Genomic DNA, 57,216 nt, shown 5'->3' on the forward strand with positions numbered 1-57,216 from the left:
TGCTCGCCGATGCCACGAGGATCCGGATCATCCTCGCGCTGCGCGACGAGGAACTGTCGGTGAACCACCTCGCCGACATCGTGGACAAGACGCCTGCGTCCGTCTCACAACATCTCGCCAAGCTTCGGTTGGCGCGCATCGTGGCGACTCGTCAGGAGGGCACTCGGATCTTCTATCGGCTCGCGAACGAACACGCGCGTCAACTCGTGGCTGATGCGATCTTCCAGGCTGAGCACGCACTCGACGACCGGAACCCCGCACACCACCGGAGGTCTTCCAGCCGGACCGCTGAGGTCAGGGACATCTCCGGTGCTTGAAGTCCTCCGCAACCCGACCTACGGAAAGCTGTTCAGCGCCCAAGTCGTCGCCCTGCTCGGCACCGGCCTTCTGACCATCGCACTAGGGCTGCTGGCGTTCGACATCGCCGGCGGTGACGCGGGCATCATCCTCGGCACCGCGCTGACGATCAAGATGCTCGCATACGTCGGCGTGGCACCCGTGATCGCCGCACTCACCGGACACCTGCCCCGCAAGCTCGTCCTGATCAGTGCGGACATGCTCCGCGCGGCCGTCGCGATCAGTCTCCCGTTCGTGACCGAGGCCTGGCAGATCTACCTCCTGATCTTCGTCCTGCAGGCCGCATCGGCGACCTTCACCCCCGCATTCCAAGCCGTGATCCCCGAGGTCCTGCCCGACGAAGCCCAGTACACCCGCGCACTCTCGCTGTCACGCCTCGCGTATGACCTCGAGGCGCTGGTCAGCCCTATGCTCGCCGCAGCGCTGCTGACCGTGATCACCTACAACAACCTCTTCGTCGGCACCTTCCTCGGATTCGTCGGGTCTGCACTCCTCGTGATCGGAACCCGATTCCCCAAGATCGATCCGAGCAGACCGGCACCATTCTTCGACCGCCTCACCCGCGGTGTCCGCGTGTTCTGGCGAGTCCCCGAACTTCGGAGCCTGCTCGCGCTCAACCTCGTCGTCGCGACCTCGACCGGGATGGTCATCGTCAACACCGTCGTGCTCGTACAAGGCCAACTCGGCCGCCCGCAAACCGACGTGGCGATCCTGCTCGCCGCCTACGGCACCGGATCGATGATCGTCGCTCTCGCGCTGCCGAGGGTGCTCGACAAGCTCCCTGACCGCACGGTCATGCTCACCGGAGCGTTCATCCTCCCGCTCGGCCTGGTCGCGGCCGCCGCCCTCATCGCGAGTCCCGCGAGCGCATCCACCTGGGTCGGACTGATCGGCACCTGGTGTCTCCTAGGGGCCGCGACCTCGCTCATCCTTACTCCATCAGCAAGACTTCTCCGTCGTGCCTCGAACGAAACCAACAGGCCCGCCGTATTCGCCGCGCAGTTCTCCCTCTCGCACGCCTGCTTCATCCTCACCTACCCGGCGGCGGGCACCCTGGGGGCGTGGATCGGCCTCCCGGTCACCGCGCGGCTCCTCGCGGGCGTCGGTGTGGCGGCCGCGATCGCGGCTTGGCTCGCCTGGGCGCGGTCAACACCGGCAGGCGCTCTTACCAAGAGGGAATCGGAAACGGCAGCGAGCACGCAATGAACGCTGGGGCCGTCGCCCCCGTAACTGCACTGCGGGTGACGCGCATCACGGGGTTTCGAGAATGATCGCCGGTTGTTCTTCGACGGGGTCGGCGAGGCCGTGCGCGGCGAGGTAGTGTTCGGCATCGAGCGCCGCGGCACACCCCGTGCCCGCGGCGGTGATCGCCTGCCTGTAGCGCTTGTCGACGAGGTCGCCACACGCGAAGACGCCATCGAGGTTGGTCCGTGTGGAAGGGTGCGCTACCTTCACGTAGCCGTCTTCGTCGAGCTCGATCTGCCCCTTGACGAGGTCGCTGCGCGGGTCATGGCCGATCGCGATGAACAGGCCCGTGGCGTCGAGAGCCGTGTCCGCACCGGTCTGAGTGTCCCGAAGACGGAGTCGCTCGAGACCATCGTCCCCTTCGACGGCGACGACCTCGGCATTCCAGTACGGCCGGATCTTCGGGTTCGCGAGTGCGCGTTCCTGCATGATCCGTGACCCTCGGAGAGAGTCGCGGCGGTGAACGAGGGTGACGGAGTCGGCGAAGCGGGTGAGGAACATTGCTTCCTCGAGTGCTGAGTCTCCGCCGCCGACGGCGATGTCTTTGCCTCTGAAGAAGAAGCCGTCGCAGGTGGCGCACCAGGAGACGCCGCGACCGGTGAGGCGTTCCTCGCCGTCGACGCCGAGCTTGCGGTATGCGGAACCCATTGCGAGCACGACGGCGTGAGCTTGGTACTCGAGGCTGTTGATGGTGCGGATGGTCTTGATGGCGCCGGTGAGTTCGACTTCGATCGCGTCGTCGTAGACGATGCGTGCGCCGAATCGTTCGGCTTGCTGACGCATCTGCTCCATGAGGTCGGGTCCCATGATGCCCTGGGCGAAGCCGGGGAAGTTCTCGACCTCGGTCGTTGTGACGAGCGCGCCGCCCGCTTCGACCGAGCTTGCGAGCACGAGCGGGGCGAGGCCGGCGCGGGCCAGGTACACGGCGGCCGTGTATCCAGACGGGCCGGAGCCGATGACGACGACGTTCTCGATGGCATTTTCAGGCATTCGGGGTGATCTCCAGGCTCTGCAGCAGTTCTTCCACGTGGGCTTTGATCTCGTCACGGACGCGACGTACGCCATCCAAGGTGAGCACGTCTGGGTCATCGAGCTGCCAGTCGAGGTAGCGCTTGCCGGGGTAGACCGGGCACGCGTCACCGCAACCCATCGTGATCACGACATCTGCAGCGCGAACGACATCGTCAGTGAGCGGCTTGGGGTATTCCTGGGCGAGGTCGATGTCGAGCTCGTTCATCGCTTGAACGACGGAGGTGCCGATATCGGCCGCGGGCTGTGATCCTGCGGATCGAACGTGCACGCCGTTCCCGCCGAGTTCGCGGAGCAAGGCGGCGGCCATCTGCGATCGGCCGGCGTTCTGTACGCAGACGAACAGCACTTCGGGCACGGGCTTCGCGATGGCGCCCTTGGACTGCGCAAGTGCGGTGAGTCGGTCCTGTGCGAACCGTGTCGCGAGGCTCGGCAGGTGGGTGTTGACGGTGGCGGTGCGTGCGAGCGCGGCGTACGACTCGAACACCACGCGTTCGACCGTCTCCTCGCTGAACACGCCACCGAACCGGATCGCCAGGCGCTCGGATGCACGATGCAGAACGGAGTCAGGCGTCAGGAGCGGCGGCTGCTGGGGGTTCATCAGACACCCGTTCGGGCAGTCAGCAGTTCGCCGAGGAGTTCCTCGACCCGGCGGCGGATCTCGTCGCGGATCGGGCGGACGGCCTCGATGCCTTGGCCGGCCGGGTCTTCGAGCTCCCAGTCCTCGTAGCGCTTGCCGGGGAAGATCGGGCATGCGTCACCGCAGCCCATCGTGATTACGACATCCGATTCCTTCACGGCGTCGACGGTCAGGATCTTCGGGGTGTTGCCGGCAATGTCGATGCCCTCTTCGGCCATCGCCTGGACGGCGACGGGGTTGATCTGGTCCTTGGGCTCGGAGCCGGCCGACAGGACATCGACGCGACCTTCGGCGAGTTCGCGGAGGAATCCGGCAGCCATTTGCGAGCGGCCTGCGTTGTGGACGCAGACGAACAGGACGGAAGGCTTCTCAGTAGTCATGCCGCTAATGATAGACCTACATCTATGCTTTTGCTACCTCGCTGGAAAGCTCGACGGCAGTCGCCTGCGAGGCTCCATCCGGCGCGCGCGTCGGGAAGAGCAGGGCGACGAGCGCGACGCCGATCAGCCCACCGACGAGCTGAGCGCCGAGGAACGGAGCGACGGACGTCGGGGCGATTCCTGCGAACGTGTCCGAGAAGACACGTCCGATCGTGACGGCCGGATTGGCGAAGGAGGTCGAGCTGGTGAACCAGTAGGCCGCGCCGATGTACGCACCGACGGCTGCGGGGATGATTCGGGTGTTGCCGCCGCGCACCAGGCTGAAGATGACCAGGACCAGTCCGGCAGTCGCGACAACTTCAGCAAGAAGGGCGGTCGGCGTGGCCCTGTCGGTCGACGAGATCGCTGTCGGTGCACCGAACATGGCGTTTGCCAGGAGCGCTCCGCTGATCGCACCGAGCACTTGGGCCGCGGCGTACGACGCAATATCGCGGGCACGGAACCCGGCCCCTCTGTCACGGCGGGTGAGTGTCCATTCCGCCAGGGACACGACGGGGTTGAAGTGCGCTCCGGAAAGGGGCGCGAATACGGCGATCAGCACGGCGAGACCCAGGGTTGTCGCCAGGCTGTTCTCGAGCAGTTGCAGGCCGATATCGGTCGGTGAGAGGTCCGATGCGGCTATCCCTGAGCCGACGACGATCGCAACGAGTAGCCCCGTGCCCAGAAATTCGGCGATGAGTCGGCGAGCGAGCGGTGCGGTTTCGGGCTGGGGTGACTCGTCGGAGGCCATTGATCCTGTCGATTTCAGAGGGTGGTGAGCAGCTCGCGGATGCGGCGCTCGATGTCGTCCCGGATCTCCCGGACGTCCGCGAGCGGCTTTCCAACCGGGTCGGGAAGGTCCCAGTCGAGGTACCGGCGCCCCGGGTAGATCGGACATGCGTCGCCACAGCCCATGGTGATCACCACGTCGGCGGCCCGGACGACTTCGTCCGTCAAGGGCTTCGGGTACTCGCCTGCAAGCGGAACGCCAATCTCGTCCAGCGCCGTGAGAACGGAACTGCGCACCTCACTCGCCGGATCCGAGCCGGCGGTTCGCACGTGAACCTTGTCACCGGCCAGGTGCCGGAGGATGGCGGAGGCCATCTGCGACCTGCCTGCGTTCTGCACGCAGACGAACAACACCTCCGGAACAGCGCGCGTCGGTGACGGCTCGGCTCGCGCGAGGGCCTCGAGGCGATCGGCCGCGAACTGTGCCGAAAGCGACGGCACTCGCGGCCCCGGTGTGGGTCGCGCCGCAAGCAGCTCGTAGCTCTCGCGGACGTAGCGCTCGACCGTCTCCGAGCTGAACACGCCTTGGAAGCGTTCACTGAGGTCTCGGATGACACGATCGAGGATCGGATCGACCGCGACGTCGGAATCCGGCCTGCCGAGCATCTCGGCGATGCGATCTGCGTGAACCGGAGCCAGGGAGTACCAGGTACGCCGCCCATCGGGTTCGCGAGTCAGGAGCCCCTCATCCATCAGCGCTTTCACGTGATGACTCACGGTCGGCTGCCGAAGCCCCAACTCCTCGGCGATCCGGCCGACGAGGACTCGGCCGTCGGGTGCCGCCAGGATGCTGCGAAGAATGTGCGCTCGCGTCGGATCCGCTACGAGGCGGAGCTCTCGGGTGCCTTCTGCCGATGAATCCATAGATGCGAGTCTATGACAAAAGGTAGGATGCCGGTACGGTACCTCCACCATCCTCGACGTCGTGTGATCTGCGATTGCTGATCGAACACGGACCCGAACGAAAGCAGCGACACCCTGTGAGCAAGCCCACCGTTCTCTTCCTTTGCCAGCACAACGCCGGTCGCTCCCAGCTCGGCGCGGCGCTGCTCGAGATCCTCGCCGGCGATCGATACACGGCCCAATCCGCGGGCCTCGCGCCCGCCGACACGGTGAACCCGGCGATCGCGTCGACCGTCGCAGAGCTCGGCCTGGACATCGTCGACCGGACACCTCGCGAGGTCACCGCCGCCGACCTTGAGCAAGCCGACATCGTCATCGCGATGAAGCCCGGACTCGCCCTTCCCGCGGCTCCCTCCGGCCGGTTCCTCGAGTGGACGTTCCCTGATCCCACCGATTGGAGTACCGAGAACGTGCGGCCACTGCGTGAAGCCGTGGCCGCACGAATTCAGTCGGAGCTACTGGCCGGGGCGTAGCCCGCAGGCACGGGATCGTTGCTGGCCGGCGTTGCCGTCGATGCACTGACCGAGGCCAGGAGGGATGCTCCACCAACCAGGTCAGCGTGGTCCTCGCGGCGACGCTCGATCAGGATGGTGTCCCGCCAGCTGCCGGCGTGCGGGCCGTAGCCCATGCGAGCGATGCGTTCCCGCCGGCCGACGGTGCGGAAGCCGGCCCGTTCGTGGAGGGCGAGGCTGGGCAGGTTCTCGGGGAAGATCGAGGACTGGATCGTCCAGTACCCGGCCACATCCGCTGCCTCGAGGAACGCCGCGAGAAGCTGCCGTCCGGCTCCGGTTCCCTGCGCGTCGGGGGCGATGTAGATCGAGTGCTCGACGACACCCCGGTACACCTCGCGCGCGGACACCCGGGAGGCGGCGGCCCACCCGATCACCTGCCCGTGGCCGTCGGAAGCAACAAACCGGATATCCGCGACGCGGGAGGCATCGAAGGCCTCCCAAGTCGGTGGCTCCGCCTCGAAGGTGGCGTTGCCGGTGGCGATGCCCGCAGCGTAGATCGCGTGCACTGCCGGCCAGTCCGACGGTTCCATCGGCCGGATGCTCGTCATGAGCAGCAGCTCGAGGCCGCGCTCGTGCCCTCACTCGTGCCGCAGGATGACCCGTCGGGTGCGAGGCTCGTCGAGCACACGCCGGTCTCGGGCAGGACGAGCTCGACGTTGCTCGCCGCGGCGAGGTCGCCGGCCAGCCACGCGGAGATCGAACGCACCTGCTCGTAGCCGGTGGCGAGGAGGAAGGTGGGTGCGCGACCGTAGCTCTTCATGCCGGCGAGGAAGAACCCGGGCTCGGGGTGGGTGAGCTCGGCGAAGCCGTGAGGTTCGACGGTTCCGCAGGTGTGCACGTTGGGGTCGATCAGCGGTGCGAGGCGCTTGGGTGCCTCGACGATCTCGTCGAGTTCGAGGCGGATCTCGCGGAGCATGTCCAGGTCGGGTCGGAACCCGGTGGCGCTGACGACGACCTCGGTGTCGTGCTCGACCAGTTCGCCGCGTCGTGCACCGATCAGGCGGACACCATCATCGGTGCGACCGAGTCGCACGATCTCGAACCGGTCGACCACGCTGATGCGACCGGCGGCGACGAGCGCATCGACGCGACGTCCGATCGATGCCCGGGCAGCCAATCCGTCATCCTCGGAGGTGGTGACGCGGACGGCGCTCGCGTTACGGATCAGCCAGGTGATGCGAGTCTCAGGTTCCTGCTTCGCGAGCTCCGCCAGGGCAAGGAGGGTGTTCGCGGCGGAGTGGCCGGCACCGACGACGGTGGTGTGGCGGCCGGCGAAGCGATCGCGTTCGCGTCCGAGGACGTCGGGGAGGGCGTGGCTGACACGGTCGGCGACGTCAGCGAGGCCCAGCGGGTCCAGTCCGGAGGAGGCGAGGCTGTTCGGGTGCGCGTAGGTGCCCGAGGTGTCGATCACGGCGCGTGCGGTGAACTCCTCGATGCCGTCGGAGGTGTGCGCGCGGAGGAGGAACGGGGTCGACGCGCGGCGCGCCGTGCGGGTGCGATCCATGCCCTGACGAGTCACGGCCTCCACTCGGACACCGGTGCGGATGCATCCTCCGATCTCGTCGAGCGCGGCGAGGGGCTCGAGGTAGCGTTCGACGAGTTCGGTGCCCGTCGGGAGGCTTTCGGGTGCCGGCAGTTGCCATCCAGTCGCTTCGAGGAGGCGGCGTGATGCCGGGTCGACGACGTGCTTCCACGGGGAGAACAGACGGGTGTGGCCCCACTGACGGATGCTGGATGCGACCTGGTCGCCGGCTTCGTAGATCACGAAGTCGATGCCCCGCTCGACGAGGTTCGCGGCCGCCGCGAGTCCGACCGGGCCTGCGCCGATGATCGCGACAGGCAGAGTGTCGAGCCGGCGCTGCTGCACGCTCGGGGCGGTCAGATCGATCAACGTCATGATGGGTGCGCCTCCTAGGCATCGATGAACTTCGATATTGAGTGTGCCCACTCCATCAATGTTTGTCAATATTCGGGTAGGATGGTTGACATGTCCACCACGCTGCTGCCTGTGATCCAGCCCGAAACGGCCGTGTGCTGCACGCCGCTGACCAGCGAGGCCATGGATGCAGACCGCGCAGACGGCCTCGCCAAGAAGCTAAAGGCTTTGGCGGACCCGACCCGGCTCCGACTGGTGTCGATTGTCGCAGCGTCCGAGGGCGCGGAGGCGTGCGTGTGCGACCTCATCGAGCCGGTCGGCCTGAGCCAGCCGACCGTGTCGCACCACCTGAAGATCCTCATGGAGGCCGGCTTCCTGTCACGCAGCAAGCGCGGCACGTGGGCGTACTACAAGCTGGTCCCCGGCGCTCTCGGGGAGCTCTCGCAGCTGCTCGACGTCACCGCGTCGCGCTGACCGTATTCCGACGCCGGCTGTGTCGCGGTATCCGCTCGGAGTGCGGCTCGCCGCACTCTCCATCGGTCAGGTCATCAGCTGGGGCATCCTCTACTACGCCCTGATCGTCGCCGCGCCGGCCATCGCCGACGCAACCGGCTGGGCGGTAGCGGCGATCATGCTCTGCTTCTCGGGCGGGCTCATCGTGTCGGCGGTAGCCGGCATCCTCGTTGGCCGTTGGCTCGATGATCGCGGGCCCCGACTGATCATGACCCTTGGCGCCATCGTCGGAACCCTGGGCTTGGTCATCGTCAGCGCCTCGCCAAATCTCCTCGTCTTCACACTCGGCTGGGTCGTCTGCGGCCTCGCGCAGGCTGCGGTGCTCTACCAGGCAGCGTTCACCGTCATCGCACGCCGCCACGGCGACGCTCGCCGTGGTGCGATGACAGTCCTCACCCTCGCCGGCGGCCTTGCCTCGACGATCTTCGCTCCCGCCGTCGCCGGGCTGCTCAGCCTCCTCGACTGGCGGGCGACCTTCCTCGTCCTGGCGCTCGCGTTGCTCGTGCTGACCGTGCCACTGCACTGGGTCTTCCTCGAACGGACATGGGCTCCGCTTCCACCCGCCCACGAGGGCGAGGCCGTCCACAACGTCGGCACGGTCATCCGGACCCGCCGGTTCTGGATGCTCGAGATCTCGATGGTCGCTCTCGCCGCTGCACTGTTCAGCGTCACCCTCGCGATCATCCCGCTCTACATGGAAAAGGGGCTCACCTACGAGCTCGCGGCCTGGTCGCTCGGCCTGCTCGGCGCCGGCCAAGTCGTCGGCCGCCTGCTCTACCTCGTCATCCCGCATGACGCGGCACCATGGCGACCCCTCGCCCTCACCTCGGCGCTCGCGGTCGTCGTGCTCGCGCTCATGGGACTGGTGCCGGGACCACCCTGGCTGCTCGTCGTCATCGGGGTCATCGCCGGCGCCGTCCGCGGCGCGCAGACTCTCGTCCAGGGATCCGCCGTTGCCGACCGTTGGGGTACGCGAAACTACGGCTCGATCAACGGCATCTTCGCTGCGCCGATCACCGCCATTACGGCAATGGGTCCTGCACTCGGGCCAGTCGTCGCGATCGCGAGTGGCAGCTACTCCACGATGGCCATCATCATGGCGGGCTTCGCCGGTCTTGCCTTGGTTACCGCAAGATTCTCTTGACTCAGAGTCGCGGGACTTGATGCGTCAACGTTTATCCAACGTTTATTCGATCCGAGCCCGATCGAGATACGCCGAGGCATCCCGAGTATTCTGGGACTAATAGTTTCGGGATCGGCGAGAAATCCCCGGTCATGTCGAGATCAGTCGAGTGCTTACCGAGATTCGGAGTCCGGGGGAGTAGACCCGGGCGAGTCCATCGGTCACGGGTTCAAGTCCCGTCCGCCCTACTTGTCGGATTTGCCATCTGATCAGGAATTTTCCTGTTTGTGCCGGCATGGGCATGCGCGTGGATCAACTAGATCATGTTTTCAGAACATTGGCCTGATCAGGGGTTTTTCGTCGGACTTGAATCCAAGTCCAGAAGATTCACGCATCAAGTCTCGATCGTTTGGATTCGCCGTTTGATCTGGGGTTTTTCAGGAGCGATTGCACCGGGGCGGACGCGTTCACGTTTATCCAACGTTTATTCGGCGACTGCCAGCATGCTGAGGTGCTCGGTTGCTGGTCGTGCTCCTTGTGGACGAAGCCGGGTCTTCGTTTGCGGTTACCCGGTGATGTCCAACTCGTGGAGCGCTTCTGTGATGGGGATACGTTCCTGTTCGATCCGACGGAAGGGAACGATGCCCGTGGTTGCGATAGCTCCGTTGTCGTCGTTGTCGGCAGCGTTGAGATTCCCAGTGACTCCACCTCGCTCGCACTAATCGCACATCGGCATCGGTCGAGACACGGTGGCCCTACGTGAAGACGAGTGAGCTCACCGTGACGTCCGCACCCGATACGAGCGCGATCTGGATTTCGTGAGTGCCCGGCGGAAGCTCTGCGAGTTCAATCGTGACTGTACCCGGCGTGACGTCGATCGTCGACAGTCTGCTGCCGATGCGGAGAGCGACAGTGCCGGACCCGCGCACAGTCAGCTCGGCTTGTTGAAGCGGTGCTTCGTTCTTCACGTGCCGGTAGGTGCCTGTCGCACCTACCCGGGGCAGGACGAGGGCCTGGTGGCCGTGGAAGTCTCCGACGTAACCCCCGCCGCCGACGGTGCACGCGCGCCACCCGTCGATCTGCTCGCCGAGGGCGAAGGGCTCGCCCGCTCCCTGGGAGGTCATCTGGACCTCGGCGATGGACCCGTCCGCCGCGATCGAGATCGGCTCGACGCAGAGCCGGCGGAACCCTGCGGTGTTGCCGCTTGCGCGGTGGTAGAACACGTACCACTGGTCCCCGAACCGTTCGATGGAGCCATGATTGTTCCAGGAGCAGGGGTCGCATCCGTCGCTGTCGATGATGACGCCGCGGTAGGTGAAGGGTCCCAGCGGGGTGGGGCCGGTCGCGTAGCCGAGGCTCGTGGGCTTGCCGCGGGAATCGTCGGCGAAGACGAGATAGTACGTGTCGCCGATCTTCCGCATCGAGGACCCCTCGTGGAAGTGGTGCTGCTCCGCCGTCACGAGGTTGTGGTGGACCTTCGTCGGATCGAAACCCAAGAGGTCGTCATTCAGGCGGACACCGCTCGCACGGAACTGACCCCAGTAGTAGTAGGCCGCGCCATCGTCGTCGATGAAGATCGCCGGGTCGATTCCCTCGGCCGGAAGTCGCACGGGGTCGCGGAACGGGCCTTCGGGTCGATCCGCGACGGCGACACCTTCACTGCCGTCCGACAGGTCGAAGAACAGGTAGAACCGGCCATTATGCGAAATCGCGTCCGGAGCGAACAGCAACGGCGTATCGACTTTGCGACCGGCCTGTGCCAGCCGCTTGAACTGCTCCATCAGGCCGGCCCGCCGAAGATTGCTCAGCGTTCTGATCAGATGCCGGAACTTGGCCCATCGTCCGATCGTCGCGACAGTCGTCATCGCGGTATCAGCCTTGTTCCAGGGGCTCTGCGATACCGAGAACGACACATCGTGCACCGTCCACTCACTGAGGTCGCGCGTTGACACGACCCGGTACTCGTTGCTGCAGAGCAGATCCGTGTGCTGATCCCAGCTGCCGTAGACGTATAGCCTTCCGTCCGGCATCACATGCGCTTCGCCGTCGGGAATGTAGACGTCGGGGGGCAGAACTGGGTTCTTCATCGACATGACCTGGATTTCTCTCGAGTCGGAAGGGATGCTCAGCGAACCCCGGCCGCAGCTGCAGGTGACGATTCGTTCGCCTCTCGGAACACCCAGGTGCCGGCGCCGACGGTGGTGACGGTGCCCTCCGGCAGGCGGATGTGTGCGGTGGTGTTCGACGGGACGGTGATCTCGTACTCGGTGAGATCGTCCTGCCGTTTCCACGCCGAGGTGACGGTTCCGAAGACGCTGTCGTAGCTGAATGCTGCGTGTGTGAGTGTTCCGCCCGGCTGCGGTGCGATGGTGAACTCCTGCTCGCCGGTGACGTCGACGCCGCAGACGGTCTCGAAGATCCACTGGCAGACCGACCCCGGCGAATAGTGGTTCTGGCTTGCAGTGCCGTCCCAGTTCTCCCAGACGGTGGTGGCGCCGGAGCGCACCTGGAACAGCCATCCGGGCTCGGCTTCGTTCTCCAGCATCCGGTACGCGATATCGGTGCGACCCCGTTCGGAGAGCACGGGCAGAATCAGCGGGGTGGAGAGGAACCCGGTGCCGATGCGGTATTCGCGGGCTTCGATCGCATTCACCAGTTTGGCGAACGTGTCGTCTGCGAGCTGCCCCTCGAGCAGTCCGAAGGCGAGCGGGCGCACCATCTTGCTCTGCCGGTCGGTGTCGACGGGCGTGAACTGCCTGGCGTAGGCCTCGGCGCACCCGCGCGCATACTCCTCGAAGAGCGGAATGTCCTCGTCGCGGCCGAGGATGCGCGCGACATCCGCCATGATGCGGGTCGTGTACGCGAGGTAGGCGGTCGCCTCCTCGGGGTGCGGGGCGATCATGTCCTTGAGGATGCTCTGCTGGTAGACGTCGGTCGGTTCCAGCCATTCCCCGAACGCCTGACCCGCGTTGGAGATGTACTTCCGGTCGGGCTTGGGGAACGGCCTTCCGAAGAGGCCGGTGCGGTTCGTCCGGGTGATCTGGAACTCGACGTGGCGCTTCATCATGTCGTAGGAGTCGCGGAGAACCACCTCGTCCCGGTACAGCTCGTAGAGGTACCAGGGCACCAGGACTGCGGCATCCGCCCACCCCGCGGATCCGGCCATTGCCTTCAGCTGGTCCATGCCGAAGACCTCGTTGTTGTGGGTGTCGGGCGCGACGCATGGCACCCTGCCGTTGGGCATCTGACGGTCCTGCAGGTCCCGGAGCCACTTCCGCATGAACGCTGCGGTGTCCATGAGGAAGGTGCCGGTGCGGGTGAAGATCTGAGCGTCGCCGGTCCATGGGGCTCGTTCACGCGTCGGGCAGTCGGTGGGCACGTCGAGGAAGTTGCCCTTCATGCTCCACAGCGTGTTCTGGACGAACTGGTTGATCAGCGCGTGGGACGAGGTGAAGGCACCGGTCTGTCCCATGTCGGAGTAGACGGCGATCGCCGTGACGCTCTCTGCGGCCAGTTCGATGTCGCCGGTAACCGTGGCGTACCGGAAACCGAACACGGCGAATCGGGTCTTGTAGGTGTTCGTGCCGTCGGCGAGCGTGAGATCGATGCGCTGCTGCGGCGTCGCGTTCGGCTTGCCCGCGCGCACCTGGATCGCTGCCATGTCCAGCTCCCCGGAAGTGTCCAGGTGCTCGGCGAACTGCAGGTGCAGCTGCTCGCCATGCCGGGCGTCGACCGTCAGTTCGATGTACCCGGCGATGTTCTGGCCGAAGTCCAGAAGCTGGACCCCTGCCGGAGTGCGGCTGATCGTGGGAGTGAAGCGTTCCTTCTCGCGGGGTACCACGTTGTCTGCGGCGGCGGGTACGAGCGGATACGTCGTCTCGCGGGCCACGCCCCGGTACGACGGGGTCTGCGTGAGGTCGACGCGTTCGCCGTCCTTGAGGTCGGCGAACCGCAGGGCGCCGTCGTTGCTCCACTCCCATCCGTCTCCCGTGGAGATGGTGTCGCGGCGACCGTCGGCGTAGGTCAGTTCGAGCTGGGCGAGCAGCTTGGTCTTGGTGCCGTAGGCGTTGCGGGTGCCGAGCGCGCCGATCGAGCCGCGATACCACCCGTCGGCCACGGCGACCTCGATCGTGTTCGCCCCGTCCGCGATCTGCTCGGTCACGTCATATGCCTGGTAGTGCAGCCGGGAGTCGTAGTCGGTGAAACCGGGCGCGAGGACGGCATCCCCGACGCGCGTCCCGTTCAGGTGCGCGTCGTATACGCCGCAGGCGGTCACGTACAGGCGCGCGGATGCCACCGTGCGCGCGTGGAAGGAGTGACGGAACTGGTCCACGGGGTAGCGGTGCTTCTTTTTCGGCTCGTAGTCGCCCGTGATCCAGGTCGCGACCCAATCCTGCGGCTGCAGCAGCCCGAGTTCGAAGGTGGTGGAGGTCCACGGGCCGGGCTGCTCGGCTTCATCCCAGAGTTGGACCTGCCACTGGATGCGGTCGCGGCTGTGCAGTGCGCTGCCGCCCCACTCGTGCCCCGTCATCTTCGACGAGAGGACCTTGCCGGAGTCCCACACCGTGTCGCCGTCGCGTGTGGCGACGATCCGGTACGCCGTCTGGGTGGTGCCGCCGTCGCAGACCCAGAACAGTCGGGGGCGAGGGTTGCCGAGCCCGATCGGGTCGGTGAGGTGGTCAGCGCGAAGTCGGGTTGCGGTCAGCATCCGGCATGCTCCATTCGTTGTGCCAGTCGATGATGGGGCGGTCCTGCTCGAAGCGGATCGGCAGCCACACGTAGTTCGAGAACGCGGTGTTGTAGTTCTTCACCCGCTTGCGCTTTCTGGGCGGCTTCCTCTGCGCCGACAGCAGCCGCTGGGTGCGTTCGAGTCCGATCGCCTTCGCGATGAACCGCGTGCCCTTGGTATAGGTGTCCAGGTAGGGGCGTGCGTCGGTGATGTCGGGCAGCCAGCGGTCCCCGATGGCGAAGAAGAAGTCGGTTCCCGGAACCTGGATCACGTCGCTGATCTGCGTCCCGTACGAGGTCAGGGACGTGTCGTCGGGATGCAGGTTCCCGAGATCGCGGTAGGGGCCCATGATGTCGTCGGCGACAGCCACCTCAGACGGGTTCGGACGGTAGTGGCTGGTGCCGGACGTGATCAGGTAGTGCTTCCCGTTGCGGGTGAAGTGCACCGGCGCTTCCCGCACCGCGGGCGGCAACTCGCGGTACAGCTCCATCCTGTACGGTTCGACGGCGCTCAGGTAGTCGTCGCTGAGCGGTGCGACGACGATGTGGGTGTGCACCTTCTGGAAGAACACATAGGCGCGGCCCATCGCCTCGTCGATGTCCAGGTCGAAGTCGCCGGCGCTGAAGCCGAACGGCCGGTACCCAGCGGTGACCGTGGTGTACGGGCCGATGAATCGGTCAGCGGTCATGATCGTGAACGACTGGATGTGGTCGTGGCCGACGATCTTCAACCAGGCGACGAACTTGCCGGTGCCCTCGTTGTAGAGGATGTGGGGCCGGTCCATCTGGCTGGTGGGGTGCAGGGGCGAGTCCTCGTCGTCGAGAACCGGTGGAATGATGTACCCCTGGTCCTCCCAATCCACGAGGTCTCGCGACGCGTAGGCGCGAACCCCCCAGTGCCAGATGTCGGCCCCCTCGACGGATTTCTCCTTGTTCTCTCCGTACAGATAGAACGTGTCTCCGACGCGGAGGATACCGCCGCCGTGCGCTTCGATCCGCTTGCCCTGCGTGTCGAGCATCACGGCGCCGGGCGCTATCGTGCGATTCGTCATGGTGTCCTTCGGCTCGGTGGCTTGGCTGGGACGCTGAGATGTCATGGGTTCCGCCCGACTCATGTGACGATGCGGGAGTGCGGGCGGCGACCGGAGACAGGTCCCACGTCCTCGTGGGTGAACTCGTGGGACCCGCTGCTGACTTCGGCCTGAGTGCCGTCGGGTAGCACGACGGTGCACCGGGTGGATACGGGGACTTCGACGCGCAGCGTGAACAGGTCGCCGTCGAGCGTCCACGACGAGGATGCCCGCCCGTACGGGGTCTCGACCGCGCCTTCGGCGGACGTCAGGCCGCCGCCGAGCAACGGCGCGACGCGGAACGTGCGGTAGCCGCCCGAGGTCGGCTCGATGCCGGCGATGCGCTGGTAGAGCCAGGCGCCGACGGCGCCGGCGGCGTAGTGGTTGAAGGAGACCATGCCCCCGGTGTCCTTGCCGGTCTGCAGGTCGAGCGTGTTGACAGTGCCGTCGGGCCGCAGGGCGTCCCAGCGTTCCCAGATGGTGGTGCCGCCGGCATCCATCATGTACAGCCAGGACGGCGGGCCGGTCTGCATGAGCAGGTCGAACGCTTCGTCGACGCGGCCGTGATCGGAGAGGGCGAAGAGGATGTACGGGGTGCCGGGGAAGCCCGTGCGCAGGTGCCCGTCGGCCTCGTCGATGAGCCGGACAAGGTTGTCGGTCATCGTGTCCGTCTCGGCGCCGGAGGTCATGCCGTAGTGCAACGGGAGCACGTACGCGGACTGGAACTCCTGCTTGAGCGTGCCGGCGCCGTCGGTGAAAACGTGCCGGTAGGCGCTGATGATCTCCTCGCGTTCGGTGCGGAAGTGCTCGGCATCCTCGTGCTCTCCGAGCAGATCGGCGATCTCGGCGGCGATGCCGCACGAATTGGCGTGGGCGGCGGTGCCGATCCACTTGCCCTTCGCGATCCACTCCCTGGCCGAGCCGTCGGGGGAGGTCCAGTCGCCGAAGTGGAACGGGAACTGCCAGACGTGGCGGTTCCGGCCGACGGCGAGCAGCCGGGACCACCAGCGGGCGGCGCCGAGGAACTTCCGCATCATCGGGTAGTTGCGGCGGAGCATCCCGAGGTCGCCCCTGGCGAGGTACTCGGCCCACGGCGCGAGAATGCACGCGTCGCCCCACACGGAGGTCGCCATGACCGGGAAACCGTTGCCGGAGCGGGGCACGACCATCGGGATGCCGCCGCCGCGGCTCTGCTCGGCAGCCATGTCGCGCAGCCACTTGCCGACGAAGCGGCTCATGTCGAAGTTGTAGCTCGCCGTCGCGGCGAACACGGCGTAGTCACCCGTCCAGCCCTCGCGCTCGTCGCGCTGCGGGCAGTCGGTCGGGATGTCGACGAAGTTGGAGCGGCCGCCCCACTCGATGGCCGACTGCAGCTTGTTCAGGCGCTCGTTCGAGGAGGTGAAGGTGCCGGTACGGCGCAGATCGCTGTGCAGCACGAGGGCGGTCAGCTCGAGGTCGTCGGGGTCGATGCCGGTGACGCCGACGTAACGGAACCCCATGTAGGTCAGGCGCGGCGAGTAGGTCTGCTCGCCCTCGACGCACGTGTAGGTCGCGGTTGCCTTCGCGGTGCGCAGCGACTTGACGAACAGTTCGCCGTCGACCAGCACTTCGGCGTGCCGGAACACGACCGTCTGCCCGACGTGACCGCGCAGGCGGGCATGGATGACGCCGGCGAAGTTCTGCCCGAAGTCGTAGATCACCTCACCGCTCGGGGCGACGCTGCGCGAGACCGGTTCGAAGGTGCGCTGCACCCGCACCGGTGGCCCGTACTGGGCGAGCAGCTGTGGCGTGCCGCGCGGTTCGGTGAGGTCGGCGCGCTTCCAGGTCATCCGGTCGGCGGCGATGCGGGCATCCACGGTCTCGCCGTCGTACCACTCGGCCATCGTGACCGGGCCGTCGGTGGCGACCTCCCAGTCCGGGCCGGTCGCGAGGATGGCTGACGTGCCGTCGGCGTATTCGACGTGGATCTCGGCGAGGAATGCCTGCCGGTCGGCGTCGATCATGTTCTTCCGGGCGAAGGTGTACGAGCCGACTGCCCAGCCGCCGGCGACGGTCGCGATCAGGTCGTTCGCCGCCGCGAGCCGCTCGGTCAGGTCGTACGTCTGGTATTGGATCTGGTGCCCGTACGAGGTGAAGCCGGGCGCGAAGTAGTCCTCGCCGACCTTCACGCCGTTCAAGTCGAGTTCATACACGCCGAGCGCCGTCGCCTCGATCCAGGCGCGGGCGACCGGCTTGTCCGCCTCGAACCGGGTGCGGAACACCATCGGCACCGGAGAGAGCTTCTTCGGCGTGCGGTACGTGGCATCCGTGATCCAGCGAGCGGTCCACGGCAGGTCGAGGCGGCCGGTGCGGAAGGTCGTCGTCGCCGTCGCGACTGCGCCGCTCGTGCCGGTCGCCTCGACCTCGACGAGGTAGTCGGTGTACGGCTCGAGCTGGCTGGCGTAGCGGATGCCGACCTGCTCGCTCGTCTCGACCTCCCAATCGCCGACGCGGATGCGCGCCGAAGCGAGGTCCTCGCCCGGCACGTCGGAGGCGAGCGAGAACGCGAACGCGGGCGCTTCGTCGGTGATGCAGCCGGACTCGAGGTCGTCGACGGTGAGGCGGGTGACCTTCATCGGGCCTCCTGGAGAACGACGGGGGCCGCAGCGGGGGACGGGGCAGGGCGTCGAGCCCCGAGGATGCTCCGGAGCGCACGGATCGGATGGCCGGCGGCCATCTCGCTCAGGCCGCGGGCGAGACCGTACGGAAGAACGCCGCCGGAGGACATCGACATCGCGCGCAGCGACATCGACGGCATCATCCGCACGACGAAGTTCGCGCTCTTCACCCGGGCATCGCGTTCCAGTCCATCGGGCAAGGCGAGCGCCGCGTCGAGGTCCTTCTGCCCTCGTCCGACGACGGCGCGGAGCATGATGCCGCCGAACAGCGAGCCGCGGGCGTCGCCGAGACGTCCGTTCAGCTCGAGGCGGCGCGTGGCGCGCGGGGCGGGGATGGGCCGGCCGACCAGGTCGGCGAAGGCGCCGGGGATGCCGTGCGGCGGGGTCGAGTAGGCGCGATCGACGGTGGGGGAGTAGGGCGAGCGCGACGGGCGGCCACTGAATACGACGAGCGGCGCGGTGAGGCGGATGTCGGCGGTGGAGGCCGCGACGAGCACCTCGTAGGCGCCGTTCTCGAGCACCCATCCGTGCTCGGCGACATCCCAGTAGGCGAGTTCGGCCAACGGGAAGGCGAGCTCGATGCGCTCGGAATCACCGGCGGCCACGTGGACCTTGCCGAACGTCCGGAGTTCCTTGTCGGCTTTGAAGACCCGACCGCGGTTGTTCCGCACGTACACCTGGACGACCTCGGCGCCGTCGCGCGCGCCGGTGTTGACGACGTCGACCGACACGAGTACGCGCTCGTCGTCGCTGCGTACCGTCAGGTCGCGATACTCGAACGTCGTGTATGAGAGGCCGTGGCCGAACGGGTAGGCCAGTTCGGTGCCGGCGGCGTCGTGGAAGCGATACCCGACATAGATCGACTCCGCGTACTGCGCGATCGGGCCGCGGTTGAAGTCGGCGGCGCTCGATGCGTCGGCTGCGGTCTTCGGCCAGCTCTCGGTGAGCTTGCCCGAGGGATTCGCTTCGCCGAAGAGGAGCTGGGCGGCGGCTTCGCCACCGTGCATCCCGGGCAGGGAGAGCAGCAGGACCGCCGCGAGCTCGTCGGCGCAGGGGATCTCGATCGGTGCCCCGGCGGACACGACGAAGACGACCTTCGCGCCGGTCGCGACGAGGCCGGCGAGCAGGCGCTGCTGCGACTCGGAGATCGCCATCGTGGTGCGATCGAAGCCCTCGGATTCCTCGAGATCGCCGAGCCCGCCGAAGAACAGCACGGTCTCGGCCGTCGCGGCAGCGGCGAGCGCCTCGCGCTCGAGCGTCTCGTCGGGCGCGAGGTCGAGGCTGCGATACCCGCGGGCGAAGCGGTAGTCGATGCCGCGCGCGTCGAAGGCATCCTTCGCACTCGTGGTGGTGGGCGGGGCGATGAGGGAGGAACCCGCGCCCTGGAAGCGCATCCGCTCGAAGCCCTCGCCGACCACGAGCAGACCGCCGCGGGATCGGTCGAGCGGGAGTGTTCCGTCGTTGGCGAGCAGCACGGCGCCCTCGACGGCGACGCGCGTGGCGAGGGCGGCGTGCGCGGCCTCGTCGACCGGGCCGGCCGGGTGGCCGTGGTCATGCGTGCAGCGCTCGACGAGCGTCAGGATGCGCGCCGCGGCGCGGTCGAGGACCTCGGCCGGGAGGGTGCCGTCCTGGGCGGCCGCGATGATCGCGGCCCGGTTGTGGGCGACGTCGCCCGGCATGTCGAGCTCGCACCCGGCGAGGAGGCCCGCCACGCGGTCGTTCGTGGCGCCCCAGTCGGTCATGACGACCCCGTCGAACCCCCACTCATCGCGCAGGATGCGCGTCAGGAGCGACGCATCCTCCGAGCAGAAGGTGCCGTTGAGCTGGTTGTAGGCGCACATGACGGTCGCCGGGGCGGCCTCGCGGACGATGCGTTCGAATGCGCGCAGGTAGAGCTCGCGGAGGGCGCGCTCGTCGACGACGCTGTCGCCCACGAACCGGTAGTCCTCGTTCGAGTTCGCAGCGAAGTGCTTCACGGACGTCGCGACGCCCTCCGACTGCACGCCCTGCACGAACGCGCTGCCGAAGACGCCGGAGACGAGCGGGTCCTCCGAGAAGTACTCGAAGTTGCGCCCGCACAGGGGGCTGCGCATGAGGTTGACGCCGGGTGCGAGCAGCACGTCGACGCCGAGCGCAGCGCTCTCTCGTCCGATCGCCGCACCGACCGCGCGGGACAGTTCCGGGTCCCACGTCTTGGCAAGGGTCGTCGAGGTCGGGAACGACGTCGACGGTTCGGCCTCGGCGAGGCCGAACGCGCCGGTATTCGCCCGCACCTTCCGCACGCCGTGCGGGCCGTCGGTGAGGAACAAGCGGCGGATGCCGAGGCGTTGGACGCCGTTCGTGTTCCAGGCCTCGGTGCCTTCGAGCAGCGACGCCTTCTCTTCGAGGGTCAATTGCCCGACGAGTTCGGCGATAGCAGCGGTCGGTGCGGCGGTGTGCATGTCAGCGGACTCCTCGGACGAACGATGTGACGATGCCCGTGCCGAGCGCGATGATGGCGCCGGCGAGGAACATCGCGGTGTAATTGCCGCCGGACGGGTCGCCGAGCAGCAGCAGGCCGGAGCCGAGCAGTGGCGCGAACGAGCCCGGCAAGGTGGCCGCGAGGTTGTAGATCGACATCCAGCGGCCTGCCTCCTCGCGGTCGGGCACGAGGTCGCTGGCCATCGCGACGTCGGTCGAACCGAACATGCCGGCCGCGCCGAGTACGAACAGGACGGCGGCGAAGAAGAGCCCGAAGCCGTCGGCGAAGGCCATGAGTCCGAGGCCCGAGGCCGTCAGGACGGAGGCGGTCATGACGAACACCCGGCGGCGGCGGAGCTTGTCGGAGAGCATGCCCGACACGACGGCGAAGGTCATGGTCACGACGATGCCGATGCCGCCGACGAGGGCGAGCTTCTGGCCGGCCTCTTCCGGGGTGAAGCCGAGACGGTCGCCGAGGAAGTAGAGCTGGTAGGTCGTCAGGAACGCCAGCGCGGTCTGCATGAGCAGCTTGCCGAGCCAGACCAGGGAGAAGTCGCGGTGGGTGCGCGGGTTGAAGGCCAGAGCGCGGAACGCCTGCGCGATCGTCGTGCGCTGCGTCGGTGCCGTCGAGTCGGGGAACGCGAACGTGTAGACGAGCGCGAGCACGGCGAACAGGATGACCGGAGCGGCGAAGAGCAGCACGAGGTTGCCGGTGAGGAGGCCGCCGATCGTGTAGCCGAGGACGCCGCCGAGTTGCGTCGCGACGCCGACGATCGCGCCGACCGTGCCGCGCTGCGCTTCGGGCACTCGCTCGGCGACCACCGGCGTGATCGCAGCGGAGGTGCCGGCTCCGCCGAGGCACACGATGACCCAGCCGGCTACCAGCAGCGGTACCGACGGGGCGAGCGCGACGCCGATCGAGCCGACGAGGACGACCGCGAGTCCGCCGATCAGCCACGGGCGACGACGGCCCCAGCGCGAGACGGTGTGGTCGCTGAGCACGCCCGCCATCGGGCCGGCGATGATCGAGGCGACCGCGCCGATCGCGGAGACCAGTCCGAGCGTGACCGCCTTGTCGTCCGGCGTGAGTTGCTGGATCTTGTAGGGCAGGCTGAACAATGCCGGCATCATCACCGTCAGGTAGAGCCCGAAGTTCATCAGACCGAACAGGGTGAGGAAGAGTGGGCCGACCTTCGTAGGCGCCTCGGCGAGCGGGGCAGCGGGCGCGTCGAGGGCGACGTTTGGTTCGTCGAGCGGGGGCATACGGACTCCGTTGTCTGGGGGGGTAGCGCGCACTAGCGCGCGCTACCAACCTAGATCAGGAGACTAGCGCGCGCAAGTTCTCAACTGTACGAGCCTTCGTTGGCGATCGAGCTCGGCGCCTCAGGTGGTCTCGCGCACGACGAGCTCGGCCGTCGTGAACGGGCGCGTCGTCGGCACTGGGGCGCCGGCTGCGGCGGTCAGTGCCATCTGGGCGAAGTAGCGGCCGAGGCCGGCGATGTCGATGTGCACGGTACTGAGCGATGGAACGAGCAGGCTCGCGACCGGTGCGTCGTCGTGGCCGACGACCGCGACCCGACCGGGCACGTCGACTCCTGCCCGCAGCGCTGCGCCGAGCAGCAGCGCCGCGATGTCGTCGTTATAGGCGACGATCCCGTCGACCTCGGCGTCGAGGAAGGCCGCAAGGCACTCAGCCGCGTTCGATGCATCCACGTCGGCGGTGGTTACAAGTTCCGCGCCGGCAGTGCGATCGATCTCGGCCCGCGCGCTCTCGCGGCGCAACGCGAGCAGGTCTGCCAGGCGCGGATCGGCAGACCCGGCGTACGCCAGGCGTGTCCGGCCTCGCTCGATCAGGTGCCGCACCTGCAGGGCGGGCCCGTCGCTGAGTTCGTCGAGGGCGAAGCCGTCTTCCGTCGCCGTCTCGGGCACGATGTGCTCGACGCCGGCGGCGCGAAAACGCGCGATCTGCTCGCGCGTGAACGGCCCGAGCCCCATGACGACGTCGGGGGAGAGGGTCTCCCAGAGCGGCTGGGCCTTGCCGCCGACGTGCGGGGTCATGGTCACGAGCGAGTAGCCCGCCTCGTCGAGCGCGAGGGAGGCCTCGTCGAGGTTCGTGCGGAGGTTGTGGTCGAGCGGCCAGTCCGGCATGACGAGTAGCACGATGCGGCTGCGCCCGCTCGCGAGGGCACGGGCTGCCGAGTTCGCCCGGTATCCGAGTCGCTTGGCCTCCGCGATCACGCGCTCGCGCGTGGCATCCGAGATCGTCTGACCCGGCGTGTCGTTCAGGACGAACCCGACCGTGGCCCGGGAGATGCCGAGGGACCGGGCGACGTCGGCAGCGGTGACCCGCTTCGGTGCGGTGGTGGGCATGACGCCGCCTTCCTGGAGCTTGCACGCGCTAGCCCAGTCAGCGTACCATCAAGGCATTCACTAGCGCGCGCTAGCCGCGCCGTCGACGAAGGAGTCCCCTTGAGGTCGAGATCGCTGCCCAACGCGACCGCGTTCGCACGCACCGCCCTGCTCACCGGCGCCACCGGCAACTGGGGGCGGGCGACGGTGCGCGAGTTCCGGAACCACCCCGAGATCTGGGTGCGCGCCTTCGCGCAGCCGACCGCTCGTGACCGCGAGGTGCTCGAGGAGTTCGCCGACATGGGCAACCTCGAGGTGGTCTGGGGTGACCTGACGCGCTACGACGACGTCGCTCGCGCGATCGACGGCGTCGACGTCGTCCTGCACGTCGGCGCGGTCGTCTCTCCGGTCGCCGACGAGCATCCGAAGATCGCCCGGCGCGTGAACATCGGCTCGATGCAGCACCTGATCCGCGCGATCGGCGCCCTGCCGGACCCTGGCGCGGTCGCGCTGGTCGGCATCGGTTCGGTCGCCGAGACCGGCGACCGTCAGGCGCCCGTGCACTGGGGGCGCGTGGGCGACCCCATCCGTGTCTCGCAGTTCGACGAGTACGGGCAGACGAAGGTCGTCGCCGAGAAGCTCCTGCTCGAGTCGGGCCTGCCGAAATGGGCGTGGCTGCGCCAGACCGGCATCTTCCACCCCGGGATGCTTGAGATCCGCGACCCGATCATGAGCCACTCGCCGTTCGCCGGCGTCCTCGAGTGGGCCTCGGCGGAGGACTCGGCCCGCCTCCTCGCCCGCATCGTCGGGAACGACGTTCCCGAGGAGTTCTGGGGCGGCGTCTACAACATCGGCGGCGGTGAGGGCTGGCGACTGACGAACTGGGAACTGCAGCTCGCGATCAGCGGCGCGATGGGCGTGCGGGACGTGCGCACCTGGTACGACCGCAACTGGTTCGCGACGCAGAACTTCCACGGACACTGGTACACCGACAGCGACCGGCTGCACGAGCTCGTCCCGTTCCGTGAGGACACGTTCGAGGGCGCGCTCGCCCGAGCCGTCGCGACACTGCCCGCTTCGGTGCGCTCTGCTGGCAAGGTGCCGTCGTGGATCGTCAAGCACCTCGTGATGAAGCCCCTCACGCGGAAGCCCCGCGGCACCATGCATGCGATCCGCACCGGCGCGCGCGAGGAGATCAGCGCCCACTTCGGCTCGCTCGACGAATGGCGTGCCATCGGAGACTGGTCGACGTTCGAGGCGCCGGCGCCGTCCCGCGTGCCGACCAAGCTCGACCACGGCTTTGACGAGTCGTTGCCGATCAGCTCGTGGGACGCCAAGGTCTACCGCGATGCCGCCGACTTCCGCGGCGGTGAGCTCATCACCGACGATGCTTCGCGCGGCGCCATCTCGACCCCGCTCGCGTGGCGCTGCGCCGCCGGGCACGTCTTCGCCGCGAGCCCGCGGCTCGTGCTGACCGCCGGCCACTGGTGCCCCGACTGCACCCGCGACAGCGCGACGTACGAGCTCCAGGCCGAGCACAACCCGTTCCTCGCCCAACTGTACGGCGGCGTTCGAGTCGGGCGATGACGACCGCAATGAAGGTGACGACCACCCGTACAGTTCTCGTCGACTGGCGCGTGGGCGACGACGGTTCGGGCATCGTGTTGCGACGACACTGAGAACCTGCCCCGTCATGGTGGCCCTGACTCGACTTGACATAGTCATAGGTCCATATCGACCGAGGCGAGCTTTCTGGTCGGTCGTTGACCGAGGATGCAGCTGCGTGTCCACGGAAATGGATTCGAGAACGCGAGCAAGAAATCGCCGATCATCAAGACAGCGTCGAAGATCATCGGGGAGGAAGCAAGGGCGTACGATGCGTCTGCTCGGTGGCCTCTTGTGCCTCGCAGCGCAGGCCCCGGACACTCCGGCGGTGGTGCACGAGTGGAACATCGATAAGCGCAGGTGCATCGAACTCCCGCGTGTGTTCGATCAGAAGCGGGATCCGGTCCAGCACGCGGCATCCGTTCCGATCACGGTTATCGAGTAGTTCCGTGTGATCGAGACGGCGCTGGTGGCGGCCCTGGTGGTCTTGGGTTCAGGTCCTGAGCGACGGGTCCGGGACTTGATGCGTCAACGTTTATCCAACGTTTATTCGGTCCGAGTCCGGTCGAGGTGCTCCGAGGCATCCCGAGTAGTCTGGAAGTCATAGTTTCAGGATCGGCGAGTAATCCCCGATCAAGTCGAGATCGGTCGAGCAATGAACGCGGCTCGGTCGCCAGGGGAGTAGTCCTGGGCGAGTCCATCGGTCACGGGTTCAAGTCCCGTCCGCCCTACTTGTCGGATTTCTCTCCCAATCAGGGTTTTAAAGCTCGAGTGGTCACGCTTGGTTTCTGGCGTGGGCCCTGCCGAGAAACTCGAATTCGCCCTGATCAGGCTTTTCCTCTTTTCGGTTGTTCGTAGCGCCGATGTTTCGAGCTCAACTCTTGCTCGAGTCGGAAATGCCTGCTGATCTGGATGTTTGTTGGAGCATCTTCCCGTGGGAATGCCGGCTGGCCGCTTATTCACCGCAAATGCGGCTCAGCGCACGTGGTGCTCGTGCGTCCAGGGTTCGCCTCGGTACTTCTTGGTCGAGCTGGGCACGTTGGCCGGTTCGCGCGAGTTGATGGTCCGTCATCGCGTTCTACCGACAGAGATTTCCCATCGCCGCCTCGATGCTCGGCAGCGCTTCGCTCCGCTCGGCGCATCGTGAAAGCGCGGGGCAGTCAGGCGGAGGGCCGGAGGTACCAGCGCTCCTCGTCCAGCGCTCGGCTGCCATCATCGGGTCTTACGTCCTTCAGATGCCGTGGCGGCGGAGCTTCGATTTCCGCCCGCTGCTCATCTGTTCGATCGTGGCGCTGGTCAGCGGATTCGCGCTGGTCGCCGTGCGTGAGGTCGGTGACCTTGGTGTCGACCGGTGGAAGATCATCGTCAAGCTCGGGATTGCCGTCCTCGTCCTCGTGCTCTCTGCCGTGGGCTGGGGGAGGTCTCGCGCCCTGCGACAGGCAGACCGCGACGACGCTTCCTTGAAACCACTTCTGATCGGAGCCGGCATCGCCGTGATGGCCAACGTCACGGTCGCCTTGTTCTGGCGCTAGGCAGAACCATGACGAGTGAAGAGCCGATAGCGGAGTCCGCCAGCGGGGATCACAGCAGCGATGACTGGTCTGGGTCCACGACTCGGGGGTTCTCCCGATTCTCCTTGACGTGCGCGCTTCCTAGATTCGAGATATGCCCTTCTTCGCGTTCCTCCGAACCTGGCTCGTCTCCATCGTCGTCTGCATTCCGCTTCTCGCGTTGCTGCTCATTCCCGAGCTCATGCGCAGTAGGGCGGGGGGCGAGCAGTTGCTCATGATCGGCACGCTCGCGCTCCTCGGGCTCCTCGTGGCGGCATTCATCCTCGCCCCCGTGATGAGCGCGATCGCAGCACCGGTCGCCGAGCGTTGGACCCCTCGGTCCGCGCTCAGCGCGACACGGGCGGTGTGGCGCTCGCGCACGGGACAGGCCTGGCTCGCCCTCGGTGGTGCTGTGCTCGTGTACGCCGCTGCACAGGCTGTCGGCTACTGGGTCGGTGCCGTCGTGCCGTCGGTGCGCGATAACCCGGCGTTCGGCAGCGGTGCCTCAGCGGCCCGCTGGGTGATCGACTACCCCGCCTACGCGTTGCAAGCCGTCACGATCTACGCGATCACCACACTCGCGGTCGCCTGGTACGGATGGCGCATCCGTGTGATCTCCCTCACCGCGACCCCTGCCGATATTCGGACCGGAGAGCTCGCCGCTCGAGCCTGAGGCGTGAATATGATCACCCGGCTCTCGGGAGATGACAGATCCGCCTGCGGCCGTGCGCAGGCGGATCCCCGCGTCAGATGCTGTCGGCGTTTCGGGGAGACCGCAGACGGGTCCATTGCGAGAACGGCGCATCTCTGGTCGCGGGGTGGTGAGAAGCTGCCCGTGCCCGCGTCGCCTGCACGTACGCGCGGGCCATTGCATACGAATGGCGCGCATCTTGAGGAGCATCTGTCGACGTGGATTGGCCTTCCTGTCGCACAATGCGAACCCGCTGCACTGGCCGCCCCCTCTGTATGACGGAGGGCTCGTCGCGTCCATGGAGTGCGCGTCTGGGTGCTTGGCTGCGACAGGCCAGCGCGCTCTCGCCCGCTTCGTCGGTCGCTCGTGCAGAATCGGCAGATGAGCGACTCGTCGGAGACCGAGCACATCGAGCCAAGCGCCGCGCCAGGCCGCTTTGCGTCGGACCGGACCCCCGACCGGCGCGAGGTGATTCGCAGACGCGTGATCGACGCGATCGCCGTGTTCCTGCTGTCCGCCGTCGCGGTGCTGACGGCGTGGTGCGGGTTCCAGGCCTCGAAATGGGGCGGCGAGATGTCGATCGCGTTCAGCCAGGCGTCGGGTGCGCGGGTGCAGGCGACCGACTACTCCAGCCAAGCGCGTGATGCGCGGGCGAGCGACCAGTCGATCTGGGTGCAGTGGGTGCTCGCGACCCAACAGGGCGACATCCAACTCGCGACCTACATCGAGGAGCGGTTCACGCCCGAGTTCCGCGTGGCATTCGACGCATGGGATGCCGGCGGCCGTGAGGCGCAAGGTCCCTTCGCCCTGGACGCCTATGTGCCGCCCGGCACCGAGGAGGCGGCTGAGTTCAACGACCTCGCCGACGCGAAGTTCGCGGCCGCGCTCGAGAATAACCAGCGCGGTGACAATTACTCGATCTTGACCGTGCTGTTCGCGCTCGTGCTCTTCCTCACCGCCATGTCGCAACGCGAACTCCAACCCTGGGTCGTGCGCACCCTTCTCGGACTGGCGATCGTCGTCGCGGTGCTCGGGCTGTCGATATTGCTGACGTTCCCGGTGAGGATCTGAGCGTTGCCCCCGATCCCGTCGGTATCAATCTCGACTCTGTTTACCGCTTGTCAAGCCTGCTGACTGAGGCTGGGATTGAGGTTGTGGTCGCCTCTGCGGGGGGCGGCGAGCCGCCCGTCGATCCGTTGAGTTTCGGGGAGGGCGTCGAAGACAGCCGCACTGAAACCTTCGAAGTCGATGACGTCGCCATGGCGTTGTTCCGCGATTCTCATGCATTGACGACGTTGGCGTCTGACGCATTCGATGGGCTGTTCTTCGCAGGTGGTCACGGTGGCATGTGGGATCTCCCTGACAGTCCGACGGTGGCGACACTCATTGCCAGCACGTTGGATGCAGGCAAGTCGCTTGCGGCGGTCTGTCATGGTGTCGCCGCCCTGTGCGGACGGCACCCGCATACTGGTCGCCCGTTCGTGGAAGGCAGACGGGTGACAGCTCTGAGGACCAGCGAGGAGATCGACCTCGGACGCGAGGAGGTGGTGCCGTTCCTGCTGCAGGAACGACTTGTCTGGCTCGGCGCGGAGTTCGACGAGGCACCGGTTTTCACGCCACATGTCGTGACTGACGGTTCGCTGATCACCGGGCAGAACATGCGTTCGGCTGATCACGCTTCACGGTCGTTCCTGGCCGAACTCGCGTCCCGCTCGTAGGTCGATCCGCACGGCGTCAGGGGGAGGCGCGCGCCCTTATCGCGGGTGCGTCGGTAGGGGCCCCGACGCCCCGTGCGGTGACGGCCACCCAACAGCCACCTCAAGGAGCCCTACGGTGGGGCGAGTTGCGCATCGCCTGACCTACTCGCTGTCGACCGCGCTCTCCGCATGGGGTGCGCCGACGGGCTTGGACTCCGAGCTGCCGCGCTGGCGCAGCACGATCGAGAGGGCGACCATGCTGCCGACGGCGAGGAACTCGGATTGCCAGTTCTGCAGGGTGCGGTTCCAGAAGTCCGCGCCGATCATGTATTCCGCGACGGTGACCGACGGTTGTCCGTGTTCGGCTTGCTCCTGGTTGTACACGGTAGTGCCGGCCAAGGCCTGCGCGAGCCAGGAGAGCAGGAACACGGTACCCATGGCGAGGAGGAGCGAGTTGCTGTAGATCCAGGTGCGCCAGCCGCCGACCTTCGCCCATTTGGGGGAGTCGGGTCGTGCGTGCGCGCCGACGAGTTGCTCCTCGTCCGTGCCGACGCCTTCGTCGCCGGGCTTCTTGGACTCGGGGGAGCCCTTCTGAACGAGCCAGATGGTGGCGAGGATGAAGAGGAAGAACTGCAGGTACTCCGATTGCCAGTTCTCGGCGACGTCGACGACGAAGGCCGATGAGGTGACGAACCCGAGCCAGGTCGCGGCGGCCGCGCCGTGCGCGATCTGGTCCTCGTTGAAGGCGAAGAGTCCTGCGATCGACTGGCCGATGAGGGCCAGTACGAAGATGACGCCGAAGAACAGGCTCAGGGTGTGCTGTTTCACTCGCATCCGGATCACCGCCCTGTCGCGATGATGACGAACATGTAGGCCAGTCCGAGCACGATCGCCGCGGACCACATCGAGAAGATCACCCTCATGGCCTCGACCGTACTGCGAGAACGCCGCTTCGCCCGGATTCGGTCGGGGCGTCGGCCTGTCGCTGCCGTCGACGAGTGAGCGGCAGGTGCTACCTCGTGCGAGTTCAGGATGTCCAGCCCCTTGAGTGCAGTTCGAAGCTCGGCGAGGGTCGATGCATGAGAGCACTCACGTGGCAGGGTACGGGCAAGGTCAGCGTCGAGACGGTACCGGATCCGGACATCGAGGAGCCGACGGACGCGATCATCCGGGTGACCTCGACGGCGATCTGCGGTTCGGACCTGCACCTGTACAACGTGCTCGGGCCGTTTCTGTCGAAGGGGGACATCCTCGGGCACGAACCGATGGGCGTGGTCGAGGAGGTGGGCTCCGGTGTCGCGAACCTCGCGGTCGGCGATCGCGTCGTGATCCCATTCATCATCGCCTGCGGCGAGTGCCACATGTGCCGGCGCGGCCTGACGACGCAGTGCGAGGTGACGCAGAATCGGCGGACCGGCACGGGCGCCGACCTCTACGGGTACACCGAGCTGTACGGCTCGGTCCCGGGCGGGCAGGCCGAGTACCTGAGGGTGCGGCGAGCGGATGCGAACGCGTACCCGGTCGGCCATGACCTTCCCGACGAGCGGTACCTGTTTCTCAGTGACATCCTGCCGACAGCCTGGCAGGGGGTGCAGTACGCGAACGTGCCGGAGGGGGGAACGCTCGCGGTGCTCGGGCTCGGGCCGGTCGGGCAGTTCGCGGCGCGCATCGGCCGACATCTCGGCCATCGGGTGATCGCCGTCGACCCGGTGCCCGAGCGACGGGCGATGGCCGAACGGCACGGCATCGAGACCTTCGACCTCAGTGACGACCTGCTCGAAGCGGCTCCGCGATGGGACGGGCGGGCGGGGGCCGGACAGCGTGGTCGACGCGGTCGGCATGGAGGCGCACGGCAACCCGGGCGTCGAGTTCGTGCAGAAGGCGGTCGGCATCCTTCCGGATGCCGCGGCGAAGCCGCTGATGCAGAAGGCCGGCGTCGATCGGCTCGCTGCGCTTCATCTCGCCCTCGATCTCGTGCAGCGCGGCGGCACCGTGTCGCTCAGCGGGGTCTACGCCGGCGCCGCGGACCCGATGCCGTTCATCTCGATGTTCGACAAGCAGATCGCTCTGCGCATGGGGCAGTGCAACGTGCACCACTGGCGGGACGAGCTGCTGCGGCTCGTCGAGGACCCCGCGGATCCGCTCGGCGTTGAGGACCTGGTGACGCATCGCGTGCCGCTCGATCGGGCGCCGGAGATGTACGAGACGTTCATGAAGAAGGAGGACGGATGCATCAAGGTCGTCCTCGAACCGTGATCGCCGAGCTCGCGGAGGACTGCGCCCGCGCTGCACTCGTGACCGGTGCGCGGGTGGTCGTCGCCGAGTCCTTGACCAGTGGTGCGATCGCGGCCGCGCTGGGCAAGGCGAGCGATGCAAGCGAGTGGTTCGCAGGATCGGTCGTCGCGTACAGTTCCGAGATCAAGCAGCGGGCGCTCGGGGTGGAGCCGGGCCCGGTCATCACGGCTCCAGTCGCGCGGCAGATGGCGACCGGCGCACTCGCGTTGGCCGGTGCCGACGTCGTCGTCGCGGTCACCGGCGCCGGGGGACCAGGACCGGAGGAAGGGCAGCCGCCGGGAACCGTGTTCCTCGCGTGCGGGAACCGTCGGCGTGGCATCGAGGTGCAGGAGTTGCGTCTGAACGGCGACCCGACCGAGGTCGTCGAGGGCACGGTTGAGGCGGCACTCCGCGCTCTCGTACTTGAGTTGGGCATCGACGCCGGCTGAGAGCTGCCGCACACCCGACTGGTGTCCGGGTAGCGACGACGGGGACTGGGCGCAAGGCCCTGCCGCGATCCCATCGCCGAACGTAGATTCGCTCCATGAGCGAGCGCACACGAGACCAGTACACGTTCACCGACCCGTCGAAGCTCTACGCCGAGTACGACCCGAAGCGCCAGCACCAGCCGGAGCCCGGCCTCGAGGCGAAGCTCGACCCGAGGCCCGACCTGGGCGAGGAGACCTACCGCGGCACCGGCCGCCTGCAGGGCCGCAAGGCACTCGTGACCGGGGCGGACTCCGGCATCGGCGCGGCCACGGTGATCGCCTTCGCGCGCGAGGGCGCCGACGTGGTCATGGCGTACCTGCCGGAGGAGGAGACCGACGCGCAGCGCATCGCCTCGATCGCACAGGAAGCCGGTGTGCAGGTGTTCACGATGCCGGGCGACCTGCGCGACGCCGAGTACTGCCGCGACCTCGTCGCCCGCGCGGCGAAGTCGCTCGGCGGGCTCGACCTCGTCGTGAACAACGGCGGCAAGCAGGTCTACGTCGAGGAAATCACCGAGCTCGACGACGACCAGTTCGACGACACGTTCAAGACAAACGTGTACGCCATATTCTGGATCACGAAGGCCGCGGTGCCGCACCTCCGTCCGGGATCGACGATCATCAACACGACATCCATCCAGGCCTACGAGCCGTCGCCGATCCTCGTCGACTACGCCTCGACGAAGGCGACCATCAACGCGTTCACGAAGGCGATCGCCCAGCAGCTCGCGCCGAAGGGCATCCGCGTGAACGCGGTAGCGCCAGGACCGGTCTGGACCGTGCTCCAGGTGACCGACGGCCAGCCCCCGGAGAAGCTCGAGGAGTTCGGCGAAAACACCCCGCTGGGCCGGATGGGCCAGCCCGCGGAACTCGCTCCGGCGTTCGTCTTCCTCGCCTCCGCGGAATCCAGCTACGTCATCGGAGAGACGCTCGGGGTAACGGGTGGCAAGGTCACGCCCTGACGTTCGCGCCGTCCCGTGGTCGACATCGCGTGCGAGTCGCGGACGCGAGAGACCTTTTCCGCCGCACGTCAATCCCCTCCCGTCTCGTGAATCATCGACCTACCGTCGTGACACCGGGCGTTACTGACCCCGGTGCGAGCAAGGAGCACGTGATGACCCCTTCAGACCCTCGGAGCCCTTCGACCCCTCCGAGACCCTCGACCGCACACGCTCCGCGCCAGGCGGTGCGGGCATGAGCACGATCGCCGACCTCGCGCCGCGCGGCGATCGTCCGCGGCGGCGACACGGACTTCCACCGATCGGCCTCTGGTGGCCGAGACTGGAGCATCCTCTGCAATGGGAACTGCTGGAGAACCTCGACGCACCGTTGCGTCCGGCCGTCGTGCGGCGGGTCTTCGACCTCTGCGACCTCGAGGACCGGCCACTGCCGCTCGGCCTCGTGCGTCTCGACGTCGACGAGCGTGCCTTCATCGCAGGTTGGGCCCACACGCTTTCGTGGGACTGACGTTGTCGCATCTGTCGACAGCGCAGAACGTCGGGCGCTGTGGTCGGCCGAGTAGCGCCTCGCGTGACCGGCGCGGAATGAATGCCTCATCGCCATCAACGACGACGAACGAGCTGCGGCACGTCGCGGCGAGTGGCGCGCCGGCGAACGTCTTGGCCACGGCCGAGTTCGACCGGAGAGCCGATGTACTCGGCGCGCCTTGGTGCTCTACGCTGCATCTATGGGATCGCTGTACTACGGCAATTCGCAGACGCCGATCGGCATTGAGGATCGTGCGCTCGCGCACTTGAAGGTCGCAATCATGACGAAGCTTCGGCGCGGTGAATCGTTCACCTTGGGCTGGACTCATGCCAAGGACCAGCCACGCGGACGCAGCACGATCTGGCTGCATCCCACCATCCCTCTCCGGTTCGTCTTCGACGAGCCCGAGACGCCGGAGCTGAGCCGCCAGTGGATCGAAGACCTGATGCGTTCGGCCAATAGCACCGGCGGAATCCAGCTCGTCCCCGAGCACTTGGACACCGATCCCATCGCGATCGGCGAGCAGCAGCCCGTTCAGGTCGGTGCCGACGTGCAACGTGTCGAGACGGACGGCTGAACGGTTACAACTTGTTCCGCTGGAGGAACGGGTTCCTGACCCCGAGAGGTGTCGCATCCGCCCCCAAGAGGGATCGCGACCCGATTGGCTGAGGACGAAGATTCGATCCTTCAGACGACCCGTTGCGAAGGTTACCCGAGCAGTTTCTCGAGGGTGGTGCGGAGCTCCTCACTCGTGTGCGTCTCCTGATCGAGGTTCGCTTGGAGAAGGGCGACGACGTCGGTGAGACCGTGCGCCCTCGCAGGCAGAATGAGGGCCTCGTAGGCCGAGATCTCGTAGTGCTCGTTCCCGAGAGCGCTCGAGACGGCGACTTGGTCGCGCAGTTTCGGAGCACTGCGCTCGAGGAGGGAGGCCGCCTGCTTCGAGATGCCCTTGGTGCTCGGCGAGGGCGCCGTGGATTCCTTGTAGCCGAGCAGCTTGAACGCCTGCTGCAGGTTCGCGACCTGCTCCTCGGTCTCGGTAGCGTGGTGGCGGAACAGCTTCTTGATCTCTGGACTCTTCGCAGCTTTCGCGAGTTCGCCGAGGGCCGCGAGGGAGTCATGTTCCATTGTCATCGCGGTGCGCAATTGGAAACGCAGGAGTTCTTCAGGCGTATTGAGGGTCTGCTGAACCATGGGGGTGTCCTTTCGTGCCTGGCGATCCCCGGGTACGGGGTCGAGTTCATGCTCGCCCCAGGCGGAAGTGCTGAACAGGGGTTGACGAAATGCACCTAACGCCTCCGGCTGCGCGCCGACTACCGCGATGGCGTGTGGCGCTCGACGCGATCTCGGCACACCGGCTCCGAAGCTGTCGAAGAGGGGATGGAGCTCGCGCGAATCTTCGGAATACTCGAGTAATCACGCCCCTCGGGGCGAGGCAATGGACGATCATCGGGGCGACTCGGCATCAGGGCTCGGCCTTGACATGTGGCGGAACAGCGGGCCGCTTCGCAGCGCGCCCCTCTGCAAGGCGACGGGCACCGTCGCCCGTCACAGCGGGTTCCTTCGTCACGACCAGACCACGCGAACTGTTCGCGGACTCGAACAGATCTTCCACCCAGGCGTCGTTGATTGAAGGTGGCCGCCCGCCCGAGAATCTGAAGTAGAGATTCTGCGCGGGATGAATCCAGATCGCGCTGTGCCCGCTGCCAGTCTCGACCGAGTTTCGCCACGACATGAGGAAGCTTTCGCCACGCCTGATCTTCTGTACGATCACGATCTGCAGGTGCGCGAGTAGCCGATCGTCGAACTCGACGAGCACGCCATCGTATTGCAGTGTTCCCATGTCGGCCCCGATCGCCGCAGCAGCAGCGGCTCGTATGCGACGATCGACGCTTGGTGCGTGCTACGAGTATTGCACTTACCCGTGAAGATGGCTCGTCGCCCGGCACAGCTGGATCACGTCGGCTTCCCCGCAATACAAGAACGCGTCCTCGCGGCTGAACGCCGGATGTGCGCCTCTGTCTCGTAGAGATCGACGTTCGTACCGAGGTCGGTCGGTTCGGACGGACCTCGGTAGTGTCTTCGGACGCATAGTGCTCACTCATAACGTCCGCTGAAGGATCGTTGACCGTCCGTCGGCCGACCTCAGACGGAGAGGCGGTCAACTGGGTCGACGCCCGTCACGCTGGACTCGGCAGCGAGCGTATCAAGCGAGAGATCAAGAGCCGATGCGACCGCGGTGACGGTGGCGAACGAGGGGGTGACCATTCGACCGGTCTCGATCTTGCGGAGGGTCTCCGGCGAGATTCTCGCCGCCGACGCGACGTCGAGAATCGAACGGTTCCCGCGGGCGCGCCGAAGGAGAGCACCGAGACGCCGGCCCCGCTCCATGGCCTCCGGGCTGTGCGGCAAGCGAACCATCATCATGAGTCGAAGCCTACCGGTATAGTTTGACCGGTATTTTCATACCACTGACTGGAGCGCCCGATGATCGAGATCTTCCGTACCTCCGACCTCGACCGCGCTCGATCGGCCGGCGCAGTGGTCGCGAACACGCTGAGCGAGTTGCGGGAACGAGCGGCGGTAGGGGTGAACCTCCTGGACATCGATGACTGGGCACGTCAGCTCATCGCCAAGGCGGGCGCGCGGTCCTGCTACGTCGACTACGCGCCGTCGTTCGGGAACGGGCCCTTCAGCCATTACATCTGCACGGCGGTGAACGACGCCGTTCTCCATGGGATGCCGCACGACTACGTGCTCGAAGACGGAGACCTGCTCACCCTCGACCTCGCCGTACTCAAGGATGGGATGGCGGCCGATGCCGCGATCAGCTTCATCGTCGGTCCGACCCGACCCGCGAGCAGCCTCCAACTCATCGAGGCCACGGAGGAGGCCCTTGCAGCAGCCATCGACGCAGCTCGTCCTGGCAATCGCATCGGCGACATCTCCCACGCCATCGGCTCCGTGCTCGAGGAGGCCGGCTACTCGATCAACACGGAATTCGGCGGGCACGGCATCGGCTCCGTCATGCACGGCGACCCCCATGTGCCCAACGCCGGCCGCCCCGGCCGCGGCTACAAGTTGCGCCCCGGCCTGCTTCTCGCGCTCGAACCCTGGGTAATGGAGGACACTGATGCCCTGATCACCGACGCTGACGGATGGACCCTGCGGAGCGCCACCGGCTGTCGCACTGCGCACAGCGAGCACACCATCGCGATCACCACCGGCGCCCCCGAAATCCTCACGACACAGCGATAAGGCGAACGCACGTCGCAACCCGGAGAATCAGTACGACCAAAGACGGGGTTCGTGAGCGCTCCCGGGTGAGCCGCATCGTCAGTGGTGTGCTTGGGACTCGGGTGTCCGTACCTCCCCCCGGATGAAATTGCCCGCGAAGGTACCTCAAGCGCGACGCCGCGGCCGGATCGGGTGGTTGTCCGATGGCTGGTCGCACCCCTCCAATCCATGGGCAAGCTGCACTGTGTCGCAGCGTCCGCGTGGTCAGTCCGACCGTGACGATGCGTCGAGGGTGCCGCGCCGGTCGTCGTCGGTCGTGATGAGGCGCATGAACGTCTCGAGCAGAGGCAGGGTCTCGCGCGACGGGTCGAAGAGGGCCTGGATGCGAAGTCCATCCATCATCGCCATGAGCATGGTGACCTTGTCGTCTGCGGTGAGCTCTTCACTGTCGTGTGCGGTGGTGAGTTGGCCGCTCGAGAAATGCACGCGCATGCGCTCGCGTCGCGCGATGAAGAAGTCGTGCGCAGGGTGCTCGGGATTCGTTGCGGCGACTGTGATCGCGAGCCAGTTGCGCTGGTGTTCTGGGTGGGAGAACTCGTCGGCGAGCACGCTCGAGAGCACGCGCTCGGCCGAGACCTTCGACTGCATGATGCGGCGCGCCATCTCCTCGTCGTCGTCGTCGCGCTGCGCGAGGGCGGCGAGGAGGAGATCGTCCTTGCTGGCGAAGTGCCGGAGGAGTGCGGCGTGCGTCAGGTTGGCCCTGGCAGCGATGTCGCGGAGGGATGCGCGCTCGTACCCGTGCTCGGCGAAGCTCGCGAGTGCTGCGCGAACGATCTCGGCGCGGCGTGCCGGCGTGCTCGCGTACGGCCCGCGGGGGCCCCGGGGCGCGGAGGTCCGCGCCGCGCCGTCCGACGCCATCGCGATGACCGACGAGTTCGAACCGTGCATGTCTTCTCCCTGTCGGCCCATTCATGGAGTCTGGCAGACCAGCATCCGAAGCCGACTTGCCAATCGTAACCGCTGTGGTTACTCTTGGCCACAAGGTAACCAATCTGGTTACTTTTGAGGAATCCCTCAGCACGGCCCGCGTACGATCGCGTGGTCGGCTTCACCGATGAAGGAGTCAATGGTGACGAAGAACGAGCCGGGCGCGGAGCACGCCGCCGGCCTCGCCGTGTCCGACGCGAATGTCGCGCCGGTGGTCGACAGCGCCGTGGTCGAGCCGCAGCAGCCGATGAGCAAGGGCTACATCGTCTGGCTCATGCTCGCGAGCTTCGGGGCGTCGATGGCGATGATGGTCCCGCTCTCGTACGGCATCGCGGTGCGGATCACCGAGCTCGCGCCGGGCCACGAAGAGTTCCTGGGATTCATCACGGGCATCGCACAGGCCGTCTACCTCGTCATCAGCCCGCTCGTCGGCATCTGGAGCGACCGCACGCGCTCGCGGTTCGGCCGCCGGAGCCCGTTCATCTACCTCGGCACCGCGATCGGCCTCGCGGGACTCGTCGTCATCGGCCTTGCGCCGAGCCTGCTGTTCGTCGGTGCCGGTTGGGTGCTCGGCATGGTCGGCTGGTCGATCGCCGGTGCGGCCCTCCAGACGATCCAGGCCGACAAACTGCCCGAGTCGCAACGCGGCAAGGTGTCGGCCCTCACCGGCCTCATGACGCAGATCGCACCGGTGCTCGGCATCGGCGTCGCCTACGCGGTGTCGTCGAACACGTTCCTGGTCTTCGTCGTGCCGGGCGCGATCGGCGCCGTGCTGCTCGCGCTCTTCCCGCTCATCAAGCCCGAGGGCAGCTCGAAGGGCCTCGCTCCGTCGACGCAGGTCACGGTCAGGTCCGTCGTCTCGAGCTACGGCTTCAACATCCGCAAGTACCCCGACTTCGCGTGGAACTGGCTCGGTCGTTTCATCTTCTTCATCGGCCTGTACTTCAACACCACGTTCGGCACGTTCTTCTATGCACAGCGACTGGACATGCCCGTTCGCGAGGTCGCCGGAGTGGTCGCCACCGTCGGCATGGTCGGTGTGCTCGCCGCGACGATCGGCGCGCTCGTGGGCGGGTTCCTGTCTGACAAACTCCAGCGCCGGCGCCTGTTCGTGATGATCGCCGCAGTGCTCTTCGTGGTCGGCGCGGTCCTCGAGGCCACGGCGTGGACGCTTCCGCAGATCATCGCCGGTGCGGTCGTCATGCAGTTGTCGATCGCCGTCTTCGCGACCGTCGACCAGGCGATCGTGTATGCGATCATCCCGGAGCGCAACGAGGCGGGCCGCTACATGGCCGTCATCCAGTTCGCTCAGAAGATCCCGAGCGCGATCGCTCCGATGCTCGCCGGCGTGGTGATCACCCTCGGTGCGATCGCCGGCGAGAAGAACTACACGCTGCTGTATCTCGCGGGCGGCGTGTTCGCCCTCGTCGGCGGCCTCATCATCCTGCTCAAGGTCAAGTCGATCCGCTGACCCGGGCGCCGCCCGCCCCGATCTCCCAGCATCAGCGAAGGAAGCGATCCATCATGCTCACCGCACCCTCCGACCTGGCCGTCGACGCAGGCGGCGACGGTTTCACCGTCACCAGTGCTGCGCCGCGGCTCTCGTGGAAGGACCCCGTCGACCGCGACATCCGCACCGCCTATGTGGTCGAAGCCGTGATCGACGATGCTGAGCCGCTCGTCGCCGAGGTGACCGGCCGTCGCCTGGTCGTCTGGCCGTTCCAGGCTCTGCGAAGCGGTCAGCAGGTGCGGTGGCGCGTTCGCGTCGCGTCCGAGGGAGCGACGGATGCCGCGTGGTCCGCGTTCGCGGTGTTCGAGGCGGGTCTCCTCGACGAAGACTGGACCGCGCAGTGGATCTCGCCGGTCGAGGCGCCCGTCGGCTCCGACGACGACCCTGGATACGGGCGGCGCGCGGCCCACGTGCTCGCGGGCGGCTTCACGGTCGCCGGCGCGGTCGTGACCGCACGGCTCTACTCGACCGCGCTCGGGCTCTACACGGCAACCGTGAACGGCGAGCGCGTCGGCACGGTCGAGCTCGCGCCGGGTTCCACGTCGTACGACCGCACGCTCTATGCGCAGGCCGCCGACGTCACGGCCCTCGTCCGCGACGGTGTCAACGTGATCGAGCTCGAGCTCTCCGACGGCTGGTTCCGCGGTCAGGTCGGCGCGTTCCGGCTCCCCGCGGGATGGGGCACGACGCTGGGTGCCCGCATCGAACTGCACCTCGAGTTCGCCGACGGTACCCGGCGGGTCGTGGTCAGCGACGAGACGTGGACGAGCCGCCGCTCGGCGATCACGCGCGCCGACCTCATGGACGGGCAGACCCTCGACCTCTCGGCGCCGCGCGCGGCCGCGGCATCCGTCCTCGTCGATGTCGTCGACGCACCGTCGATCGACTGGTCGCCCGCGCCACCGGTCCGCGTCGTCGAGACGCGCACGCCGGTCGAGCTCCGCCGCCTCGCCGACGGCGCGTGGCTTGCCGACTTCGGGCAGAACGCGTCCGGGTGGATCCGACTCACCGACCTCGGCGCACCGGGCACCCGCACGGTGCTCGAGTACGGCGAGGCGCTCGGCCGCGACGGCGATCTCGACACGTCGCACCTCGACTCCGAGCGGCCCGAGGGGCGCATGGCGTTCGTGCAGCGCGACGAGGTCGTCGCGGGGGAGCAGGGGGGCGACTTCGAGCCCCGCCACACCGTGCACGGCTTCCGGTACGCGCGGATCGCGAGGTCCGACGGCGGCACGCTCGCACCGGCATCCCTCGAGATGCGCATCGTGCAGACCGACCTCCGCCGTACCGGCGCGTTCGCGTGCAGCGACGACGACCTGAACCGCCTGCACGAGATCGCCGACTGGAGCTTCCGCGGCAACGCGGTCGACGTGCCCACCGACTGCCCGACCCGCGAGCGGCTCGCCTGGACCGGCGACTACCAGGTCTTCGCGCCGATGGCGACGCGCCTCTACGACGTGCACGGCTTCAGCCGCAAGTGGCTGCGGTCGGTGCGTGACGACCAGCTCGACGACGGTCGCATCGCGAACTTCTCGCCCGACGGCCGGCGCATCAAGCACCACCTCGACGACCAGTTCGCGATGATGACCGGTTCGTCGGGCTGGGGCGACGCGATCGTCGCCGTGCCGTGGGAGCTCTACCAGGCGTACGGCGACGAACAGGTGCTCGCCGAGAACGTCGGCGCGATGGTGCGCTGGGTCGAGTGGGCGCTCGAGCAGGCGCGCACGACCAGGCACTTCGCCCGCGTGCAGGCCTCCGCCGAGCCCCAGCCGTTCGAGCAGTACCTCTGGGACGGCACCTTCCACTGGGGCGAATGGACCGAACCGCGGGAGCGCGATGTCGATGGAAATCGCATCGACCCGATCAAGCACGATCCGATGGCCTGGTTCATGGCGGACAAGGGCGAGGTCGGCACGGCCTACCTGCATCGGTCGACCGCGACGCTCGCGCGCATCTGCGCCATCCTGGGCCGCGACGAGGATGCCGCCCGCTACGCGGCGAGCGCCGAGCGCATCGCCGACGCCTGGCGGCAGGCGTACCTCCGCCCCGACGGCACGACCGCGACCGACACCCAGGCCGCCTATGTCCGCGCCCTCGCGTTCGGCCTCGTGCCCGACGAGCTGCGCGAGGCCGCGGCCGACCAGCTCGTCGCGCTGATCAGGGAGGCGGGCACGCACGTCGGCACCGGCTTCCTGGCGACCGGCGACCTGCTCCCGGTGCTCGCAGACCACGGGCGGGCGGATGTCGCGTACGAACTCCTGCAGCAGCGCAGCGCGCCGTCGTGGCGGTACATGCTCGACCGCGGCGCGACCACGGTCTGGGAGGACTGGGAGGGCATCGACGAGCACGGCGACGCCCACGAGTCCCTGAACCACTACAGCAAGGGCGCCGCGATGCGGTTCCTGCACACCCACACTCTCGGGCTCCGGCAGGACGCCGACTCGATCGGCTGGGAGCAGGTCGTCATCGAGCCCGTTCCGGGCGGCGGGCTCACGTGGGCACGTGGTTCGCACGACGGCCCGCAGGGCTCGATCACGGTCGAGTGGCGGATCGAGGGCGAGCGGATGTCGCTGACCGCCGAGATCCCGTCGGGCACGAGTGCCCGCGTGGTGATGCCCGACGGCACCGAGCACCGGATCCCGGCGGGCCGATTCACGACCTCGGCACCACTGCCCGCGTACGATGCCGCGCCCGCCACGGCGTGACCCCGTCGCCGCGGCATCGGCACGCGGCATCCAGAACCGAAATCACACCCGCTCAACGAACGAGAGGAACGAACCCATGACCGCCTTCCCCGATGGATTCCTGTGGGGTGCCGCAACTGCGGGCCACCAGATCGAGGGCAACAACGTGAACAGCGATTGGTGGGCGCGCGAGCAGATGATGCCCGGCATGGAGCTCTCCGGCGACGCCGTCGACAGCTACCACCGCTACGCCGAGGACATCCGACTGCTCGCAGAAGCCGGGCTGACGTCGTACCGGTTCAGCCTGGAGTGGTCCCGCATCGAGCCGGTGCGCGGGCACTTCTCGAAGGCCGAGCTCGCGCACTACCGGCGCCTGATCGACTGCTGCCTCGAGCATGGCGTGACCCCGGTGGTGACGCTGCAGCACTTCACCACGCCGCAGTGGTTCGCCGCGCTCGGCGGCTGGGACGGCCCCGACGCGCAGGACCTGTTCTGCGCCTATGTCGAGCAGGCCTGCACGATCCTCGACGGCGTCGAGTGGGTCGCGACCATGAACGAGCCGAACATGCAGGCCGCCATCATGACCGCGATGCGCCACCTCGCGGCATCCGGCGGCGAGTGGACCAGTCCCACGGTCGAGGCCGACGGCGACGACGAGAAGAAGCAGACCCACAGCGAGTTCCTCACGTACGCCGATCCCGAGATCGGGCGCCTGTTCACCCGCATCCACCATGCGGCCCGCGCGATCGTACGCGAGCGCACCGGCGCGAAGGTCGGTTGGACGATCGCGGCCGGCGCGCTGACCGCGGCGCCCGGCGGCGAGGAGAAACTCCTCCAGATCCGCTACGGCAAGGAGGACGTGTACTGGGAGGGAAGCCGCGGCGACGAATTCGTCGGCGTTCAGGCGTACTCGACCCAGCAGGTCGACGCGAACGGACTCGTGCCCCACCCGCCCGCACCCGACAACACGCTCGTCGGCACCGCCTACCGTCCCGACTCGCTCGCGATGGCGGTGCGCCACGCGTGGGAGGTGAGCGAGCACACCCCGATCGTGATCACTGAGAACGGCATCGCGACCGCCGACGACGCGCAGCGCATCCGCTACACCGACGAAGCCCTGCGGGGCCTCGCAGACACGATCGCCCACGGCATCGACGTGCGCGGTTACCTGCACTGGTCGCTGCTCGACAACTTCGAGTGGGGCCACTGGGAGCCGACGTTCGGGCTCATCGCGGTCGACCGCGACACGTTCGTGCGCACCCCGAAGCCGAGCCTCGCCTGGCTCGGCGCGGTCGCCCAGCGCAACGGGCTCGAGTCGGCGGAGGTCGCAGCGTGAGCTTCCCGTTCGCAGACGTCTCGACTCGGTCGCTGACCGACCTGCTCTCGCTCGCCGGCCGCCGCGCCGTCGTCACCGGTGCCGCACAGGGGCTGGGTAAGGCCATCGCGGCGCGTCTGGCCGAAGCCGGTGCAGACCTCCTGCTGATCGACCTGAACGAGGACGCCGCGCGCGCCGCCGCAGCGGAGCTCGCCGACCGATACGGTGTTCGCGTCGCGAGCACGCACGCCGACGTCACCGACGCGGCCTCGGTCGCGGCCGCCGCAGACCTCGCGGTCGCCGAACTCGGCGGCATCGACGTCTGGGTCAACAACGCCGGGATCTTCCCGAACGCGCCTGTCACGATGATGCCCGACGAGATGTGGGACGCAACGTTCGCGGTCAACGCACGAGGCGTGTTCCTCGGTTCGCGTGAAGCCGCGCGTCGCATGTCGGCCGGCGGATCCGGCGGCGTCATCGTCAACATCATCTCGACGGCGGGCGTGCAGGTGGCGTTCCCGGGCATGGCCGCCTACGTGGGATCGAAGCATGCGGCGCTCGGCATGACGAAGTCGCTCGCGGTCGACCTGGCACCCCTCGGCATCCGCGTGCTCGGCGTCGCGCCGAGCTTCGTGCCGACCGAGGGCAACCTCGCGGCGGCGAAGGCCGGCGCCGAGGCGGCGGCCGCGGCCGGCGTCGAGATGCCGCCGCTCGACGTGATGAGCACGAGCATGATCGGCCGCATGGGCACCCCCGACGACATCGCGCGCGTCGTGCTCTTCGCCGCGAGCGACCTCTCGATGATCATGACGGGCAGCACGCTCCTCGCCGACGCGGGCGAGACGGTCTGAGGGACGTGTTCACCACACGACCGATCAGCGTGCAGCTGTACACGGTGCGCCACGAACTGGACGACCTGGATGCGACGCTCGGGCGCCTCGCGGACGCCGGCGCTCAGGCCGTCGAGCCGTTCTCGGTGTACGACCGCCCAGCAGAGCTCGCCGCCGCCGCGGCGGCGAACGGGCTCGCGATCCCGACCGCCCACGCACCGCTGCTCTCCGACACGATCAGGCTCGCCGGACGCGAGGTGCCGGTGCCGCCCGCTTCCGCCGCCCTCGCCGCAGCGCGGGCGCTCGGCGCCGACATCCTGATCGACCCGATGGTCGACGCGGACCGCTGGCGTACCGCCGACGACATCGCCCTGACCGCCGACCGGATGAACGCGCTCGTCGAGCTGGCCGCCGCCGAAGGGCTGGTGGTCGGCCACCACAACCACTCGTTCGAGTTCCATCACCGCATCGGCGATCTGACCGCGTACGAGTATTTCGTATCGCTCCTCGATGAGCGCGTCGCCCTCGAGCTCGACGTCTACTGGGCGGCGGCCGCGGGGCAGGATGTGCCGGCGCTCGTCGAGCGGCTCGGCTCCCGGGTCCGCGCGCTGCATCTCAAGGATGCCGCCCGGGCGGTCGACGTCTTCGCCGCCGGTGGTGACTACGACCCTGCGGCGCTCACGCAGTGCGCGCTCGGGTCGGGGCGTCTGGCGAACGACGAGGCTCTCGCTGCCGCGCCTGCAACCTGTCTTCCGGTCGTCGAGTTCGATCATGTCGAGGACGCCTTCACCGCGATCGCCGCGTCGATCGCGCACCTGGAGGCGATTCGTACGCCGGCTGGGCTGCTGCCGACGGATGCCGCGGGGGCGACCTCGTGACCGCGCGGATCGTCTGCAACCCGCTCGACCTCGCCTACCGGTATCAGGACGTGCGGACGCCGTTCGCCGGTCGCAGCGTGCACCGCGAAGCGGCCGACCCCACGGTCGTCTTCTTCCGCGGCCGGTACTTCATGTTCGCGTCGATGACCCGAGGGTTCTGGTACTCCGACGACCTGGTCGAGTGGACGTTGCAGCCGAGCGAGAGGATCCCGGCGATCGACTATGCGCCCGACGTCCGCGAGGTCGACGGTGCGCTGCTCTTCACGGCGTCGCGGCGCACGAATGGCCGCTTCTTCCGCAGCGTCGATCCCCTCGCCGATGACTTCGAGGAGGTTGCCCCGAGCGACATCGCGTTCTGGGACCCCGACACCTTCCAGGACGACGACGGCCGGCTCTACCTGTACTGGGGCTGCTCCCACAAGGAACCGATCCAGGGCGTCGAGCTCGACCGTGCGACGCTGCAGCGCATCGGCGAGCCCGTGCCGCTGATCGCCGCCGACACTGAGACCCGCGGATGGGAGCGAACCGGCGACGACTACGTGCCCGTCGTGCGCCGCGGGCTGATGGGCAAGGTGATGGACGCCTACATCGGCGACGCGCCGTTCATCGAGGGGGCGTACATGACCCGCGTCGGTGACCGGTACCACCTGCAGTACGCGGGGCCGGGCACGCAATTCAACACGTACGCCGACGGCGCCTACGTGGGCGATGGGCCGCTCGGCCCGTTCGTGTACGACCCGCACAGCCCGTTCTCGTCGAAGCCCGGGGGCTTCATCACAGGCGCGGGGCACGGCAGCACCTTCCAGGATCGGCACGGCAACTGGTGGCATGTCGCAACCATGCGCGTCTCGGTCAACGCCGATTTCGAGCGACGGATCGGCCTGTTCCCGGCCGGGTTCGACGATGACGGCGTGCTGTTCTGCAACCAGAACTTCGCGGACTACCCGATGCAGGTGCCCGACCGTGCGTTCGACCCGTGGACTGAGGCATCCCCGGGTTGGATGCTCCTGTCGCACCGCGCTGTCGCGATCGCCTCGTCGTCGGCCGACGGGCACGACCCGGCGCTCGCGACCGACGAGTCGGTGCGCACCTGGTGGGTCGCCGGCACGGATCGACCGGGGGAGTGGCTGCAGCTCGACCTCGGCGCCGAGGCGACCGTCCACGCGCTGCAGGTCAACCTCGCCGACCACGGCCTCGCATCGCGCGCACCCAAGCGCCGCGATCTCGCGAAGGCGACGTTCGGCAAGCGCGCCGTCTTCCCGGACCCGCAGCCGACCGAGGCTCGTCTCGAGCTCTCGCTCGATGGGGTGGAATGGGCGGTCGTGCACGACACGATCGGCACGCGCGAGGACGCCCCGCACGCGTTCGTCGTCCTGCCCGAGGCGCGACGTGCACGGTACATCCGGGTCACCGCGGGCGCGATGCCCTTCGGCGGTGCCTTCGCCGTGAGCGGGTTGCGGGTGTTCGGCCTCGCCGACGTGCCCCTTCCCGGTGCGGCCGACGTCCGCGGCGAACGGCGCGATCCGCGCACGGCCTCGTTGCGGTGGGACGCCGTGCCGGGCGTCGTGGGCTACAACGTGCGGTACGGGCTCTCGCCCGACAAGCTCTACCACTCGTGGCTCGTCTACGACCGGACCGACCTCGAGGTCGGGTCGCTGAACGCGGGGCATCCGTATTGGTTCGCCGTCGACAGCTTCAACGGCGCCGGCGTCACACCCGGCGCCGCGGTCTGCCTCCACTGACCCAGCCCCCACCTCTCAGAGACAGGAACCGAACATGCACATCGCACAGAAGGTCTTCGTCGTCACCGGCGCCGGCAACGGCATCGGACGCGAGACGACGCTCCGCCTCCTCACCGGCGGAGCATCGGTCGCCGGCGTCGATCTCAACGCCGACGGGCTCGCCGAGACAGCCCGGCTCGCCGGGGCAGGCGACCGTTTCTCGCCCCACGTCGTGAACATCACCGATCGTGAGGCGGTCGCGGGGCTTCCCGCCGCCGTCGAGGCGGTGCACGGTCAGGTCGACGGCATCGTGAACATCGCCGGCGTGATCCAGCAGTTCGTGAAGGTCGTCGACCTGCCGTTCTCCGAGATCGACAAGGTCATGAACGTGAACTTCGGCGGCGTCATGAACATGTGCAAGGCGTTCCTGCCGACGCTGCTCGCGCGCCCTGAGGCGGCGATCCTCAACGTTGCGAGCATGGGCTCCTACGCGCCTGTGCCCGGCCAGGCCGTCTACGGCGCCTCCAAGGCCGCGGTCAAGCTCCTGACCGAGGCGCTCTACGCGGAGCTCCTCGACACGAACGTGCAGGTGGGCGTCGTGTTCCCGGGCGCGATCGGCACCGATATCGCGGCGAACTCGGGAGTCAGCCTGGCGGGCGACGCATCGACCGAGACCGCCACGTACAAGACGACCAGCCCGGTCCAAGCGGGCAAGGTGATCGTCACGGCGATCGAGAAGGCTCGATTCCGCGCCACGATCGGCTCCGACGCGGCGGCGATGGACCGGCTGGCCCGCCTCAATCCGCGGTTCGCGACCACGCTCATCGCGAAGCAGATGGGCGAACTCCTCGAGGCGTGACGGCCGGAGTTCCCGGTGACGCGGGCCAGAGCGCAGTCGCATGCGCTCTGGCCCGCGTTCGTCATGTGGTGCTGTCTCCGCGCCTGCAGGTTGCGCCGGTTCTCTTCTATGTCCGCTCGGCGGCTTCTATCGGGCGGGCTGCTCGTCTTCCTACTCTTGCCTTCGGCTCATCAGGAGGCCGACGGAATGAGCCGTCGGCAGACCGAGCGGATTCTCGAAGGAGCGAACACGCAATGGCGCGTAACCCGAAGCAGACGGCCAGCGAGGCGGACGGCGTCACCTACCGTCGCGCCAAGACGTGGGAGATCGCCCTCTCCCAGATGAACAACGGCTCGGCGATGATCTTCTACGTCCTCGTCGGCCTCATGAGCTACCTGCAGAACGCCGGCTACGGCATCGCGGTCGTCGCGGCGGGGCTCATCCTCACGCTCACCCGCGTCTTCGACGGACTCATCGACCCGCTGCTCGGGCTGATCATCGAGAAGGTCGACTTCCGGTTCGGCAAGCTGCGCTTCTTCATGCTCGGTGGGTGGGCGATCCGATCCCTTGCGATCCTGCTGCTCTTCGTCTGGGCCCCCGACAGTGGGTTCGGCGCCGTGTTCTTCATCGCGATCTACGTCGTCTACATCGTCGGGTCCTCGATGAACGACATCGCCGGGCAGATGACCGGACCGGTGCTCACCAACGACCCTCGGCAGCGGCCGTCCGTGCAGGTGTGGGCCACCGTCTACGCGTACTTCGTGCCCGCGATCTTCTCGATCCTCTCGACGGTGGTCTTCCTGCCGCGCCACGGCAACCAGTTCACGGTCGAGATGCTGAGCGAGACCGCGCTCACCTACGTGGCCTGCTCGCTGGTCTTCCAGGTTCTCGCCTGCGTCGGCGTCTCCCGCGTCGACAAGCCCGAGAACTTCGCCCACGTCTCGGTCGACCGCGCCAAGGCCGACGTCTCGATGCGCGACATGTGGAACCTGCTGACCAAGAACGGGCCGTTCCAGCGCTACCTGATCAGCGGCGCGGCCGACAAGCTCGCCCAGGTGGTGAAGTCGCAGGCCGTCATCGGGACGCTCATGTGGGGCATCCTGCTCGGCAACATGCAGCTCGGATCGGTGCTCGGCCTCATCGCGATCCTCCCGGGAATCGTGTTCGCGATCTTCGGTTCGCGCTACACCGGCAAGCACGGCTCCAGGGCCGCCACCATCACGTGGACCTGGCTCTGCCTGATTCTCGCCGTGATGCTGACCGTGTTCTGCCTGGTGGTCGACATGGGCTCCATTCTCGGCAACTTGGGGCTCACGATCGGGTTCTTCCTCGTCTACCTGCTGCTGAACGGCACCTCGATGGTGGTCACCGTCGCGCAGGGCGCCATGCGGGCCGACGTCATCGACTACGAGCTCGACCGCTCAGGTAAGTTCCTGCCGGCCACGGTCACGGCGACGTACAACATCGTCGACCAGGTCATCTCGTCGCTCGGGGCAGCGCTGGCTCTCGGCGCCGTCGCCCTGATCGGGTTCACGGCGGTGATGCCCCAGCCCACTGACAGCCCGTCGACGGCGATCCTGCTGATGAGTCTCGCGTTGTTCTTCGGCCTGCCGATCCTCGGATGGGCGATCTCGCTGATCGCCATGCGCGGCTACAAGCTCGACCGAACCGAGATGATCGAGGTGCAGAAGCGGGTCGCCGAGAAGAAGGAAGCGCTGCAGGCGGCGGACATCGAAACCGAGGGCGTGCTCGCCTGACGAGCGCCGATCTCGAAGGCCGCGGATCGCAGATCCGCGGCCTTCGAGCGCGTCAGGCCGTGTGGGCCTCGCGATAGGCGGTCGGCGTCATCCCGTGCGACTCTCGAAAGACCTTGACGAAGTAGTTCGCGTCGTCGTAGCCGACGAACAGCGCGATATCGCGCACGCTCTGCGTCGTCGTGGCGAGCAGTCGGGCCGCGCGCTCGGCCCGCTGCTGGGCTGTGTACGCGACGATGGTCATGCCGGTGGCCGACTTGAAGCGGCGCGCGAGCGTGGAGGCGGACACTCCGAGCCGGTCCGCGAGCTCGGTCGTCGAGACATGGCTGCTGAGATGGAGGTCGATCTCGTCGGCGACGCGCCGTACGAGCGGCGGATACTCGCGCTGGTTGTGGCGTCGGACGTACCGGCAGAATTCCGTGACCATCTGCGCGGTGAACGAGGCGGAGCGTTTCGGGTCAGAAGAATGGCCGATGCGGTGCAGCCGTTGCGCATACTCCTGTGAGATCGCGTCGACGGTCACCGGCGGCAGCCCGCCGCGCTGCGCCGCGACGCGGGCCATGATCCGCAAGATGGTCGTGCCGAGGAACGGCGTGTTCAGGTAGCTGATCGTCTGCGGCATCCGACCCATGCGTTGCAAGGCGGAGAGTGCCCGTTCGGAAGAGCCCTCCTCGACCGCGTCCATGAACTCCCGTTCGAGTCGGTACCGCTCTTCGATCACGGTGAATGCGGCGGATTGCAGAGCCTCGCCGACCCCAGGGGCGATCGTCCCGCCTTCGGCCTCGACCTCGCGAAGGCTGCCGAGCGCGTCCTCGCCGCCACCTGCGCGAAGCAGGCTGGCAGCTCCGCGGTAGACGTACTCGGCGTCGACGATCGCGTACCTGGTGCGGTAGTGCTTGTAGATCGGGAGGTGGGCACTGGGAATGCCCAACCGGCTCATGGCCTCTTCCGCGACACCCGGATGCATGGGCTCGTGCGTATACGGGCCGATGACGAGCAGGCGGTCATCCCAGCGGACGAGTGCGATCGCCATCCCGAGCGGCTCACGGATCTCATGCACCACCTGCCGGTCCATGTCGCGCACGAACCCTCGGAGCACCGACGCAGTGAAGGCAGGTTGGATGCGCGGGTCGAGGCAATGCGCCGACTCGAACGCCTCGAGCGCCGGTGCGATGTCGGTCGTGAGTTCGATCGGGCAGCTCAGGACCTCGGCCACCGCGGCCGCGATGGGCTCGAGGGCATCCTGCGGATGCGCTTGCGCATGCGACGTCGTCGTCATCGAGGTGCCTCGGTTCGTGTGACCTGCAAGAGTGTGCCGAATCAGTTCTGATCGCGCGTGATCAGTTCTATCATCCTCCGGTTCGTGGTTCGTATCGTGGTTGAGCCCAGCCGGCGTGCGCCGGCGAACTCTCGTCGAAGGAGACTCCCATGCCGCAGCCCGCTGCCACCGACGCCCGCCGGGCCACGACGATCCACGAGGGGTGGGCGTACTCGCCGGTCGAGCTGCCCGCGGGGTCGAGTTGGGACGAGATCGCGGCCGCGGGGGAGCAGGTCGTGCTGCCGCACACCTGGAACGCGATCGACGGACAGGCCGGCGGCGAGTACCGTCGCGGTCGCTCGACGTATGCACGGGTGATCGAGGCCGATGAGTCCGATGTCGAGACCTGGGTCGAGTTCGCGGGCGTGAACTCGTCGGCCGAGGTGTACCTGGACGGACGCCTCCTCACCACTCATGACGGCGGTTACTCGACCTTCCGCGTGAACCTGACGGACGGGCTCGCGGACGGATCGGGAACGCTCGTCGTGATCGTGGACAACGCGAAGAACGAGCGGGTGTACCCGCAGCAGGCCGACTTCACCTTCTACGGCGGCATCTACCGCGAGGTGCGCCAGATCACCGTCGGGCGCGAACACTTCGACCTCGCCGACAACGGCGGCCCCGGCCTGATCGTCAGCACGGACCTCGACGGCGACCGCGCCGAGGTCGCGCTCAGTGCGGCGGTGGTCACGACCTCCGGCGGATCTGCGACCGGGGTGCGCTTCGCCATCGACGGCGAAGCGACCGTGACGGTGCCGCTCGTCGGCGGTGAGGCGAACGCGACGCTTTCGATCGAGCTCGTGCACCGTTGGCACGGGCTGCGCGACCCGCACCTCTACACGGCCCGAGCCGAACTCCTCGCCGGCGACGCGGTGCTCGACGAGGTCGAGCTGCGGTTCGGCTGCCGCGAGTTCGAGGTCGACCCGCATCGCGGCTTCCTGCTGAACGGCGAGGAGTACCCGCTTCGCGGAGTGTCGCGTCATCAGGACTTCGAGGGCGTCGGCAACGCGATCACGGAGGAGGTCAAGCAGCAGGATCTCGCGTTGGTCCTGGAGCTCGGTGCGACGACCGTGCGGCTCGCGCACTACCAGCACGACCAGCGCTTCTACGACCTCTGCGACGAGGCTGGTCTGGTCGTGTGGGCGGAGATCCCGCAGATCACCGTCTTCCTCCCCGGAGCGACCGAGAACGCTCGCGATCAGCTCACCGAGCTGATCGTGCAGAACCGCCACCACGCGAGCATCATCTCGTGGGGCTTGTCGAACGAGATCACCCTGGCCGGATCGGGCGAGGACGTGCTCGCCGCCCACCGCGAGTTGAACGATCTCGCGCACGAGCTCGATCCGACCCGCCTGACCGCCATGGCGAACCTGTTCCTCCTCGAGACCGACCATCCGCTGGTCGGTCTGCCCGACGTCATGTCGTACAACCTCTACTTCGGGTGGTACGTCGGCGAGGTCGCCGACAACGACACCTGGCTCGACGACTTCCACGCGGCGTACCCCGAGATCGCGATCGGACTCGCAGAGTACGGGGCGGATGCGAACGCGCAGTTCCAGTCGGCCGCTCCCGAGAAGGGCGACTACACCGAGGGGTACCAGGCGTCGTACCACGAGCACATGGTCGGCATGATCGAGGCGCGGCCGTGGCTGTGGGCCACGCACGTGTGGAACCTCGCGGACTTCGGGTCCGCCGGTCGTGACGAGGGCGGTGTTGCGGGCCGCAACCAGAAGGGGCTCGTCTCGTTCGACCGATCGTTGAAGAAGGACGCCTTCTACGTGTACAAGGCGGCGTGGTCGAGCGAGCCGTTCGTGCATGTCGCGGGTCGTCGTCGCGCCGAACGGGCGGAGGATGTCACCGAGGTGATCGTGTATTCGAACCAGGAGCGGGTCGTGCTGTCGGTCGACGGGGTCGAGGTCGGCGCGGTCGAGGGTCGTCGGACCTTCCGCTTCCGGGTCCCCCTGACCGGCGAGCACGAGATCACCGCCCGCTCCGGCGATCTTGCCGACACCATCGTGCTCCGCCGGGTGGACGAGGTTCCTGCGGCGAGTGTGATGCCCACGACGTCCATCGCGAACTGGTTCGACGAGGCCGAGCTGCCGAGCCCGATCGGGTACTTCTCCGTTCGCGACTCGCTCGGCGACATCAAGCAGTCCGAGGACGGTGCCCGCGTGATCTCCAAGGTCCTCGAAGCCGTGTCGACGAGTCGTGGTGAGGTCGGTCAGGGCGTCGAGATCCCGCCGGCCATGCAGGCCATCGTCGACCGGATGAGCGTGGAGAAGCTCATCAAGCAAGCCGGTGGCGTGTCCATCGAGCACGTCGCCGCGTTGAACGCCCAGCTCAACCTCATCGCCAAATGACATCGCCGTCCCGAAATCCCGCCAGGTTGCTGCCGGTCGACCCGACGACCCGTGCCGTCGCACTCGATCTGTACGAGCGCGTGGCGGGGAGTCCGATCATCTCGCCGCACGGACATGTGCCGCCGTCGCTGCTGCTCGACGACGAGCCGTACGCGGATCCGGTGGCGTTGCTGGTCACGGGTGACCACTACGTGACCCGCCTCCTGCACGCCGCAGGGGTCGACCTCGCCGACCTGGTCGTGGACGAGGCGGCCGGGCGCGATGCTCGCACGGTGTGGCGCACGCTCGCGGCGCACTGGCACCGGTTCGCGGGCACGGCGTCGGGGTACTGGATCGAGGAGGAGCTCGACGGGGTCTTCGGCATCACGACCCCGCTCGGCCCGGACACGGCAGATGCGATCTACGACGAGATCGCCGCGGCGCTGGTGCGTCCGGAGTTCCGACCGCGCGCGCTCTTCGAGCGATTCGGCATCGAATTCCTCGCGACCACCGACGACCCGCTCGACGACCTGTCCGAGCACGCCGCACTCGCGGCATCCGGCCTCCCCGGGCGGGTGGTTCCGACGTTCCGGCCGGACCGGTATCTCGATCCCGATGCGGTCGGGTTCGCGGGCAACGTCGAGCGACTGCTCGCCGCGACCGGACGGCCCGGTGACTTCGCCGGGTACCTCGGCGGGATCGAAGACCGGCGTGCGCACTTCATCCGGCACGGGGCGGTCTCGACGGATCACGGGGTCGAGGAGTTGTTCACGGTCGACCTCGACCCTGCAGAGGGTGAGCGGCTCTTCCAAGCTGTGGTCGCCGGTCACGCGAGTGCGGGGGAGCGGCGTGCGTTCCGCGGGCACATGCTCGTGCAGATGGCGCGCATGAGCGTGGCCGACGGACTCGTGATGACGATCCACCCGGGTGTGCTCCGCAACCACTCGAGCGCCACGCACGCCCGGTTCGGACCGGACAGCGGTCACGACATCCCCGTCGCGACCGAGTTCACCCGCGGCATCCGACCGCTGCTGGAGCGGTACGGCCTGGAGCCTGACTTCCATCTCGTGCTGTTCGCGGTCGACGAGACCACCTACTCCCGTGACCTCGCGCCGCTCGCAGGGTTCTACCCGAGCGTGTACCTGGGTGCACCGTGGTGGTTCCTCGACGCGCCCGACGCGATCGCCCGACACCGCGCCGCCGTGACCGAGACCGCGGGCTTCTACCGCTCGAGCGGGTTCATCGACGACACGCGGGCATTCCTGTCGATCCCGGCACGTCACGACACGGCCCGACGGGTCGACGCCGGGTTCCTCGCGCGTCTGGTCGTCGAGGGACGGGTGCGCATGGATGCCGCGGAGCGCATCATCGATGACCTGGTCGACGCCATTCCCCGAGAGGTCTTCAAGCTGTGACCGCCACCACGACAGCTCTCGCCGACATGCGCCTGTCGCGTGCCGCGGCGGGGGTCCCGACTCCGCCGGAGCGGATCGTGCACTTGGGTCTCGGCGCGTTCCATCGCGCGCACCAGGCCTGGTACACGGCGCACGCGGCCGATGCCGACGAGTGGGGGATCGCCGCGTTCACCGGTCGCAGCCGCGACCTCGTCGACCGGCTCGGCCCGCAGGACGGCCTGTACACACTCGTCGAGCGCGCCGCGGACGGCGACCGGTTCGAGCTGATTCCATCGATCGTGCGCGTCGAAGCCGGCGACGACGTGCGCGGGTTCGTCACGGCCGTCGCCGACCCTCAGGTCGCGATCCTCACGCTCACGATCACCGAGGCCGGCTACCGGCTCTCCGCCGACGGTACTCCGGACCTCGAGGATGAGGCCGTGGCATCCGACGTCGAACTGCTTCGGAACGCGTTCACGCGCGACGCCCCTGGCGACACGACCGACACCGCCCGGCCCGCGACCGCGCTCGGACGGGTTCTGCTCGCCCTCGACGCCAGGCGTCGCACTGGCGCGGGCCCGATCGCGCTCGTGCCCTGCGACAACCTGCCCGACAACGGCGGGCTCCTGGGACGCGCGCTGGCCGACCTCGCCGGCCGGACCTCGCCCGACCTCGCCGCATGGTTGAGGGGGTCGGTCTCGGTCGTCTCGACGTCGATCGACCGCATCACGCCGGCGATCGACGCCGATGCCGAGTCGCACGCCGTCCTCGAGGCCACCGGATGGCTCGACGCAGCTCCGGTCGTGACCGAGCCGTTCTCCGACTGGGTGCTCGAGGGAGACTTCCCCGCCGGCCGCCCGGACTGGGAATCCTCGGGCGCCAGGTTCGTCGACGAGATCGCCCCGTGGGAGAACCGCAAGCTCTGGATGCTGAACGGCGCCCATACCGTGCTCGCGACCTTCGGCCAGACCCGCGGCCACACCGTCGTCTCGGCCGCGATCGAGGACCCGGTCTGCCGCGACCTCGTCGAAGCGCTCTGGGACGACGACGCCCGTCAGCTTCCCGGCTTCGACCTCGCCGACTACCGGGCCGCGCTCCTCGAACGCTTCCGCAACCCCCGCATCGAGCACCGTCTCGCGCAGATCGCGCAGGACTCGACCACCAAGATGCGGTTGCGCATCGTGCCCGTCGCGCTCGGCCGACTCGCGTCCGGGCACGAGGCGCCCGGTTGCGCCGCCGCGATCGCCGCGTGGATGCTCGGCGTGCGCGCCGGCTGGGCACCGGTCCCGGACGGCATCGACCAGCCCGCGATCGCCGACCTCGATGCATCCGCCCGGGACACCCTGCTCGCCGCATTGGACGCACGCCTCGCAGATGACGCCGGCTTCGCCGCACACGTCGCCGACGCGGTCACCGCGCTCGAGGCATCCTGACCCCGAAAACCCGCTCACCCACGATCCACGGAGCAACACCATGAGCATGATCATCGACCAGGCTGAGGTCATCGTCACCAGCCCCGACCGCAACTTCGTCACCCTCAAGATCACGACGGCAGACGGGCTGACCGGCCTCGGCGACGCGACCCTGAACGGCCGCGAACTCGCCGTCGTCGCGTACCTGACCGAACACGTCGTGCCCCTGCTCATCGGAGCGGATGCCGCGAGGATCGAGGACACCTGGCAGTTCCTCTACCGTTCCGCGTACTGGCGGCGCGGGCCCGTCACGATGGCTGCGATCGCGGCCGTCGACATGGCGCTGTGGGACATCAAGGGCAAGGCCGCCGGGATGCCGGTGTACCAGTTGCTCGGCGGCGCCTCGCGGAACGGGCTGATGGCGTACGGGCACGCCTCCGGCAAGGAGCTCCCCGAACTGTTCGACTCCATCCGCTCCCATCAGGAGCAGGGTTATCGCGCGATCCGCGTGCAAACGGGTGTGCCGACGCTGAAGGCGATCTACGGCATCGCGGCGCAAGGCGCCGATGTCGGCGACGCATCCGTGCGATACGACCATGAGCCGGCACGCCGCGGGGCCAAGCCGGTCGAGGAGGACTGGGATACGCGCGCCTACCTGAACCACCTGCCCGGCGTGTTCGAAGCGGTCCGCAACGAGTTCGGTCCCGACATCCCGCTGCTGCATGACGGGCACCACCGCATGACGCCGATCCAGGCCGCGCGCCTCGGGAAGGATCTCGAGCCGTACGACCTGTTCTGGCTCGAGGACTGCACCCCGGCCGAGAACCAGGAGGCCCTGCGCCTCGTCCGCCAGCACACCACGACACCGCTCGCGATCGGCGAGATCTTCAACACGGTATGGGACTTCAAGGACATCATCCGCGACCAGCTCATCGACTACGTGCGCGGCGCGGTCACCCACATGGGCGGCATCTCGCCGCTGAAGAAGACGCTCGACTACGCGGCGATGTACCAGATCAAGTCGGGCATGCACGGCCCGACCGATATCTCCCCGGTCGGCATGGCCGCCGCCATGCACCTCGGGCTGTCGATCCACAACTTCGGCATCCAGGAGTACATGCGCCACGGCGCGAAGACCGACCAGGTCTTCGAGCAGTCCTTCACCTGGAACGACGGGTACCTGCACCCCGGCGACAAGCCCGGCCTCGGCGTCGAGCTCAACGTGGACGAAGCCGGAAAATACCCGTACGAGCAGGCCTACCTGCCGTACAACCGTCTCCTCGACGGCACCGTTCATGACTGGTGACCGATGACCGGCGCAACATCGTCGGGCCCGCAGCCTGCCGTCGTGGTGATGGGGGTGGCGGGCTCAGGGAAATCGACGCTCGCCGCCGCCATCGCCGAGCGGCTCGGGGCGGTCTTCGTCGAAGCTGACAGCCTGCACTCGGCGGACGCCAAGGCCCGGATGGCTGCCGGAATCCCACTCATCGATGACGACCGCTGGCCGTGGCTCGCGCGGGTCGCGGCACGCATCCGAGAGGAGCACGCGGCGGGACACGCGGTCGTCGTCGCATGCTCGGCGCTGCGACGTTCCTACCGGGAGGTGCTGAGCCGGGACAGTGAGGCCGACATCGACTTCGTCCACCTGGACGGCAGCGAGGCTCGCCTCGCCGAACGGATCGGGCAGCGGACAGGGCACTTCATGCCCGCCACGATGCTGACCTCTCAGCTCGCGACCCTCGAGCCGCTCGGGCCTGACGAGCGCGGCCACGTCGTCTCGATCGAGTTGCCGACCGGTGAGGCGGCCGACCTCGCAGTGGGACTTCTCCAGCGTCATCGAGGGCGTCGTCGCGGAGCGGGGTGAGGGGGAAGGCGCTCAGGCCGGTGAAGATGCTCACGACTCTTCCTGAGTTTCTGGCGTGTATTCGAGCCCGAGGGCCGGGTTTCCGTAGATCGACCGCACCTCAGAGATCACGACCCGGTATTCACCGAGCCACTCGCCGAAGCGCGATTTCGCGAGCCGGTGGGTGTCCATTCCGACGAGCTCTCGGAGCGCATCCATGTCGGTCCAGTAGTAGACCTCTGCGTGCAGGCCGGTCTCTTCGTTGTGCCAGGCCTCCTCTCCGAGGAATCCGGGTATCTTGCGTGCACGCTGGGCGACCTCGTCGTTGATGCGGTGGAAGTCAGCGTCGAGCGCACCGACCTCGAAGATGAACGTCGAGGAGTACCTCGGTGTCGTGGTCACGGGGTCTCCTTCGTCACCGAAGCGGGGAGGTCTGTGGTGGTCGTCCGAGCACCGTCGCGCTGTGCCGCACTCCCGGCGAGGATCACGATGGCGATGCCGAGCAGTTGCATGAGGCTGGGCGTCTGAGCGAGCACGAGCAACCCGATGAGGAGGCCGAAAGCCGGCTCGATGGAGAGCAGCGTGCCGAACGAGGTGTGGGTCATGCGGCGCAGGGCGAGCATTTCGAGCCCGAATGCGATCACAGGGGTGATCAGCGCGATCCCGGCGGCCGCGGGCAGCACCCACCAGAGGAGA

49 protein-coding genes and 2 pseudogenes (2 of these 51 running past the window's edge) are annotated in these 57,216 nt (G+C 67.6%); 29 read left to right on the forward strand and 22 right to left on the reverse strand.

Annotation, left to right across the window (positions count from 1 at the left end):
* Together ACR3IO_RS14270 and ACR3IO_RS14275 are read left to right on the forward strand one after the other, a co-directional pair.
* On the forward strand, positions 1-317 hold the 3' portion of the coding sequence (locus ACR3IO_RS14270; protein WP_434071877.1) for an ArsR/SmtB family transcription factor. Its footprint begins 73 nt before the window's first position; the window shows 317 of its 390 coding nt (coding positions 74-390); the start codon falls outside the window, past its left edge; it ends in the stop codon at positions 315-317.
* The gene (locus ACR3IO_RS14275) at positions 310-1,563 is read left to right on the forward strand and encodes an MFS transporter (RefSeq protein ID WP_434071878.1); all 1,254 of its coding nucleotides are present in this window, start codon (positions 310-312) and stop codon (positions 1,561-1,563) included. The genes ACR3IO_RS14270 and ACR3IO_RS14275 overlap by 8 nt, the downstream gene beginning before the upstream one ends.
* Positions 1,564-1,608: 45 nt before the next feature.
* On the opposite strand, the gene trxB is transcribed toward ACR3IO_RS14275, so the two are convergent.
* From trxB to ACR3IO_RS14300, 5 genes are read right to left on the reverse strand one after another with little or no spacing between them, the layout of a single operon-like run.
* The gene (gene trxB / locus ACR3IO_RS14280; protein ID WP_434072018.1) at positions 1,609-2,592 is read right to left on the reverse strand and encodes a thioredoxin-disulfide reductase; all 984 of its coding nucleotides are present in this window, start codon (positions 2,590-2,592) and stop codon (positions 1,609-1,611) included.
* Positions 2,585-3,232 carry an arsenate reductase ArsC gene (locus ACR3IO_RS14285; protein WP_434071879.1) on the reverse strand — a complete coding sequence of 216 codons (648 nt, stop codon included), beginning with the start codon at positions 3,230-3,232 and terminating at the stop codon, positions 2,585-2,587. The genes trxB and ACR3IO_RS14285 overlap by 8 nt, the downstream gene beginning before the upstream one ends.
* The gene (locus tag ACR3IO_RS14290; protein ID WP_434071880.1) at positions 3,232-3,651 is read right to left on the reverse strand and encodes an arsenate reductase ArsC; all 420 of its coding nucleotides are present in this window, start codon (positions 3,649-3,651) and stop codon (positions 3,232-3,234) included. Before ACR3IO_RS14290 ends, ACR3IO_RS14285 begins: the two co-directional genes overlap by 1 nt.
* A 22-nt stretch (positions 3,652-3,673) precedes the next feature.
* Positions 3,674-4,441, reverse strand: a complete 768-nt coding sequence (locus ACR3IO_RS14295) for an MIP/aquaporin family protein (RefSeq protein ID WP_434071881.1) — start codon at positions 4,439-4,441, stop codon at positions 3,674-3,676.
* 14 nt (positions 4,442-4,455) lie between these two features.
* A complete protein-coding gene (locus tag ACR3IO_RS14300) occupies positions 4,456-5,343 on the reverse strand; it encodes a metalloregulator ArsR/SmtB family transcription factor (RefSeq protein WP_434071882.1) in 888 nt (295 codons plus the stop codon).
* Positions 5,344-5,459: 116 nt separating this feature from the next.
* On the opposite strand from ACR3IO_RS14300, the gene ACR3IO_RS14305 reads away from it, so the two are divergent.
* The gene (locus tag ACR3IO_RS14305) at positions 5,460-5,855 is read left to right on the forward strand and encodes a low molecular weight phosphatase family protein (protein WP_434071883.1); all 396 of its coding nucleotides are present in this window, start codon (positions 5,460-5,462) and stop codon (positions 5,853-5,855) included.
* Between the two features lie 92 nt (positions 5,856-5,947).
* Here ACR3IO_RS14305 and ACR3IO_RS14310 read toward each other — a convergent pair.
* A pseudogene (locus ACR3IO_RS14310) lies at positions 5,948-6,442 on the reverse strand (N-acetyltransferase family protein); the annotation flags it as partial.
* A complete protein-coding gene (locus ACR3IO_RS14315; protein WP_434071884.1) occupies positions 6,439-7,791 on the reverse strand; it encodes an NAD(P)-binding domain-containing protein in 1,353 nt (450 codons plus the stop codon). The gene ACR3IO_RS14315 and the pseudogene ACR3IO_RS14310, both read right to left, overlap by 4 nt.
* 90 nt (positions 7,792-7,881) lie before the next feature.
* Here ACR3IO_RS14315 and ACR3IO_RS14320 point away from each other — a divergent pair, with 90 nt between their 5' ends.
* Together ACR3IO_RS14320 and ACR3IO_RS14325 are read left to right on the forward strand one after the other, a co-directional pair.
* Positions 7,882-8,244 carry a metalloregulator ArsR/SmtB family transcription factor gene (locus tag ACR3IO_RS14320; protein WP_434071885.1) on the forward strand — a complete coding sequence of 121 codons (363 nt, stop codon included), beginning with the start codon at positions 7,882-7,884 and terminating at the stop codon, positions 8,242-8,244.
* Between the two features lie 40 nt (positions 8,245-8,284).
* A complete protein-coding gene (locus tag ACR3IO_RS14325) occupies positions 8,285-9,427 on the forward strand; it encodes an MFS transporter (protein ID WP_434071886.1) in 1,143 nt (380 codons plus the stop codon).
* A 734-nt stretch (positions 9,428-10,161) separates the two neighbouring features.
* On the opposite strand, the gene ACR3IO_RS14330 is transcribed toward ACR3IO_RS14325, so the two are convergent.
* From ACR3IO_RS14330 to ACR3IO_RS14360, 7 genes are all read right to left on the reverse strand, one after another.
* Positions 10,162-11,499: a family 43 glycosylhydrolase gene (locus tag ACR3IO_RS14330; protein ID WP_434071887.1), complete on the reverse strand. Its 1,338-nt coding sequence runs from the start codon at positions 11,497-11,499 to the stop codon at positions 10,162-10,164.
* Between the two features lie 32 nt (positions 11,500-11,531).
* Positions 11,532-14,114 (reverse strand): family 78 glycoside hydrolase catalytic domain, encoded by a 2,583-nt coding sequence (locus ACR3IO_RS14335; protein ID WP_434071888.1) that lies wholly within the window; start codon positions 14,112-14,114, stop codon positions 11,532-11,534.
* On the reverse strand, positions 14,086-15,186 hold the full coding sequence (locus tag ACR3IO_RS14340; protein ID WP_434071889.1) for a family 43 glycosylhydrolase: 1,101 nt from the start codon (positions 15,184-15,186) through the stop codon (positions 14,086-14,088). Before ACR3IO_RS14340 ends, ACR3IO_RS14335 begins: the two co-directional genes overlap by 29 nt.
* A gap of 59 nt (positions 15,187-15,245) precedes the next feature.
* Complete coding sequence (locus ACR3IO_RS14345) at positions 15,246-17,819, reverse strand: family 78 glycoside hydrolase catalytic domain (RefSeq protein WP_434071890.1); 2,574 nt, start codon at positions 17,817-17,819, stop codon at positions 15,246-15,248.
* Positions 17,816-20,302 carry a glycoside hydrolase family 3 N-terminal domain-containing protein gene (locus ACR3IO_RS14350; protein ID WP_434071891.1) on the reverse strand — a complete coding sequence of 829 codons (2,487 nt, stop codon included), beginning with the start codon at positions 20,300-20,302 and terminating at the stop codon, positions 17,816-17,818. Before ACR3IO_RS14350 ends, ACR3IO_RS14345 begins: the two co-directional genes overlap by 4 nt.
* 1 nt (position 20,303) lies before the next feature.
* Positions 20,304-21,584, reverse strand: coding sequence for an MFS transporter (locus tag ACR3IO_RS14355; RefSeq protein ID WP_434071892.1), 1,281 nt, complete (start codon positions 21,582-21,584; stop codon positions 20,304-20,306).
* 120 nt (positions 21,585-21,704) lie between these two features.
* Positions 21,705-22,691 (reverse strand): LacI family DNA-binding transcriptional regulator, encoded by a 987-nt coding sequence (locus tag ACR3IO_RS14360; protein ID WP_434071893.1) that lies wholly within the window; start codon positions 22,689-22,691, stop codon positions 21,705-21,707.
* A gap of 99 nt (positions 22,692-22,790) precedes the next feature.
* Between ACR3IO_RS14360 and ACR3IO_RS14365 the strand changes: the two genes are divergently transcribed.
* From ACR3IO_RS14365 to ACR3IO_RS14385, 5 genes are all read left to right on the forward strand, one after another.
* A complete protein-coding gene (locus ACR3IO_RS14365) occupies positions 22,791-24,257 on the forward strand; it encodes an NAD-dependent epimerase/dehydratase family protein (RefSeq protein WP_434071894.1) in 1,467 nt (488 codons plus the stop codon).
* A 1,127-nt stretch (positions 24,258-25,384) separates the two neighbouring features.
* Positions 25,385-25,807, forward strand: coding sequence for a hypothetical protein (locus tag ACR3IO_RS14370; RefSeq protein ID WP_434071895.1), 423 nt, complete (start codon positions 25,385-25,387; stop codon positions 25,805-25,807).
* 133 nt (positions 25,808-25,940) lie between these two features.
* Positions 25,941-26,498, forward strand: a complete 558-nt coding sequence (locus ACR3IO_RS14375; protein ID WP_434071896.1) for a hypothetical protein — start codon at positions 25,941-25,943, stop codon at positions 26,496-26,498.
* Between the two features lie 321 nt (positions 26,499-26,819).
* Positions 26,820-27,587 (forward strand): hypothetical protein, encoded by a 768-nt coding sequence (locus tag ACR3IO_RS14380; RefSeq protein WP_434071897.1) that lies wholly within the window; start codon positions 26,820-26,822, stop codon positions 27,585-27,587.
* A gap of 47 nt (positions 27,588-27,634) precedes the next feature.
* Positions 27,635-28,234: a type 1 glutamine amidotransferase domain-containing protein gene (locus ACR3IO_RS14385; protein ID WP_434071898.1), complete on the forward strand. Its 600-nt coding sequence runs from the start codon at positions 27,635-27,637 to the stop codon at positions 28,232-28,234.
* A 141-nt stretch (positions 28,235-28,375) separates the two neighbouring features.
* Here ACR3IO_RS14385 and ACR3IO_RS14390 read toward each other — a convergent pair whose 3' ends face one another.
* Positions 28,376-29,047 carry a DUF6766 family protein gene (locus ACR3IO_RS14390; protein ID WP_434071899.1) on the reverse strand — a complete coding sequence of 224 codons (672 nt, stop codon included), beginning with the start codon at positions 29,045-29,047 and terminating at the stop codon, positions 28,376-28,378.
* Positions 29,048-29,292: 245 nt separating this feature from the next.
* Here ACR3IO_RS14390 and ACR3IO_RS14395 point away from each other — a divergent pair.
* The 5 genes and pseudogenes from ACR3IO_RS14395 to ACR3IO_RS14415 all read left to right on the forward strand — a co-directional run bounded on the left by ACR3IO_RS14395 (position 29,293) and on the right by ACR3IO_RS14415 (position 33,040).
* Positions 29,293-30,469: pseudogene (locus tag ACR3IO_RS14395) on the forward strand (alcohol dehydrogenase catalytic domain-containing protein).
* Positions 30,442-30,936, forward strand: a complete 495-nt coding sequence (locus ACR3IO_RS14400) for a CinA family protein (RefSeq protein ID WP_434071900.1) — start codon at positions 30,442-30,444, stop codon at positions 30,934-30,936. The pseudogene ACR3IO_RS14395 and the gene ACR3IO_RS14400 overlap by 28 nt, the downstream one beginning before the upstream one ends.
* Positions 30,937-31,031: 95 nt before the next feature.
* Positions 31,032-31,937: an SDR family oxidoreductase gene (locus ACR3IO_RS14405; protein WP_434071901.1), complete on the forward strand. Its 906-nt coding sequence runs from the start codon at positions 31,032-31,034 to the stop codon at positions 31,935-31,937.
* A gap of 232 nt (positions 31,938-32,169) precedes the next feature.
* Positions 32,170-32,442, forward strand: coding sequence for a hypothetical protein (locus ACR3IO_RS14410; RefSeq protein WP_434071902.1), 273 nt, complete (start codon positions 32,170-32,172; stop codon positions 32,440-32,442).
* Positions 32,443-32,662: 220 nt separating this feature from the next.
* A complete protein-coding gene (locus tag ACR3IO_RS14415) occupies positions 32,663-33,040 on the forward strand; it encodes a hypothetical protein (RefSeq protein WP_434071903.1) in 378 nt (125 codons plus the stop codon).
* A 131-nt stretch (positions 33,041-33,171) separates the two neighbouring features.
* Here ACR3IO_RS14415 and ACR3IO_RS14420 read toward each other — a convergent pair whose 3' ends face one another.
* The 3 genes from ACR3IO_RS14420 to ACR3IO_RS14430 form a co-directional block, all read right to left on the reverse strand.
* Positions 33,172-33,654 carry a ferritin-like domain-containing protein gene (locus ACR3IO_RS14420; protein WP_434071904.1) on the reverse strand — a complete coding sequence of 161 codons (483 nt, stop codon included), beginning with the start codon at positions 33,652-33,654 and terminating at the stop codon, positions 33,172-33,174.
* Between the two features lie 271 nt (positions 33,655-33,925).
* Positions 33,926-34,303, reverse strand: a complete 378-nt coding sequence (locus tag ACR3IO_RS14425; RefSeq protein ID WP_434071905.1) for an ATP-dependent DNA ligase — start codon at positions 34,301-34,303, stop codon at positions 33,926-33,928.
* Between the two features lie 302 nt (positions 34,304-34,605).
* Positions 34,606-34,881, reverse strand: a complete 276-nt coding sequence (locus ACR3IO_RS14430; protein ID WP_434072019.1) for a helix-turn-helix domain-containing protein — start codon at positions 34,879-34,881, stop codon at positions 34,606-34,608.
* 66 nt (positions 34,882-34,947) lie between these two features.
* Between ACR3IO_RS14430 and map the strand changes: the two genes are divergently transcribed.
* Positions 34,948-35,718: a type I methionyl aminopeptidase gene (gene map / locus ACR3IO_RS14435; RefSeq protein WP_434071906.1), complete on the forward strand. Its 771-nt coding sequence runs from the start codon at positions 34,948-34,950 to the stop codon at positions 35,716-35,718.
* 243 nt (positions 35,719-35,961) lie between these two features.
* Here the strand turns inward: map and ACR3IO_RS14440 are convergent, their stop codons facing one another.
* On the reverse strand, positions 35,962-36,645 hold the full coding sequence (locus ACR3IO_RS14440) for a TetR/AcrR family transcriptional regulator (RefSeq protein ID WP_434071907.1): 684 nt from the start codon (positions 36,643-36,645) through the stop codon (positions 35,962-35,964).
* Positions 36,646-36,823: 178 nt separating this feature from the next.
* On the opposite strand from ACR3IO_RS14440, the gene ACR3IO_RS14445 reads away from it, so the two are divergent.
* The 8 genes from ACR3IO_RS14445 (at position 36,824) to ACR3IO_RS14480 (ending at position 48,217) form a co-directional block, all read left to right on the forward strand.
* Complete coding sequence (locus ACR3IO_RS14445) at positions 36,824-38,155, forward strand: MFS transporter (protein ID WP_434072020.1); 1,332 nt, start codon at positions 36,824-36,826, stop codon at positions 38,153-38,155.
* Positions 38,156-38,208: 53 nt separating this feature from the next.
* Entirely contained in the window at positions 38,209-40,899 is a 2,691-nt protein-coding gene (locus tag ACR3IO_RS14450; RefSeq protein WP_434071908.1) for a family 78 glycoside hydrolase catalytic domain, read from the forward strand.
* A gap of 76 nt (positions 40,900-40,975) precedes the next feature.
* A complete protein-coding gene (locus ACR3IO_RS14455; protein WP_434071909.1) occupies positions 40,976-42,214 on the forward strand; it encodes a glycoside hydrolase family 1 protein in 1,239 nt (412 codons plus the stop codon).
* Positions 42,211-43,044 (forward strand): SDR family NAD(P)-dependent oxidoreductase, encoded by an 834-nt coding sequence (locus tag ACR3IO_RS14460; protein WP_434071910.1) that lies wholly within the window; start codon positions 42,211-42,213, stop codon positions 43,042-43,044. Before ACR3IO_RS14455 ends, ACR3IO_RS14460 begins: the two co-directional genes overlap by 4 nt.
* A gap of 5 nt (positions 43,045-43,049) precedes the next feature.
* On the forward strand, positions 43,050-43,901 hold the full coding sequence (locus tag ACR3IO_RS14465) for a sugar phosphate isomerase/epimerase family protein (RefSeq protein WP_434071911.1): 852 nt from the start codon (positions 43,050-43,052) through the stop codon (positions 43,899-43,901).
* Positions 43,898-45,643 carry a family 43 glycosylhydrolase gene (locus tag ACR3IO_RS14470; protein ID WP_434071912.1) on the forward strand — a complete coding sequence of 582 codons (1,746 nt, stop codon included), beginning with the start codon at positions 43,898-43,900 and terminating at the stop codon, positions 45,641-45,643. The genes ACR3IO_RS14465 and ACR3IO_RS14470 overlap by 4 nt, the downstream gene beginning before the upstream one ends.
* Before the next feature lie 34 nt (positions 45,644-45,677).
* On the forward strand, positions 45,678-46,481 hold the full coding sequence (locus ACR3IO_RS14475) for an SDR family NAD(P)-dependent oxidoreductase (protein WP_434071913.1): 804 nt from the start codon (positions 45,678-45,680) through the stop codon (positions 46,479-46,481).
* A 233-nt stretch (positions 46,482-46,714) separates the two neighbouring features.
* The gene (locus ACR3IO_RS14480) at positions 46,715-48,217 is read left to right on the forward strand and encodes an MFS transporter (protein ID WP_434071914.1); all 1,503 of its coding nucleotides are present in this window, start codon (positions 46,715-46,717) and stop codon (positions 48,215-48,217) included.
* Between the two features lie 52 nt (positions 48,218-48,269).
* On the opposite strand, the gene ACR3IO_RS14485 is transcribed toward ACR3IO_RS14480, so the two are convergent.
* On the reverse strand, positions 48,270-49,430 hold the full coding sequence (locus ACR3IO_RS14485; RefSeq protein ID WP_434071915.1) for a helix-turn-helix transcriptional regulator: 1,161 nt from the start codon (positions 49,428-49,430) through the stop codon (positions 48,270-48,272).
* 212 nt (positions 49,431-49,642) lie between these two features.
* Between ACR3IO_RS14485 and ACR3IO_RS14490 the strand changes: the two genes are divergently transcribed.
* The 5 genes from ACR3IO_RS14490 to ACR3IO_RS14510 are packed head-to-tail and all read left to right on the forward strand — an operon-like array spanning position 49,643 to position 56,541.
* The gene (locus ACR3IO_RS14490) at positions 49,643-51,892 is read left to right on the forward strand and encodes a glycoside hydrolase family 2 protein (RefSeq protein WP_434071916.1); all 2,250 of its coding nucleotides are present in this window, start codon (positions 49,643-49,645) and stop codon (positions 51,890-51,892) included.
* On the forward strand, positions 51,889-53,286 hold the full coding sequence (uxaC, locus tag ACR3IO_RS14495) for a glucuronate isomerase (RefSeq protein ID WP_434071917.1): 1,398 nt from the start codon (positions 51,889-51,891) through the stop codon (positions 53,284-53,286). The genes ACR3IO_RS14490 and uxaC overlap by 4 nt, the downstream gene beginning before the upstream one ends.
* On the forward strand, positions 53,283-54,698 hold the full coding sequence (locus ACR3IO_RS14500) for a mannitol dehydrogenase family protein (protein ID WP_434071918.1): 1,416 nt from the start codon (positions 53,283-53,285) through the stop codon (positions 54,696-54,698). Before uxaC ends, ACR3IO_RS14500 begins: the two co-directional genes overlap by 4 nt.
* A 46-nt stretch (positions 54,699-54,744) precedes the next feature.
* Positions 54,745-55,983 (forward strand): D-mannonate dehydratase ManD, encoded by a 1,239-nt coding sequence (gene manD / locus ACR3IO_RS14505; RefSeq protein WP_434072021.1) that lies wholly within the window; start codon positions 54,745-54,747, stop codon positions 55,981-55,983.
* Positions 55,984-55,986: 3 nt separating this feature from the next.
* The gene (locus ACR3IO_RS14510; protein WP_434071919.1) at positions 55,987-56,541 is read left to right on the forward strand and encodes a gluconokinase; all 555 of its coding nucleotides are present in this window, start codon (positions 55,987-55,989) and stop codon (positions 56,539-56,541) included.
* A gap of 30 nt (positions 56,542-56,571) precedes the next feature.
* On the opposite strand, the gene ACR3IO_RS14515 is transcribed toward ACR3IO_RS14510, so the two are convergent.
* Positions 56,572-56,922 carry an antibiotic biosynthesis monooxygenase family protein gene (locus tag ACR3IO_RS14515; protein WP_434071920.1) on the reverse strand — a complete coding sequence of 117 codons (351 nt, stop codon included), beginning with the start codon at positions 56,920-56,922 and terminating at the stop codon, positions 56,572-56,574.
* A protein-coding gene (locus ACR3IO_RS14520; RefSeq protein ID WP_434071921.1) for an EamA family transporter crosses the window boundary here: on the reverse strand, positions 56,919-57,216 show its final stretch. Its footprint extends 599 nt past the window's final position; the window shows 298 of its 897 coding nt (coding positions 600-897); its start codon lies off the right edge, out of view; the stop codon is at positions 56,919-56,921. The genes ACR3IO_RS14515 and ACR3IO_RS14520 overlap by 4 nt, the downstream gene beginning before the upstream one ends.

The organism is Agromyces sp. Marseille-Q5079, assembly GCF_051016555.1.
Taxonomy (GTDB): Bacteria; Actinomycetota; Actinomycetes; order Actinomycetales; family Microbacteriaceae; genus Agromyces.

What these genes read in the sequence shown, in the direction of transcription:
- trxB (WP_434072018.1), bottom strand. Translation starts at nt 2,592, where the DNA reads ATGCCTGAAAATGCCATCGAGAACGTCGTCGTCATCGGCTCCGGCCCG.
- ACR3IO_RS14285 (WP_434071879.1), bottom strand. Translation starts at nt 3,232, where the DNA reads ATGAACCCCCAGCAGCCGCCGCTCCTGACGCCTGACTCCGTTCTGCAT.
- ACR3IO_RS14290 (WP_434071880.1), bottom strand. Translation starts at nt 3,651, where the DNA reads ATGACTACTGAGAAGCCTTCCGTCCTGTTCGTCTGCGTCCACAACGCA.
- ACR3IO_RS14295 (WP_434071881.1), bottom strand. Translation starts at nt 4,441, where the DNA reads ATGGCCTCCGACGAGTCACCCCAGCCCGAAACCGCACCGCTCGCTCGC.
- ACR3IO_RS14300 (WP_434071882.1), bottom strand. Translation starts at nt 5,343, where the DNA reads ATGGATTCATCGGCAGAAGGCACCCGAGAGCTCCGCCTCGTAGCGGAT.
- ACR3IO_RS14315 (WP_434071884.1), bottom strand. Translation starts at nt 7,791, where the DNA reads ATGACGTTGATCGATCTGACCGCCCCGAGCGTGCAGCAGCGCCGGCTC.
- ACR3IO_RS14320 (WP_434071885.1), top strand. Translation starts at nt 7,882, where the DNA reads ATGTCCACCACGCTGCTGCCTGTGATCCAGCCCGAAACGGCCGTGTGC.
- ACR3IO_RS14330 (WP_434071887.1), bottom strand. Translation starts at nt 11,499, where the DNA reads ATGTCGATGAAGAACCCAGTTCTGCCCCCCGACGTCTACATTCCCGAC.
- ACR3IO_RS14335 (WP_434071888.1), bottom strand. Translation starts at nt 14,114, where the DNA reads ATGCTGACCGCAACCCGACTTCGCGCTGACCACCTCACCGACCCGATC.
- ACR3IO_RS14340 (WP_434071889.1), bottom strand. Translation starts at nt 15,186, where the DNA reads ATGACGAATCGCACGATAGCGCCCGGCGCCGTGATGCTCGACACGCAG.
- ACR3IO_RS14345 (WP_434071890.1), bottom strand. Translation starts at nt 17,819, where the DNA reads ATGAAGGTCACCCGCCTCACCGTCGACGACCTCGAGTCCGGCTGCATC.
- ACR3IO_RS14350 (WP_434071891.1), bottom strand. Translation starts at nt 20,302, where the DNA reads ATGCACACCGCCGCACCGACCGCTGCTATCGCCGAACTCGTCGGGCAA.
- ACR3IO_RS14355 (WP_434071892.1), bottom strand. Translation starts at nt 21,584, where the DNA reads ATGCCCCCGCTCGACGAACCAAACGTCGCCCTCGACGCGCCCGCTGCC.
- ACR3IO_RS14360 (WP_434071893.1), bottom strand. Translation starts at nt 22,691, where the DNA reads ATGCCCACCACCGCACCGAAGCGGGTCACCGCTGCCGACGTCGCCCGG.
- ACR3IO_RS14370 (WP_434071895.1), top strand. Translation starts at nt 25,385, where the DNA reads ATGCTCGGCAGCGCTTCGCTCCGCTCGGCGCATCGTGAAAGCGCGGGG.
- ACR3IO_RS14375 (WP_434071896.1), top strand. Translation starts at nt 25,941, where the DNA reads ATGCCCTTCTTCGCGTTCCTCCGAACCTGGCTCGTCTCCATCGTCGTC.
- ACR3IO_RS14390 (WP_434071899.1), bottom strand. Translation starts at nt 29,047, where the DNA reads ATGCGAGTGAAACAGCACACCCTGAGCCTGTTCTTCGGCGTCATCTTC.
- ACR3IO_RS14400 (WP_434071900.1), top strand. Translation starts at nt 30,442, where the DNA reads ATGCATCAAGGTCGTCCTCGAACCGTGATCGCCGAGCTCGCGGAGGAC.
- ACR3IO_RS14405 (WP_434071901.1), top strand. Translation starts at nt 31,032, where the DNA reads ATGAGCGAGCGCACACGAGACCAGTACACGTTCACCGACCCGTCGAAG.
- ACR3IO_RS14410 (WP_434071902.1), top strand. Translation starts at nt 32,170, where the DNA reads ATGAGCACGATCGCCGACCTCGCGCCGCGCGGCGATCGTCCGCGGCGG.
- ACR3IO_RS14415 (WP_434071903.1), top strand. Translation starts at nt 32,663, where the DNA reads ATGGGATCGCTGTACTACGGCAATTCGCAGACGCCGATCGGCATTGAG.
- ACR3IO_RS14420 (WP_434071904.1), bottom strand. Translation starts at nt 33,654, where the DNA reads ATGGTTCAGCAGACCCTCAATACGCCTGAAGAACTCCTGCGTTTCCAA.
- ACR3IO_RS14425 (WP_434071905.1), bottom strand. Translation starts at nt 34,303, where the DNA reads ATGGGAACACTGCAATACGATGGCGTGCTCGTCGAGTTCGACGATCGG.
- ACR3IO_RS14430 (WP_434072019.1), bottom strand. Translation starts at nt 34,881, where the DNA reads ATGGTTCGCTTGCCGCACAGCCCGGAGGCCATGGAGCGGGGCCGGCGT.
- map (WP_434071906.1), top strand. Translation starts at nt 34,948, where the DNA reads ATGATCGAGATCTTCCGTACCTCCGACCTCGACCGCGCTCGATCGGCC.
- ACR3IO_RS14440 (WP_434071907.1), bottom strand. Translation starts at nt 36,645, where the DNA reads ATGCACGGTTCGAACTCGTCGGTCATCGCGATGGCGTCGGACGGCGCG.
- ACR3IO_RS14445 (WP_434072020.1), top strand. Translation starts at nt 36,824, where the DNA reads ATGGTGACGAAGAACGAGCCGGGCGCGGAGCACGCCGCCGGCCTCGCC.
- ACR3IO_RS14450 (WP_434071908.1), top strand. Translation starts at nt 38,209, where the DNA reads ATGCTCACCGCACCCTCCGACCTGGCCGTCGACGCAGGCGGCGACGGT.
- ACR3IO_RS14455 (WP_434071909.1), top strand. Translation starts at nt 40,976, where the DNA reads ATGACCGCCTTCCCCGATGGATTCCTGTGGGGTGCCGCAACTGCGGGC.
- ACR3IO_RS14475 (WP_434071913.1), top strand. Translation starts at nt 45,678, where the DNA reads ATGCACATCGCACAGAAGGTCTTCGTCGTCACCGGCGCCGGCAACGGC.
- ACR3IO_RS14480 (WP_434071914.1), top strand. Translation starts at nt 46,715, where the DNA reads ATGGCGCGTAACCCGAAGCAGACGGCCAGCGAGGCGGACGGCGTCACC.
- ACR3IO_RS14490 (WP_434071916.1), top strand. Translation starts at nt 49,643, where the DNA reads ATGCCGCAGCCCGCTGCCACCGACGCCCGCCGGGCCACGACGATCCAC.
- uxaC (WP_434071917.1), top strand. Translation starts at nt 51,889, where the DNA reads ATGACATCGCCGTCCCGAAATCCCGCCAGGTTGCTGCCGGTCGACCCG.
- manD (WP_434072021.1), top strand. Translation starts at nt 54,745, where the DNA reads ATGATCATCGACCAGGCTGAGGTCATCGTCACCAGCCCCGACCGCAAC.
- ACR3IO_RS14510 (WP_434071919.1), top strand. Translation starts at nt 55,987, where the DNA reads ATGACCGGCGCAACATCGTCGGGCCCGCAGCCTGCCGTCGTGGTGATG.